General features: G+C 53.7%; 55 protein-coding genes and 1 other RNA gene (2 of these 56 cut by a window edge). 26 read left to right on the top strand and 30 right to left on the bottom strand.

Annotated elements, in window-relative coordinates; all coding sequences use genetic code 11:
- Both mscK and acrR read right to left on the bottom strand, forming a co-directional pair.
- A protein-coding gene (gene mscK, locus PGQ95_RS03830) for a mechanosensitive channel MscK (protein ID WP_087860355.1) crosses the window boundary here: on the bottom strand, positions 1 to 2302 show its 5' portion. Its footprint begins 1043 nt before the window's first position; the window shows 2302 of its 3345 coding nt (coding positions 1-2302); the start codon lies at positions 2300 to 2302; its stop codon lies beyond the left edge, outside the window.
- Positions 2303 to 2431: 129 nt separating this feature from the next.
- Entirely contained in the window at positions 2432 to 3082 is a 651-nt protein-coding gene (gene acrR, locus PGQ95_RS03825) for a multidrug efflux transporter transcriptional repressor AcrR (RefSeq protein WP_045393528.1), read from the bottom strand.
- A gap of 141 nt (positions 3083 to 3223) precedes the next feature.
- Here acrR and acrA point away from each other — a divergent pair, with 141 nt between their 5' ends.
- The 6 genes from acrA (at position 3224) to PGQ95_RS03795 (ending at position 9968) form a co-directional block, all read left to right on the top strand.
- A complete protein-coding gene (acrA, locus tag PGQ95_RS03820; RefSeq protein ID WP_087860356.1) occupies positions 3224 to 4423 on the top strand; it encodes a multidrug efflux RND transporter periplasmic adaptor subunit AcrA in 1200 nt (399 codons plus the stop codon).
- 22 nt (positions 4424 to 4445) lie between these two features.
- A complete protein-coding gene (acrB, locus tag PGQ95_RS03815; protein WP_015704610.1) occupies positions 4446 to 7592 on the top strand; it encodes a multidrug efflux RND transporter permease subunit AcrB in 3147 nt (1048 codons plus the stop codon).
- A gap of 471 nt (positions 7593 to 8063) precedes the next feature.
- A complete protein-coding gene (gene tomB, locus PGQ95_RS03810; RefSeq protein WP_015367917.1) occupies positions 8064 to 8438 on the top strand; it encodes an Hha toxicity modulator TomB in 375 nt (124 codons plus the stop codon).
- A 26-nt stretch (positions 8439 to 8464) separates the two neighbouring features.
- Complete coding sequence (locus PGQ95_RS03805) at positions 8465 to 8683, top strand: HHA domain-containing protein (RefSeq protein ID WP_015367918.1); 219 nt, start codon at positions 8465 to 8467, stop codon at positions 8681 to 8683.
- Between the two features lie 131 nt (positions 8684 to 8814).
- On the top strand, positions 8815 to 9375 hold the full coding sequence (maa, locus tag PGQ95_RS03800) for a maltose O-acetyltransferase (RefSeq protein ID WP_213317116.1): 561 nt from the start codon (positions 8815 to 8817) through the stop codon (positions 9373 to 9375).
- Positions 9376 to 9503: 128 nt separating this feature from the next.
- On the top strand, positions 9504 to 9968 hold the full coding sequence (locus tag PGQ95_RS03795) for a YlaC family protein (RefSeq protein ID WP_087860358.1): 465 nt from the start codon (positions 9504 to 9506) through the stop codon (positions 9966 to 9968).
- Here PGQ95_RS03795 and PGQ95_RS03790 read toward each other — a convergent pair.
- Entirely contained in the window at positions 9943 to 11397 is a 1455-nt protein-coding gene (locus PGQ95_RS03790) for a PLP-dependent aminotransferase family protein (protein ID WP_395226829.1), read from the bottom strand. The two genes, PGQ95_RS03795 and PGQ95_RS03790, sit on opposite strands and share 26 nt — an antisense overlap.
- Positions 11398 to 11499: 102 nt before the next feature.
- Here PGQ95_RS03790 and PGQ95_RS03785 point away from each other — a divergent pair, with 102 nt between their 5' ends.
- Positions 11500 to 12210 carry a GNAT family N-acetyltransferase gene (locus PGQ95_RS03785; RefSeq protein ID WP_087860360.1) on the top strand — a complete coding sequence of 237 codons (711 nt, stop codon included), beginning with the start codon at positions 11500 to 11502 and terminating at the stop codon, positions 12208 to 12210.
- Here the strand turns inward: PGQ95_RS03785 and ykgO are convergent.
- Positions 12207 to 12347 (bottom strand): type B 50S ribosomal protein L36, encoded by a 141-nt coding sequence (gene ykgO, locus PGQ95_RS03780; protein WP_003859006.1) that lies wholly within the window; start codon positions 12345 to 12347, stop codon positions 12207 to 12209. The two genes, PGQ95_RS03785 and ykgO, sit on opposite strands and share 4 nt — an antisense overlap.
- 2 nt (positions 12348 to 12349) lie before the next feature.
- Positions 12350 to 12610 (bottom strand): type B 50S ribosomal protein L31, encoded by a 261-nt coding sequence (locus PGQ95_RS03775; RefSeq protein ID WP_015367923.1) that lies wholly within the window; start codon positions 12608 to 12610, stop codon positions 12350 to 12352.
- Positions 12611 to 12832: 222 nt separating this feature from the next.
- On the opposite strand from PGQ95_RS03775, the gene PGQ95_RS03770 reads away from it, so the two are divergent.
- The gene (locus PGQ95_RS03770; RefSeq protein WP_348854129.1) at positions 12833 to 14392 is read left to right on the top strand and encodes an EAL domain-containing protein; all 1560 of its coding nucleotides are present in this window, start codon (positions 12833 to 12835) and stop codon (positions 14390 to 14392) included.
- Positions 14393 to 14432: 40 nt separating this feature from the next.
- On the opposite strand, the gene PGQ95_RS03765 is transcribed toward PGQ95_RS03770, so the two are convergent.
- The gene (locus PGQ95_RS03765) at positions 14433 to 14786 is read right to left on the bottom strand and encodes a DUF1428 domain-containing protein (RefSeq protein ID WP_015367925.1); all 354 of its coding nucleotides are present in this window, start codon (positions 14784 to 14786) and stop codon (positions 14433 to 14435) included.
- 88 nt (positions 14787 to 14874) lie between these two features.
- Positions 14875 to 15489 carry a YczE/YyaS/YitT family protein gene (locus PGQ95_RS03760; RefSeq protein WP_348854128.1) on the bottom strand — a complete coding sequence of 205 codons (615 nt, stop codon included), beginning with the start codon at positions 15487 to 15489 and terminating at the stop codon, positions 14875 to 14877.
- A gap of 87 nt (positions 15490 to 15576) precedes the next feature.
- Here PGQ95_RS03760 and PGQ95_RS03755 point away from each other — a divergent pair, with 87 nt between their 5' ends.
- On the top strand, positions 15577 to 17004 hold the full coding sequence (locus PGQ95_RS03755; RefSeq protein ID WP_348854127.1) for a PLP-dependent aminotransferase family protein: 1428 nt from the start codon (positions 15577 to 15579) through the stop codon (positions 17002 to 17004).
- A 132-nt stretch (positions 17005 to 17136) separates the two neighbouring features.
- Here PGQ95_RS03755 and PGQ95_RS03750 read toward each other — a convergent pair whose 3' ends face one another.
- The 3 genes from PGQ95_RS03750 to ffs form a co-directional block, all read right to left on the bottom strand.
- Complete coding sequence (locus PGQ95_RS03750; protein WP_015367928.1) at positions 17137 to 17352, bottom strand: hypothetical protein; 216 nt, start codon at positions 17350 to 17352, stop codon at positions 17137 to 17139.
- A complete protein-coding gene (locus PGQ95_RS03745) occupies positions 17349 to 17606 on the bottom strand; it encodes a hypothetical protein (protein ID WP_015367929.1) in 258 nt (85 codons plus the stop codon). Before PGQ95_RS03745 ends, PGQ95_RS03750 begins: the two co-directional genes overlap by 4 nt.
- Before the next feature lie 313 nt (positions 17607 to 17919).
- An RNA gene (gene ffs, locus PGQ95_RS03740) (signal recognition particle sRNA small type) lies at positions 17920 to 18016 on the bottom strand.
- Positions 18017 to 18270: 254 nt separating this feature from the next.
- Between ffs and PGQ95_RS03735 the strand changes: the two genes are divergently transcribed.
- Together PGQ95_RS03735 and PGQ95_RS03730 are read left to right on the top strand one after the other, a co-directional pair.
- A complete protein-coding gene (locus tag PGQ95_RS03735; protein ID WP_032705506.1) occupies positions 18271 to 18669 on the top strand; it encodes a hypothetical protein in 399 nt (132 codons plus the stop codon).
- A gap of 60 nt (positions 18670 to 18729) precedes the next feature.
- Positions 18730 to 19044, top strand: a complete 315-nt coding sequence (locus PGQ95_RS03730; protein WP_087860365.1) for an MGMT family protein — start codon at positions 18730 to 18732, stop codon at positions 19042 to 19044.
- Between the two features lie 38 nt (positions 19045 to 19082).
- Here PGQ95_RS03730 and PGQ95_RS03725 read toward each other — a convergent pair whose 3' ends face one another.
- Positions 19083 to 19595, bottom strand: a complete 513-nt coding sequence (locus tag PGQ95_RS03725) for a YbaY family lipoprotein (RefSeq protein ID WP_020079459.1) — start codon at positions 19593 to 19595, stop codon at positions 19083 to 19085.
- Between the two features lie 220 nt (positions 19596 to 19815).
- Here PGQ95_RS03725 and tesB point away from each other — a divergent pair, with 220 nt between their 5' ends.
- The gene (tesB, locus tag PGQ95_RS03720) at positions 19816 to 20679 is read left to right on the top strand and encodes an acyl-CoA thioesterase II (RefSeq protein WP_087860366.1); all 864 of its coding nucleotides are present in this window, start codon (positions 19816 to 19818) and stop codon (positions 20677 to 20679) included.
- Between the two features lie 34 nt (positions 20680 to 20713).
- On the opposite strand, the gene PGQ95_RS03715 is transcribed toward tesB, so the two are convergent.
- The gene (locus tag PGQ95_RS03715) at positions 20714 to 21604 is read right to left on the bottom strand and encodes a LysR substrate-binding domain-containing protein (RefSeq protein ID WP_213317112.1); all 891 of its coding nucleotides are present in this window, start codon (positions 21602 to 21604) and stop codon (positions 20714 to 20716) included.
- A 119-nt stretch (positions 21605 to 21723) separates the two neighbouring features.
- Here PGQ95_RS03715 and PGQ95_RS03710 point away from each other — a divergent pair, with 119 nt between their 5' ends.
- Positions 21724 to 23208, top strand: a complete 1485-nt coding sequence (locus PGQ95_RS03710; protein ID WP_348854125.1) for a UbiD family decarboxylase — start codon at positions 21724 to 21726, stop codon at positions 23206 to 23208.
- 65 nt (positions 23209 to 23273) lie between these two features.
- Here the strand turns inward: PGQ95_RS03710 and amtB are convergent, their stop codons facing one another.
- The 5 genes from amtB to PGQ95_RS03685 form a co-directional block, all read right to left on the bottom strand.
- Positions 23274 to 24563, bottom strand: coding sequence for an ammonium transporter AmtB (gene amtB / locus PGQ95_RS03705; RefSeq protein WP_020079462.1), 1290 nt, complete (start codon positions 24561 to 24563; stop codon positions 23274 to 23276).
- Positions 24564 to 24595: 32 nt separating this feature from the next.
- Positions 24596 to 24934, bottom strand: coding sequence for a P-II family nitrogen regulator (glnK, locus tag PGQ95_RS03700; RefSeq protein WP_015367937.1), 339 nt, complete (start codon positions 24932 to 24934; stop codon positions 24596 to 24598).
- A gap of 241 nt (positions 24935 to 25175) precedes the next feature.
- Positions 25176 to 26954 carry a SmdB family multidrug efflux ABC transporter permease/ATP-binding protein gene (locus tag PGQ95_RS03695; RefSeq protein WP_348854124.1) on the bottom strand — a complete coding sequence of 593 codons (1779 nt, stop codon included), beginning with the start codon at positions 26952 to 26954 and terminating at the stop codon, positions 25176 to 25178.
- Positions 26947 to 28716 (bottom strand): SmdA family multidrug ABC transporter permease/ATP-binding protein, encoded by a 1770-nt coding sequence (locus PGQ95_RS03690; protein WP_087860370.1) that lies wholly within the window; start codon positions 28714 to 28716, stop codon positions 26947 to 26949. Before PGQ95_RS03690 ends, PGQ95_RS03695 begins: the two co-directional genes overlap by 8 nt.
- A 43-nt stretch (positions 28717 to 28759) precedes the next feature.
- Positions 28760 to 29218 (bottom strand): Lrp/AsnC family transcriptional regulator, encoded by a 459-nt coding sequence (locus PGQ95_RS03685; RefSeq protein WP_015367940.1) that lies wholly within the window; start codon positions 29216 to 29218, stop codon positions 28760 to 28762.
- A 115-nt stretch (positions 29219 to 29333) separates the two neighbouring features.
- Here PGQ95_RS03685 and PGQ95_RS03680 point away from each other — a divergent pair, with 115 nt between their 5' ends.
- Positions 29334 to 30386, top strand: a complete 1053-nt coding sequence (locus tag PGQ95_RS03680) for a PLP-dependent cysteine synthase family protein (protein ID WP_316424351.1) — start codon at positions 29334 to 29336, stop codon at positions 30384 to 30386.
- Between the two features lie 44 nt (positions 30387 to 30430).
- Here PGQ95_RS03680 and cof read toward each other — a convergent pair whose 3' ends face one another.
- Entirely contained in the window at positions 30431 to 31249 is an 819-nt protein-coding gene (cof, locus tag PGQ95_RS03675) for an HMP-PP phosphatase (protein ID WP_213317109.1), read from the bottom strand.
- Between the two features lie 107 nt (positions 31250 to 31356).
- Between cof and PGQ95_RS03670 the strand changes: the two genes are divergently transcribed.
- Complete coding sequence (locus PGQ95_RS03670; protein ID WP_308959033.1) at positions 31357 to 33057, top strand: SgrR family transcriptional regulator; 1701 nt, start codon at positions 31357 to 31359, stop codon at positions 33055 to 33057.
- Between the two features lie 66 nt (positions 33058 to 33123).
- Positions 33124 to 33834, top strand: coding sequence for a 7-cyano-7-deazaguanine synthase QueC (gene queC, locus PGQ95_RS03665; RefSeq protein WP_308959032.1), 711 nt, complete (start codon positions 33124 to 33126; stop codon positions 33832 to 33834).
- 413 nt (positions 33835 to 34247) lie between these two features.
- Here the strand turns inward: queC and PGQ95_RS03660 are convergent, their stop codons facing one another.
- The 9 genes from PGQ95_RS03660 to bolA form a co-directional block, all read right to left on the bottom strand.
- Positions 34248 to 34649 carry a YbgC/FadM family acyl-CoA thioesterase gene (locus PGQ95_RS03660; protein WP_020079469.1) on the bottom strand — a complete coding sequence of 134 codons (402 nt, stop codon included), beginning with the start codon at positions 34647 to 34649 and terminating at the stop codon, positions 34248 to 34250.
- A 110-nt stretch (positions 34650 to 34759) separates the two neighbouring features.
- The gene (locus tag PGQ95_RS03655; RefSeq protein WP_162750174.1) at positions 34760 to 35125 is read right to left on the bottom strand and encodes a helix-hairpin-helix domain-containing protein; all 366 of its coding nucleotides are present in this window, start codon (positions 35123 to 35125) and stop codon (positions 34760 to 34762) included.
- Between the two features lie 148 nt (positions 35126 to 35273).
- Positions 35274 to 37148, bottom strand: coding sequence for a peptidylprolyl isomerase (ppiD, locus tag PGQ95_RS03650; RefSeq protein ID WP_087860375.1), 1875 nt, complete (start codon positions 37146 to 37148; stop codon positions 35274 to 35276).
- Positions 37149 to 37362: 214 nt separating this feature from the next.
- On the bottom strand, positions 37363 to 37635 hold the full coding sequence (gene hupB / locus PGQ95_RS03645) for a nucleoid-associated protein HU-beta (protein WP_002444653.1): 273 nt from the start codon (positions 37633 to 37635) through the stop codon (positions 37363 to 37365).
- 206 nt (positions 37636 to 37841) lie between these two features.
- Positions 37842 to 40196 (bottom strand): endopeptidase La, encoded by a 2355-nt coding sequence (gene lon, locus PGQ95_RS03640; RefSeq protein ID WP_015367948.1) that lies wholly within the window; start codon positions 40194 to 40196, stop codon positions 37842 to 37844.
- A 183-nt stretch (positions 40197 to 40379) separates the two neighbouring features.
- Positions 40380 to 41654, bottom strand: a complete 1275-nt coding sequence (gene clpX, locus PGQ95_RS03635) for an ATP-dependent protease ATP-binding subunit ClpX (RefSeq protein ID WP_015704591.1) — start codon at positions 41652 to 41654, stop codon at positions 40380 to 40382.
- Between the two features lie 134 nt (positions 41655 to 41788).
- Complete coding sequence (clpP, locus tag PGQ95_RS03630) at positions 41789 to 42412, bottom strand: ATP-dependent Clp endopeptidase proteolytic subunit ClpP (protein ID WP_003021624.1); 624 nt, start codon at positions 42410 to 42412, stop codon at positions 41789 to 41791.
- A gap of 311 nt (positions 42413 to 42723) precedes the next feature.
- Positions 42724 to 44022, bottom strand: coding sequence for a trigger factor (gene tig, locus PGQ95_RS03625; RefSeq protein WP_015367952.1), 1299 nt, complete (start codon positions 44020 to 44022; stop codon positions 42724 to 42726).
- Between the two features lie 345 nt (positions 44023 to 44367).
- The gene (bolA, locus tag PGQ95_RS03620; RefSeq protein WP_015367954.1) at positions 44368 to 44685 is read right to left on the bottom strand and encodes a transcriptional regulator BolA; all 318 of its coding nucleotides are present in this window, start codon (positions 44683 to 44685) and stop codon (positions 44368 to 44370) included.
- 370 nt (positions 44686 to 45055) lie between these two features.
- Between bolA and PGQ95_RS03615 the strand changes: the two genes are divergently transcribed.
- The 10 genes from PGQ95_RS03615 (at position 45056) to PGQ95_RS03570 (ending at position 55170) form a co-directional block, all read left to right on the top strand.
- Entirely contained in the window at positions 45056 to 45634 is a 579-nt protein-coding gene (locus PGQ95_RS03615; protein WP_032705501.1) for a lipoprotein, read from the top strand.
- A gap of 43 nt (positions 45635 to 45677) precedes the next feature.
- Positions 45678 to 47153: a muropeptide MFS transporter AmpG gene (gene ampG, locus PGQ95_RS03610; RefSeq protein ID WP_087860377.1), complete on the top strand. Its 1476-nt coding sequence runs from the start codon at positions 45678 to 45680 to the stop codon at positions 47151 to 47153.
- Between the two features lie 480 nt (positions 47154 to 47633).
- Positions 47634 to 48578, top strand: a complete 945-nt coding sequence (gene cyoA, locus PGQ95_RS03605; RefSeq protein WP_015704588.1) for a cytochrome o ubiquinol oxidase subunit II — start codon at positions 47634 to 47636, stop codon at positions 48576 to 48578.
- Between the two features lie 19 nt (positions 48579 to 48597).
- A complete protein-coding gene (gene cyoB, locus PGQ95_RS03600) occupies positions 48598 to 50589 on the top strand; it encodes a cytochrome o ubiquinol oxidase subunit I (protein ID WP_015704587.1) in 1992 nt (663 codons plus the stop codon).
- The gene (locus tag PGQ95_RS03595) at positions 50579 to 51190 is read left to right on the top strand and encodes a cytochrome o ubiquinol oxidase subunit III (protein ID WP_087860378.1); all 612 of its coding nucleotides are present in this window, start codon (positions 50579 to 50581) and stop codon (positions 51188 to 51190) included. Before cyoB ends, PGQ95_RS03595 begins: the two co-directional genes overlap by 11 nt.
- On the top strand, positions 51190 to 51519 hold the full coding sequence (locus tag PGQ95_RS03590) for a cytochrome o ubiquinol oxidase subunit IV (protein WP_015704585.1): 330 nt from the start codon (positions 51190 to 51192) through the stop codon (positions 51517 to 51519). The genes PGQ95_RS03595 and PGQ95_RS03590 overlap by 1 nt, the downstream gene beginning before the upstream one ends.
- 11 nt (positions 51520 to 51530) lie before the next feature.
- Positions 51531 to 52418: a heme o synthase gene (gene cyoE / locus PGQ95_RS03585; RefSeq protein WP_015367961.1), complete on the top strand. Its 888-nt coding sequence runs from the start codon at positions 51531 to 51533 to the stop codon at positions 52416 to 52418.
- A 260-nt stretch (positions 52419 to 52678) separates the two neighbouring features.
- Positions 52679 to 53011 carry a hypothetical protein gene (locus PGQ95_RS03580; RefSeq protein ID WP_047739997.1) on the top strand — a complete coding sequence of 111 codons (333 nt, stop codon included), beginning with the start codon at positions 52679 to 52681 and terminating at the stop codon, positions 53009 to 53011.
- Between the two features lie 201 nt (positions 53012 to 53212).
- A complete protein-coding gene (locus tag PGQ95_RS03575) occupies positions 53213 to 54580 on the top strand; it encodes an MFS transporter (RefSeq protein WP_271032003.1) in 1368 nt (455 codons plus the stop codon).
- A 263-nt stretch (positions 54581 to 54843) separates the two neighbouring features.
- Positions 54844 to 55170, top strand: a complete 327-nt coding sequence (locus tag PGQ95_RS03570; protein ID WP_087860380.1) for a hypothetical protein — start codon at positions 54844 to 54846, stop codon at positions 55168 to 55170.
- Positions 55171 to 55215: 45 nt separating this feature from the next.
- Here PGQ95_RS03570 and PGQ95_RS03565 read toward each other — a convergent pair whose 3' ends face one another.
- The 3 genes from PGQ95_RS03565 to PGQ95_RS03555 form a co-directional block, all read right to left on the bottom strand.
- Entirely contained in the window at positions 55216 to 56082 is an 867-nt protein-coding gene (locus PGQ95_RS03565) for a hypothetical protein (RefSeq protein WP_271032053.1), read from the bottom strand.
- Positions 56083 to 56212: 130 nt separating this feature from the next.
- Entirely contained in the window at positions 56213 to 57142 is a 930-nt protein-coding gene (locus PGQ95_RS03560; protein ID WP_271032002.1) for an ACP S-malonyltransferase, read from the bottom strand.
- Positions 57143 to 57155: 13 nt separating this feature from the next.
- Positions 57156 to 57671, bottom strand: the 3' portion of a protein-coding gene (locus tag PGQ95_RS03555) for a hypothetical protein (RefSeq protein ID WP_395226814.1). Its footprint extends 873 nt past the window's final position; the window shows 516 of its 1389 coding nt (coding positions 874-1389); its start codon lies beyond the right edge, outside the window; it ends in the stop codon at positions 57156 to 57158.

Genomic DNA, 57671 nt, shown 5'->3' with positions numbered 1-57671 from the left:
CAGCGCCTTCCGCCCCTTCTTTCACCAGATGCTGGCGACGCGCCAGCGCCCGGCGCCAGGCAATACGTCGCGCCGCTACGCTCAGGCCGCGCAGCACGGTCTGGTACAGCAGGTTCCACATCATTACCAGATAGACGGTCTCAATCCAGCGGCCAGCCAGACGCAGCGTGGTATAGAAGTAACCGGTCGCCGTGAGGACCATCAGCGCGACGGGTACAATCGACAGCACGGTCACCGTCAGCAGGCGTAGGCTGTGCGACTCTTTGTCACGCCAGCTTTCGCGGCACATCGGCCACACCAGCACCGCAATCAGCAGCAGGTTGACGAAGATAACAAACTGCCCCAGTACATCGTCCATCAAATTAAGCGGAGAGAGCTCAGAAACAACCGACCAGAAATTCAGCGGCAGCAGCGCCAGGCTGACGCGGACGATCTGCCGTCGCCAGTGGCTGGTTAGCTGCGCGGGCATATTGAAATGCTTCACCGCCACGCCGTCTTTTTCCAGTACCTTCCAGCACAGGCCGAACACCAGCCAGAACATCGCCAGCTTCTTACTGTAAGCCCACAGCAGGTTGCTGACATTCAGCTGCATGGTCAGCAGGATAAGCCCGACGGCGAGGATGAGCAGCACCACCGGCAGCGCTCTGATCAAATCAATCAGGATCGCTTTTGGCGTGTTGAGCTGGGTATCGTTGCGTAACTGACCTACCTGAGAGGCCAGCTTCGCCTGGTAATCACGCAGCCACTGCAGGCGCCAGCGGATGAGACCGGCAATCAGCAGCAGCGGCAGCCCGGCAAGGAACGCGATAAACACCGCCGGCCAGGCTTTTTCCCAGTTGACGGTGATTTTCATCGATTTGAACTGGCCTTTCAGCGCTTCCGGGAAGGATTTAATCCACTCCCAATCCATCGGCTTATTGCTGTTCACCCAGAAAATCTGCTGGGTCAGAATTGATTTCAGATTGCTGGAGACGCTCATCAACTGCTGCTGGTTAATCTGCAGGTTGATGGCCATCATCAGCTGGTTCCCCAGCTGTTTGTTAAACTGGTCGAGCAATTCACGGCGCATGTCCACAACCTCCAACAGGGCGGCGTGAACCTCCGGCGTGACTTCGCTGCTATGGCCCTCTTCCAGTTTTGCCACGAAGGCATCGCTCTGGAATAACGCATCGCGCTGCTGGTTAACTTCAAACTGCTCCAGGCGTAGGTCGGCGATGCGGTTGGTCATATCCTGCAGCTCATCCGCTGATGGCAACGTTTGCTGCTGCTGATAAAGGATACGCGACAGCAGCAGGCTGCCTTTCAATACGGAAATCTGCTCTTTGATATCGCGTTCGGACTGCAGCGCGCGGTCGAGCCAGTTTTTGACTCTGATATTACGCTGCACCAGCTGGTTGCCGTTTTCGGTCGCCTGAATCAGCTTTTCGCTGAGCTGGTGGTTGACATCAAGCTCCTGCTTAACCAGCGGATTATTTTGGATCCGCGTAGTCTCCTCCGGCGAGACCGCTTCCTGAGCGGTTTTCTCGGTGAGCGTCAGCCGCTTGCTGTTCACCGCTTCCTGTAAGAGCTGTAGCTGATGTTCCAGCCGGTTGCTGTGGGCGGTGACGTAGTCGCGCTGTTTCTGCAGCGTATCCTGCAGAACGGTATTGCCTTCCAGGCTCTTACGCTGCTGTTCGATCTCCGCATTCAGCAACGCCTGCTGCGCCAGCAGCAACCCCTGCTGCGTCGGGCGCAACGTCTCTTCGCCCGGCGCAGTGCCGTTGAGGCGGTTACGAATTTGCTGTAATTGCTGAGAGGCAGAATACATCGCGTTCTGCACGCGCTCCGGCTGAGTCTGCAGCGAAACTAATTGGCTGTTGTAGGTCGCCAGATCGTTCTGCGCGCTTTGCAGATCGTCGAGCGCCTGGGACACGCGCGACTCAAGCTGTCGCAGCGACAACGTGCTCAGAGTTTTACGGGTGACTTCATCATCAGGAACGTCGCTCAGCGCATTCAGACTGTCTACCGCCTGACGCATTTTCGCCGGCGCCTGTTCAACCTGCTGACGCAGTTGAACGGTTTCAGACTTTATACGTTCAATCTTATCGAGCGTTTCTAAAGTCTGAGTCAGGTCCTGCTGAACTAATTTTTCCTGCGGCGTGAGTTCTTTTTGCTTATTTAGCGTAGTGAGCTGGCTTTGAATGTCAGAACGGTCAGGTAAATCTGCAGCCTGAACCTGGCTGAAGCTCAGAGTGCCAACTATAAGGACCAGTGCAAAGACAATGGTGGAAATAGCATGAGGCCAACGATTTGTATGCTGCATAGTATTAACATGAATGGTTGCAAATGCCGGAGAATACCGGGGGTCGTCGCAGCGCGCAGAATAGCACTTCTCCCTGCACACGAATAGCGGCAGAGATAAGTAAAATTTACCTTTATTTACTGCTGGTCGTCAGGCCACAATTGCAGACGGGCTACGCAACGATGGACAGGTTTGGTACATCTCAATGAGCGTGTCTACATAAGCGCGGGCTTCCGCATGGAGATTAAAGGTCTCGGGCGCAAAGAGCCAATTTTCCATTAATCCGGAAAGATAACTGCGCATCAGAATTGCCGCACGGCGAGTGAGTAAATTCGCAGGTAATTGTTGAGCAGTGATACACTCTTTTAATGTTTGCTCAATACGATCGTAGCTTTCAAGCCATAAACTGCGCTGTGCTTGTTGGACAACGGCCATTTCTCCGACAAATTCGCATTTATGGAAGATGATTTCCATCATCAGGCGTCTACGTTCCTCTACTACCGTCGCTTCGAGGATATAGACCAGTATTTCGCGAACAACTGACAGTGGATCGTTAGGGAATTTTGCCCGATACTCAACTTCGAGATCGCTAATGCTGGCGTCAGAGAGACTCCATATTTCATTAAACAGATCGGATTTGTTTTTGAAATGCCAGTAAATCGCGCCCCTGGTCACTCCGGCAGCTTTTGCAATCGCGGCCAACGAGGTAGATGATACGCCTTGCTGCGAAAACAAACGCAGGGCAACGTCAAGAATCAGTTGCCGGGTTTCAAGTGCCTGTTGTTTGGTTTTTCGTGCCATAGGTTGATGACTTTACAGAGGTTGCGTTTACATACATTTGTGAATGTATGTACCATAGCATGACCATAATAGAAAGACTGAAGTGGGTTTGTGGACGTTTGAGCCACTGAAAATTTGAAATTGGACACTCGAGGTTTACATATGAACAAAAACAGAGGGTTAACGCCTCTGGCGGTCGTTCTGATGCTCTCAGGCAGCTTAGCGCTAACAGGATGTGACGATAAACCGGCTCAACAAGGAGCCCAGCAAATGCCGGAAGTCGGTATTGTCACGCTCAAATCCGCACCTCTACAAATCACCACTGAACTTCCTGGTCGTACCAATGCTTATCGTGTCGCAGAAGTCCGTCCTCAGGTAAGTGGCATTATTCTGAAACGTAACTTCACTGAAGGCAGCGATATTCAGGCGGGGGTGTCTCTTTATCAGATCGATCCGGCAACCTATCAGGCAAGCTATGAAAGCGCCAAAGGCGACTTAGCGAAAGCCCAGGCCGCCGCAAACATCGCTCAGTTGACGGTTAAACGCTACCAGAAACTGGTTGGTACCAAATACATCAGCCAACAAGAATATGATTCAGCCGTTGCCGATGCTCAGCAAAGCAACGCCGCCGTCGTTGCCGCCAAGGCTGCTGTTGAAACTGCGCGTATCAATCTGGCTTATACTAAAGTGACTTCGCCAATCAGCGGACGCATCGGTAAATCTACGGTCACCGAAGGCGCGCTGGTGCAAAACGGGCAAACCACCGCGCTGGCTACCGTTCAGCAGTTGGATCCTATCTATGTTGACGTTACCCAATCGAGCAACGATTTCCTGCGTCTGAAACAGGAACTGGCGAACGGTAAACTGAAGCAGGAAAACGGTAAGGCCAAAGTCGAACTGGTCACCAATGACGGCCTGAAGTACCCGCAAGAGGGTACGCTGGAATTCTCCGATGTTACCGTTGACCAGACCACCGGTTCTATCACGCTGCGCGCTATCTTCCCGAACCCGGACCACACTCTGCTGCCAGGGATGTTCGTCCGCGCACGTCTGGAAGAAGGTATTAACCCGGATGCGCTGCTGGTTCCACAACAGGGCGTTACCCGTACCCCGCGCGGCGATGCCAGCGTAATGGTGGTCGGCGAAGGCGACAAAGTTGAAGTTCGCCAGGTCACCGCAACTCAGGCTATCGGCGATAAGTGGTTAGTGACCGAGGGTCTGAAATCAGGCGATCGCGTGATCGTCGCTGGCCTGCAAAAAGTCAAACCAGGCGTACAGGTAAAAGCGCAGGAAGTAGCTTCAGACAACCAACAGCAAACCGCCGGCAACGCGAACGCTCAGTCTGAACAAACCAAGTCTTAACTTAAACAGGAGCCGTTAAGACATGCCTAATTTCTTTATCGATCGCCCCATATTTGCATGGGTGATCGCCATAATCATCATGTTGGCCGGGGGGCTTTCAATTATGAAACTCCCCGTGGCGCAATATCCAACGATTGCGCCGCCAGCAGTGACGATCTCGGCCACCTACCCGGGGGCTGATGCGAAAACGGTGCAGGATACCGTGACACAGGTTATCGAACAGAACATGAACGGTATCGATAACCTGATGTACATGTCCTCAAACAGTGACTCCACCGGTACGGTGCAGATCACCCTTACCTTCCAGTCCGGTACTGACGCAGATATCGCCCAGGTACAGGTGCAGAATAAGCTGCAGCTGGCGATGCCGCTGCTGCCGCAGGAAGTACAACAACAGGGCGTGAGCGTGGAGAAATCCTCCAGTAGCTTCCTGATGGTTGTCGGGGTTATCAACACTAACGGCACCATGACGCAGGAGGATATTTCCGACTACGTGGGCGCCAATATGAAGGATGCCATCAGCCGTACCTCCGGCGTCGGCGACGTTCAGCTGTTCGGTTCCCAGTACGCGATGCGTATCTGGATGGACCCGACGAAGCTAAACAACTTCCAGTTGACTCCGGTAGATGTCATCAACGCCATTAAAGCGCAGAACGCCCAGGTCGCGGCAGGTCAGTTAGGCGGTACGCCGCCGGTGAAAGGCCAGCAGTTGAACGCCTCGATCATCGCCCAGACGCGTCTGACTTCCGCTGATGAATTCAGTAAGATTCTGCTGAAAGTCAATCAGGATGGTTCACAGGTTCGTCTGCGCGACGTGGCGAAAGTTGAGCTCGGCGGCGAAAACTACGACATCATCGCGAAGTTTAACGGCCAACCGGCTTCCGGTCTGGGGATTAAACTGGCCACCGGCGCTAACGCCCTGGATACCGCCAACGCCATCCGTGCCGAGCTGGCGAAGATGGAACCGTACTTCCCGTCAGGCCTGAAAATCGTCTACCCGTACGATACTACCCCGTTCGTGAAAATCTCTATTCATGAAGTGGTAAAAACGCTGGTGGAAGCGATCATCCTGGTGTTCCTGGTCATGTATCTGTTCCTGCAGAACTTCCGCGCCACGCTGATCCCGACCATTGCAGTACCGGTGGTATTGCTTGGGACATTCGCCATCCTGGCGGTGTTTGGCTTCTCGATAAACACCCTGACGATGTTCGGGATGGTGCTGGCCATCGGCTTGCTGGTGGATGACGCCATCGTGGTAGTAGAAAACGTCGAGCGCGTGATGGCGGAGGAAGGATTGCCGCCGAAAGAAGCGACCCGTAAGTCGATGGGTCAGATTCAGGGCGCGCTGGTCGGTATCGCGATGGTGCTGTCTGCGGTATTTATCCCGATGGCCTTCTTTGGCGGTTCAACCGGCGCGATTTATCGCCAGTTCTCGATCACTATCGTTTCCGCGATGGCGCTGTCGGTACTGGTAGCGCTGATTCTGACGCCAGCGCTGTGCGCCACCATGCTGAAACCGATTCAGAAAGGCGGCCATGGCGAGCACAAAGGCTTCTTTGGCTGGTTTAACCGCATGTTCGATAAGAGCACGCACCACTACACCGACAGCGTAGGCAACATTCTGCGTAGTACCGGTCGTTACCTGGTGCTGTATCTGATTATCGTCGTCGGTATGGCCTACCTGTTCGTTCGTCTGCCAAGCTCCTTCTTGCCGGACGAAGACCAGGGCGTGTTCTTGAGTATGGCGCAGCTTCCGGCGGGCGCGAGTCAGGAACGTACGCAGAAAGTCCTCGACGAGATGACTGACTACTACCTGACCAAAGAGAAGAACAACGTTGAATCGGTGTTCGCGGTTAACGGTTTTGGTTTTGCAGGTCGCGGTCAGAACACCGGTATCGCCTTCGTGTCGTTAAAAGACTGGAGCGAACGCCCGGGTTCAGAAAACAAAGTTGAAGCGATTACCGGCCGCGCGATGGCCCGTTTCTCGCAGATTAAAGATGCGATGGTCTTCGCCTTTAACCTGCCGGCGATCGTCGAACTGGGTACCGCTACCGGCTTTGACTTCCAGCTTATCGATCAGGGTGGTTTAGGGCATGAGAAATTAACTCAGGCGCGTAACCAGCTGTTTGGTATGGTCGCGCAGCATCCCGATCTGCTGGTCGGCGTGCGTCCTAACGGCCTGGAAGATACGCCGCAGTTCAAGATCGATATCGATCAGGAAAAAGCGCAGGCGCTGGGTGTTTCAATTAGCGACATTAACACCACCCTCGGCGCAGCGTGGGGCGGCAGCTACGTCAACGACTTCATCGACCGCGGTCGTGTGAAGAAAGTGTACGTCATGTCTGAAGCGAAATACCGTATGCTGCCAGAAGATATCGGCAACTGGTATGTCCGCGGCAGCGATGGCCAAATGGTGCCGTTCTCCGCCTTCTCCACTTCCCACTGGGAATATGGTTCACCGCGTCTGGAGCGTTACAACGGTCTGCCATCGATGGAAATCCTCGGTCAGGCAGCCCCGGGCCGCAGTACGGGTGAAGCGATGGCGATGATGGAACAGCTGGCAAGCAAACTGCCTTCTGGCGTCGGCTACGACTGGACCGGTATGTCCTATCAGGAACGCCTGTCAGGCAACCAGGCCCCGGCGCTGTACGCTATCTCGCTTATCGTCGTCTTCCTGTGTCTGGCGGCGTTGTACGAGAGCTGGTCGATTCCGTTCTCCGTCATGCTGGTGGTACCGTTGGGTGTTGTTGGCGCGCTGTTAGCGGCAACCTTCCGCGGGCTGACTAACGACGTTTACTTCCAGGTCGGCCTGCTGACGACCATCGGCCTGTCGGCGAAGAACGCGATACTTATCGTTGAATTCGCCAAAGACCTGATGGAAAAAGAAGGCAAAGGCCTGATTGAAGCGACGCTGGAAGCGGTACGTATGCGTCTGCGCCCAATCCTGATGACTTCTCTGGCGTTTATCCTCGGGGTAATGCCGCTGGTTATCAGCTCAGGCGCAGGTTCCGGCGCGCAGAACGCCGTCGGTACCGGCGTAATGGGCGGGATGGTGACCGCGACGGTTCTGGCGATCTTCTTCGTGCCGGTATTCTTCGTGGTGGTTCGTCGCCGCTTCAGTAAGAAAACTGAAGATATTGAGCATAACCATCCGGTTGAGCATCATTAATCTTGCTTAAGCTAAGGGCCGCGTTTGCGGCCCTTTTTCTTTAGGGGTATTTAAACGCACACATTGTTATTGTTTATTTTACGTTCTGACATATAATATACATTGATGAACGTTGTTCTATCTTTATTAAGATTTCCGTTATCGGCTTCACCATCAGGCTTTATTCAGAATATTCTTAATCACCAACAACTTCCCGACAACCTCTCGCTGCAGGCAGGCGTCAATCAGATAAACTGATGATATATAAGGCTGACGTTCCAGTTTCGCCAAACATAAAAGGAATCCGTATAATAGGATCTGTTTTTTTAAGATAAATTAACCGTATTTATTGTAATTTTTCGTAATAGCACGGTGAAATGTTTTTGAGACTGGATTATAGTTAAATCACAGGATTACAATGTTTGAGCCTGGTCTTCATCCCACAACGGTGTTTGTTAGTCGTCGTTTAAACCACTTACAAGGGGATGTGTTATGGACGAGTACTCGCCAAAAAGACATGATATCGCGCAGCTTAGATTTCTCTGCGAAACCCTGTATCATGACTGCCTTGCAAACCTGGAAGAGAGCAACCGCGGCTGGGTTAACGACCCTACTTCGGCGGTGAATCTTCAATTAAATGAATTGATCGAGCACATAGCAACTTACGCGCTTAATTATAAAATTAAGTATGCTGAGGATAATAAGCTGATTTCTCAGCTTGACGAATACCTGGATGACACTTTTATGCTGTTCAGTAGTTATGGCATAAACACAAGCGATCTCCAAAAATGGCGCAAATCAGGCAATCGCCTATTCCGATGCTTTGTCAACGCCAGCCGGGAGAACCCGGCAAGTCTTTCTTGTTAGAATTATTACATTCAAAAGGTGAAATGATGTCTGGTAAACCATTAACTAAAACAGACTATTTGATGCGTTTACGCCGCTGTCAGACAATTGATACGCTGGAGCGCGTAATTGAAAAGAATAAATATGAACTTTCCGACAATGAATTGGCGGTATTTTACTCAGCAGCCGATCATCGTCTTGCTGAATTGACCATGAATAAGCTATACGACAAAATCCCAACTTCAGTATGGAAATTTATCCGCTAGTTCATTTTCTGTCATTAATACAACAGCACCTCAACAGGGATTGATCAGAATATTAAACGTCTGAGTCCCGTATTGCTGCATATGAAACCGGTTTCGCTTTATACTGTTTCTTCTTTAACCAGGAGAAGACCATGAGCGAAGAGAAAAGGAAAATGATCGCCGGCGAGCCGTATCTGGCTGGAGACGCCACCTTAAAAGCAGACCGCCTGCACGCCAGGCAGGTACTGCACCGTTACAATCACTCTGTGCCGGATGAACGCGAAATACGCGCCACGCTGCTGGCTGAACTTTTTGGCAAGGCGACCGACGCCTATATTGAACCCACTTTCCGCTGCGATTACGGCTATAACATCAGCCTCGGCGCCAATTTTTACGCTAACTTTGACTGCGTGATGCTCGATGTTTGCCCGATCCGGATTGGCGATAACTGTATGCTGGCGCCGGGCGTGCATATCTATACCGCCACCCATCCACTGGATCCGACGGAACGCAATAGCGGTATTGAGTACGGAAAACCGGTGGTTATCGGCCATAACGTGTGGATTGGCGGCCGGGCGGTTATCAATCCCGGCGTAACAATCGGCGACAACGCGGTTATCGCATCCGGCGCCGTGGTGGTGAAAGATGTGCCGGCCAATGCGGTGGTCGGCGGTAATCCTGCAAAAATCATCAAGCAGCTATTAACCGAATAATAGTAACTGTTATGCTTTTCTGTAACTGATCTGTTACTTTAACCCCAGTCTCCGGCAACATAAAATAACTGCCAAACTGAGCCGTAGAGCCTGAAATGCCGGGCTCTACGAAGAATTCGGGGATTAAAATGACAGAAATACAGCGCCTGCTAACCAACACCATTGAGGAACTGAACGAAAAAGAAAAACGCGATAATCGCCCGCGTTTTAGTATCAGTTTTATTCGCAATCACCCGTGGCTATTTGTCGCCATGTACGCCGCCTTTTTGGCCACTCTCGTCGTCATGCTGCGCTCTGAGACGCTGGTTGATTCCGTATGGCTGCTGGTCGTCCTGTTTGTTCTGTTGAACGGCTTTTTCTTCTTTGACGTCTACCCGCGTTACCGTTATGAAGATATCGACGTGCTCGATTTTCGCGTCTGTTATAACGGCGAATGGTATAACACCCGTTTCGTCCCTGAGCAGCTGATTGACGGTATTCTGCAATCGCCGCAGGTCGCTCATGAGCAGAAAGCCCAACTGCAGAAAATGATCGCCACGAAAGGTGAACTCTCGTTCTACGATGTTTTCACCTTGACCCGCGTTGCTGCTTGATTAGCCGGTTCAACGTCCGCAGCGCCGGTACGAAATGCGCCGCTGACGTATTACCATATCCCAACACCAGGCCGCTACGCGCGGTCTGCTGGTTAAGATAAAAGCGGCTTAGCGCCGCTGGCGCCATTTGATAACGTCGCGCCTGCTCGACAATTTGCACATCGTCGATGCCATCAATGGCGACGGTTAAATGCAGCCCGCCCTCTCCGCCCCAAATCTCATTCGCCAGCGCGAATTCGCTTGCGACCGCCTCGCGTAACAGCTGCTGACGCCGACGATACAACCGGCGCATTGAAGCCAGATGGCGCGCATAATGCCCCTCTTCGATGAACAGCGCCAGCGCACGCTGCTCCAGCCGATGGCCGCCGCGCAACAGCGCGCCGATCGCCTCCTGCGCCGCCTCGGCCAGCGCCGGAGGCATTACTGCAAATCCTATCCTAAGTGACGGGAAGAGCGTTTTACTGAAGGTACCAAGGTAAACCACCGGCGCCTGCGCCACCATGCCGAGCATCGCCTGAATGGGTTCGCCGCTGTAGCGAAACTCACTGTCATAGTCATCTTCAATAATCCACGCATCATGCTGGCGGGCATACTCCAGCAACGCCAGACGGCGCCCGGCGCTCATCACCGCCCCGCTCGGATACTGGTGCGAAGGAGAGGTAAAAATAAGCCTCGGCGCCTGCTCTTCCGCGGTATCTGGCCGCATGCCATCGCTATCAACCGCAATTCCCTTTATTTGCAGACCGGCTTTAATAAACACGCTTTTGGCGCCGAAATAACCGGGCTCTTCGACCCAGGCGGTATCCCCCGCCTCGCTCAGCAGATGCGTGCAAAGATTAACCCCCTCCAGCGCGCCTTCAGTGATCACAATTTGCCGCGCTGTGCAGCGAATGCCCCGGGATAAGGTCAGATGACGGGCAATCGCCTCGCGCAGCGCCGGTTCACCGGCCGCCTCCCCATACCCAAGAATCGTGCTGCCGTCCTCGCGCAGCACCCGATCGAGCAAACGGCGCCAGATAGCCAGCGGGAAGTAGTTCACCGCGGGCATGCCGGTAGTCAACAACAGTGCCGGCGAATCCCGTCGCCCCGGCAGCGGTAATGCGCGCAAGCGCTCAGGTAACACAACCTTTGGCGGCGTCGGTTCGCTTTCCACCAGCGTATTGAGCGCCGCGACATACGTCCCCTGACGACTGCGGATCAGATATCCCTCTATCGCCAGCTGTTCCAGCGCGCTGTTTACGGTATTGCGCGATACGCCAGCACGCTGAGCAATAACGCGCGCCCCCGGCAACCGGCTATGACTGAGTAGCTCGCCCTGTAAAATGGCCTCGCGCAGCGCCTGATAGAGCGCGCGCTGTAGCGTCGCGTCTCCCCGCTGCTGTATCCCACGCGTCAGCAGGGTAAAAAAAGCATCGTCCGGAATATTCATCATGGCTCCTCGTGGCACCATGAAAAGATACCCTTATGGCCCTTTTTATGGAACCAGCAGACGTTTAATCTCAGGACTCTTCCCGCAAACAGGACTTGACCGATGACGCAATACAACCAATTTAACCAACTCGTTGGCGACGCTTTACCTGACTGGCAGCCACGCCCATGGCCGCAGCGCCAGACCTTACAAGGACAGTCATGCCGCCTGGAACCGCTTGCCGTCAAACACGCGCAAGCGCTGTTCAACGCCTATCGACAGGCGCCTGATACCCGCGCCTGGACCTGGCTTTTGCGTGAACCGGAAAACAGCGTTGCCGAGTTCAGCGCCTGGATTGCCAGCATCAGCGAGCTAAACGATCCGCTTCACTTCGCGGTGATTGATGAACGCAGTGGGCAACCGGTCGGATCGCTAGCACTGATGCGTATTGACGCCAAAAACGGCGTCGTTGAAGTCGGCCATGTTCACTTTTCGCCGCTGCTAAGCCGCAAAGCAATGGCCACCGAAGCACAGTGGCTGCTGATGCGTTATGTCTTTGAGTCGCTCGGCTACCGCCGCTATGAGTGGAAATGCAATAGCCTGAATGAACCATCGCGGCGCGCGGCGCTGCGCTTAGGCTTTCAGTTCGAGGGGCGCTTTCGACAAGCGCTGGTGATAAAAGGCCACAATCGCGATACCGACTGGTTTTCCATTATTGATAGCGAGTGGCCGCAGGTGGATAGCGCAATGCGTCAGTGGCTGGCCGCCGGTAATTTTGATGCCAACGGCCAGCAATATCGCACGCTGGAGAGCTTTCGCAAGCCTACGAATTAACGCCGTTTTTTACGCCCCTGCACCGCTTTAAAGCGCGGGTTACTTTTGCAGATAACGTACAACCGCCCTTTGCGTTTCACTATCTGGCAATCCGGGTGGCGCTGTTTAGCGCTACGCAATGAGTTCAGTACCTGCATATTTAGCTCCTTTTGGCATCAATAAAACCACCGAAGCGCTGACGGAAACGGGCGGCGCTACCTTCGGTGGCATGCGTTTTCTGCTTACCGGTGTAATACGGATGGGATTTAGACGAAACATCTAAGGTGACATACGGATAGGTCACGCCATCCAGTTCAATCTCACGCTCGGTTTTAATGGTGGATCCCACTTTGAAGTACTCGTTCACGCTCGTATCGTGGAAAACGACGGTACGGTAGTGCGGATGAATATTAGCTTTCATGGCGAACCTCAATCAATATGTTATAACATAACAATTAAGGTACACCGTTCATAGCTAAAGATCAACCATACGAAATTAGCGGCTTCAACGAGCACCACGCGGAGCCTCAATGGACGATGATTTGCGGCCCCCTCCCCTCCAAATCGCGGTATTCGCGATCCGAGTCTTTTTTCCGCTTTCGCGTATACTCTGTGCAATCCCCGTTAAAATAAGGACATACCCATGACGACTCGCCATTTAATGAGTCTGGTTACAGGGGTGCTTATTCTCGCTATCGTACTCCCCATCGCCCTAAGCATCTGGCTGGCAATGCGTCAGGCGCAGGCGCAGTTTTATAGCGAGCTCGACCACTACTCAAAGCGTATTGTGATGCGCGTGGAACAGGTCGCCACTCAGGCCAAAGAAGCGTTACAAGAAGCCGATGCTCACAGCGCCACCGCCTGTTCACCAGAACATTTGCTGAATATGCGCCGCATTGCCTACACCCATCGCTACGTGCAGGAGGTACTATGGTTGCGTAATTCGGTACCGATGTGCTCATCACTTGAAGATCATCGGGTTTCAGTGACATTCCCACAACCCGATCACGTGACCGCCGACGGCTACAGTACCTGGCTTACCTCGATCAATGACCTCGGCCTGCAACATCGCATGACCGCCTTCGGCAACAAAAATCATATTGTGATGATCGACCCGATATCATTTATTGATGTTATTGCCAGCGGCCAGGAAAAGATCCATACGATATTATTCGGCACTGAGCACGATCGGGTGGTGATCAGCAGCCAACCTCTCGATCCCGCGGTTTGGGCGCGAATTAAAAACCTCCATAGCGAGACGCTAACGCTGAATGACACCGTCTATCGCGTGCATATTATCCCGGAACTGGGTCTTGGCGTCGCAAGTTGGTCGTCCACGCAGCCCCTGGATGCGCGCCTTCGCCAGCAGCTGCTGTTATGGCTGCCGATAGGGCTCTTTACCAGCCTGTTGACCTCTTTTTTACTTCTACGCCTGCTGCGCAGATTACGTTCGCCACGTTATGGCATGCTGGATGCGCTGCAATCCGATGCCATCCAGGTTTACTATCAGCCGATAGTCTCGCTGGAAGATGGCAAAATCGCCGGCGCAGAAGCGCTGGCCCGCTGGCAGCAGCCGGATGGCACTTTTTTATCACCCGATATCTTTATCCCACTGGCTGAGCAAACCGGGCTTATCACCCGGTTGACCGAAGATATTGTGCGCAAAATCTTCGCCGACCTCGGCCCCTGGCTGCGCCAACATCCGCAGATGCATGTCTCCATAAATCTGTCGGTTGATGACCTGCGCTCGCCTACGTTACCCACGCTACTCAAGGAGCAGCTGGCGCGCTGGGGAGTCAATCCGGAACAGATTCCTCTTGAGCTTACCGAACGCGGTTTTGTCGATCCGCAAACCACCCTGCCGGTAATTATTGGCTATCGCCAGGCGGGACACAGGATCTCGATCGATGATTTCGGCACCGGCTATTCCAGCCTCAGCTACCTGCAGACGCTGGATGTGGATACGCTGAAGATCGACAAGTCATTTGTCGATACGCTGGAATATAAGCCGCTGACGCCGCATATCATTGAGATGGCGAAGGCGCTGAATCTGGCGATTGTCGCCGAAGGGGTGGAAACGCCCGCTCAGCGCGACTGGCTGCGCGCGCATGGCGTCAATTACGCGCAAGGCTGGCTGTATTGTAAGGCGCTACCGAAAGAGGAATTTGTTCAGTGGGCGGAACATAATATTAAAGCGCATTAATTCATGTGCGGCGCGCTGGCAACCAGTCGCGCCGCCGGATTTACTCGTCAAGAATCGGCGCAAACCCACCGAAGATCATACGCTTGCCGTCAAAAGGCAAGCTATCGCTAAGCGCTTTGATCCGCGGGTCGCTCATCATTTTCGCATTGGCCGCATCCCTGATCTCCTTAGACGGGTACTCGATCCAACTGAAAACCACTTCCTCATCCGCCTGCGCTTTAACCGACATGCGGAAATCCGTCAGCTTCCCTTCCGGGACATCATCCGACCAACACTCCACCACGCGCGTGGCGCCAAACTCTTTAAATAGCGGCGCCGATTTTGCTGCCAGTTCGCGGTATGCCTCCTTATTTTCCGCAGGGACGGCAACGACAAAACCATCAACATACTTCATGAGTGAGTCTCCGAAGTGAACAGCGCCGGCGGCATATCCGTCGGCGTCTGAGTGATAAGTTTAGTCGCTGCTATCGCGAACGGCGATTTCAGGACGCCAGCTCCCGGCTTTTCGCCGCCGCGCTGACTAGCCGCGGTTGACGGAACCAGGGTAAAAACAGCTGGATCAGCGGGCCGATAGCAAAGGCGTAAACCACGGTGCCGACCCCTACTTTGCCACCCAGCAGCCAGCCAATTAGCAGCACCGAGACTTCGATGGCGGTACGGATACCACGCAAAGACCAACCGGTTCGCGCATGCAATCCGGTCATCAGGCCATCACGCGGCCCGGGACCAAAACCGGCGCCGATATACATCCCGGTTGCTATCGCATTCATCACTACCGCGCCGGCTAGCAGCAGACTACGCGCGGGCAGCGATTCCAGCGGCGGAAGTACCGCGAGTGTGGCATCGGCAGCAAGGCCAAGCACGATGACATTGCTAATGGTACCGAGACCCGGCATCTGACGCAGCGGGATCCACAGCAGCAGCACCGCGGCGCCGGTCACAATAATCACCGTGCCGAAACTGATATTAAGCTGTTTCGCCACCCCCAGATGAAACACATCCCACGGATCGGCCCCGAGGTTGGCATGGACGAATAACGCCGTCGACACGCCATAGAGAACCAGACCAATATAAAGTTGTAGCAAGCGACGGACCATAAACACCTCAGTATGTATTGCGAATGCCCCCATCATCAGCAAAAATGGATTGGTAATTAATGGCCAGTTTTTTAAAAGTGGATCGCTATGTCAGTACGTCGTTTTGGAACACAATCACTGGTACGCCTGCTCGGCAACTGGCAGTCCCCTTCCTCGCGCGCGCCGCTGTGGCGGCAGCTGGCGGAAGCGCTGCGTCTGTTGATCCTCGATGGACGGCTGGCGCTGGAGACCCGTCTGCCCGGCGAACGAGAACTGGCGACGGCGCTAAATGTTAGCCGCACCACTATCGCCAGCGCGCTGGGGTTATTGCGAGAAGAAGGCTATCTGCAAAGTCGCCAGGGGAGTGGTTCACGCATTGCGCTACCTGCCGGTCCGCTACTTCCCGGCGAGCAGACGCTTTCGGCGCCATCGGTCAATCTCGCCACCGCCGCCCTCAGCGCCGGACCGGAGATTCATCAAGCCTACAGCCACGCGCTGACGCTGATGCCGCAGTATTTGTCCTATACCGGGTACGATCAGCAGGGGTTAGTCGATTTGCGCGCAGTCATTGCCCGCCGCTATAGCGAACGCGGCCTGCCGACGCAGGCGGATGAAGTGATGATTGTGAATGGCGCGCTGAGCGGATTTGCCCTGGTACTGCGTCTGTTAACCGGGCCTGGCGACCGGGTGGTGGTTGACGCGCCCTCTTACCCGATGGCGATTAACGCTATTCGCGGCGCCTCCTGCCGACCGGTAGGCGTCGCCTTACCGGAAAAGGGCTGGGACTGCGACGGCCTGGCGGCGACCATTGCGCAAACTTCGCCGCGGCTGGCCTTTATGATGCCGGATTTTCATAATCCCACCGGTCGCTGCATGGATAGCGAAACCCGGCAACGCGTCGCCGATTTGGCCGCCAGCACGCGAACGACGCTGGTCGCCGACGAAACGATGGTCGATTTATGGTACAACGCCCCGCCGCCGGCGCCGCTGGCGGCTTTCAATCCGGAAGCGCCAATAATCACTATTGGTTCAGCGGGTAAAACGTTCTGGGGAGGACTGCGAATTGGCTGGATCCGCGCCCCGGCGCGGACTATTGCCTCGCTCATCCAGGCGCGGGATACGCTCGATCTCGGTTCGCCGCTGCTGGAACAGCTGGCTTGTTGTTGGCTACTGGAGAACGAACAAACACTGTTGCCGCAACGGCGGGCAATGCTGGCCGCGCGTCGTGATATGTGCGCTGCGTTGATGGCGGAATATTTTCCCCACTGGCGCTTTTCCGTCCCCGAGGGCGGGCTATCGTTTTGGGTGGAGCTGCCGGAGATGTTGGCAACGCAGTTCTCGGTGCGCGCTGAGAATGCCGGCATTCATATTGGCACCGGTACGCGATTCGGTCTGGAAGGTGCCTTCGACCGTTATTTACGTTTGCCTTTCACGCTACCAGATATGGAATTGCGCAACGCCTTCAGCATTTTACAACCGCTGTGGCAAACTCTTACGCAACAGAAAGAAATGGCGAGAACACGTAAAATTATATAATAAAATATCGACGGGCTGCGATCAGCCCGTCAAAAACCACCATCCATGATGAATATGAGATGTTTTATAAAATTGCAGTTCCATCTTGCCCACGCCGCATGTCATTACGATGACAGCGGTGTAGTAATTTCATTAATGCTGGCGCGGAATAGGAAAACCTTTTAGCGAAATAATAAAGCCATCGTCATCTTTTTTAATTTTTGCGCCGGTTTCACACCAGTCGGAAGCAATGCGAAAAAACTCATCACTACCGATATTCCAGTTCAGGCGCACGTGCTTAACGTACCCGGAACGCAGCAGGTCACAGGCTTCACTGTAACTGCTGGCTGTAGAGAATTGTTGTTTCATCTTTTCTTCTTCAGAAGTTTTCGTAATGCTTTGATTTCTTTAGGGGTTAACGGCGACGCTTCCTCTTCGGTATGCTGGTTATCAATATCCTCATGCGAAACCCCCGCCTCGTCTGCTGAATCAATGGCCGCAAGCGCCAATTGCAGCAGCTTCTCCGTAGCCGTGCCTAAATTCTCGTTATTCACTTCCGCATAATGACGCAGTTTATCTTTTAACTCTGCGTCAATTTTCACATTCAGAACTACTGTGGTCATGATCACGCTTCCCGTGCAATAAAATCATCATAATTAATACACGAAGTTAACATCTTGATCCAGAGATATTATTTATCCTTAATAATATCTGGTAATTCCAGGAAATAATTTGCCCATTATATATGACATGAAGATGTCATTAGTATGTCATTATTATTTCACATTTATGACAATGCAAAATTAAGGAATGAAAAAGAGTCGTTTTAATCACGTAAAACAATAAATGAGGTGAAGCTGCCTATAATGGTAGCAGAGAATAAAAGCACATCAAATGAAGGGAAATTAAATCAGGACCGCCAGAATTGGGTGGGGGCCCTGCCAGCTACATCCCGGCACACACGTCGTCTGCTCTGGCTGCTTCCTTCCGGACCTGACCTGGTAAACAGAGTAGCGTTGCGGGAGAACCAACAGAGCCCCCATTGAGAGCGTTGATAACCAACGCGCTGGCGCATTATCCCTATAGCACTCCTGAATTGCAAGCCACTCGCGTCCAGCTGCTGGTTTATTACGCAAAACGTTGGATTTCACAGCAAATAGTGCCTTCACAAGGCCATACGTCCCAGCAATGAAAAAGATTGCGAGCCCCATCGCGGCACACTTTACCGCAACCCGCCATACTTATTCGTCCTGTATCTTTTCAACGTGTAGCCGCTACGGTAATCGCATGACTCAATCGCCACGCCCCACCACCACCTTGCCCATGCCCGCCATTGATGGCGTAACCGTACCCTTTCACGGCATGAATTTTCTACGCCCCGAGCTGCTGCTGGATTTCGTCAGCGTCAGTCCCGCGCCGTTGTTATCAGTGACCCCCGTCGCCCTGCTCTTTTCCACGGTGGGCGTGTTGCAACACGTCGAGCTGCGTAAGCTGCCCGTTGAGGTCAAAGGCAAGGTGGTCTATCCCATTTCATCACTCAAATACCCGACGCTGCGCGGCAAACTGATTATCAATGCGCAATCACAGCGGCTGAAATTTCTTGAAAGCCTGATCGCTACCAGCCCGCATGACAATATTCACGGTATGCAGATCCTCGGGCTGGCGCTGGAATTCACCGTCCTTTGACGGCTGTACAGCACGCGGGCTAGCGCTTATTCTGGGCTTTTCTCACGCGAAGGAGTGATGATGGAGGACGCCCACGACAGCTTTCCCCAGCGGGTCTGGCAGATAGTCGCCTCAATTCCAGAGGGGTATGTCACCACCTATGGCGATGTCGCTCTGCTGGCGGGTTCACCGCGCGCGGCGCGTCAGGTGGGCGGCGTGTTAAAGCGCCTACCGGAAGGCTCAACGCTGCCATGGCACCGGGTGGTGAATCGCCACGGCGATATTTCTCTGACCGGCCCCGACCTTCAGCGCCAACGCCAGGCGCTGCTGGCGGAAGGCGTCCAGGTCTCCGGCAGCGGTCATATCGACCTGCAACGCTATCGCTGGGTATATTAAGGGCAAAAAAATGCCCCTGAACAGGGGCATGAAGACGTTTATTGCGCCATCGGCGCCATATCGTTAGCCACCGGCACTGGCGCATGCTGCACCGGCACCAGCACCAGATCGGCACGATTACCGCCCTGGGTAATCACGGTCTGTACGGTATCGGTAATAAACATCAGTTGGCCATTTACGGTGATCGCCGAACTCAGCAGGATCCGCGCGTTCGGTTTGATATCCGCCTGGTTATACGGCAGAACAAAGTTGAACGGCGCCTGCTTACCTTCTGTGCGGACCGCTTTTTGCGACAATACGCGGGCTGGCGCATCGGCGAGCGACGCATCGGACAACGTCACGGTCAGTACCGCATCCGGCGGTAACGCTACGCGTTGGCGAATATTGATAGTCCCGGAAACATTAGGCTGTTGCTGCGAGGAGCTCAGTGAGGCAATGCCGTAAGGATCGGGTGCCGTCGTCTGATGAGCGGCGTTGCTGTTCGGGTTATTCGCACAGGCGGATAAGGCCGCAGCAACGGCGATAGCACTTAACATATAGGCAAATTTCATTATGTTCTCCTTTTCATCCCTTTAGTCACAGGAGTACGTCCTGCCATCACGATGGCTAAGACATTAGTATCGTGAATAAGTGTGGCACAGATCTCAGAATAATTCCCGGAAAGGGGCATTTATTCAGATTATTACACCCATCGGACCACTTGAGATTCCAGGTTATACTTGCCCTCAATATGCGCTGCGTCAGCGCCGCTATCAATAATTGAGGGTATCTATGAGTCAGGCTCTAACCAATCTGCTGGCATTATTAAATCTGGAAAAAATTGAAGAAGGGCTGTTTCGCGGGCAGAGCGAAGATCTGGGCTTACGTCAGGTCTTCGGCGGCCAGGTGGTCGGTCAGGCGCTGTATGCCGCTAAAGAAACCGTGCCTGAGGGCCGCCTGATTCATTCCTTTCATAGTTACTTCCTGCGTCCTGGCGATAGCCAGAAACCTATCGTTTATGATGTTGAAGTACTACGAGACGGCAACAGCTTCAGCGCTCGCCGGGTGGCGGCTATCCAGCACGGTAAACCCATCTTTTACATGACCGCCTCGTTCCAGGCGCCGGAACCGGGCTACGAACATCAAAAAGCAATGCCGTCAGCGCCTTCACCGGAAGGCCTGCCCTCTGAAACCGATATCGCTCGTAAGCTGGCGCATCTGCTGCCGCCACAGGCGAAAGAGAAGTTTCTCAGCGACAAACCGCTGGAAATTCGCCCGGTTGAGTTCCATAACCCGCTAAAAGGCCACGTTGCCGAACCCACCCGCCAGGTGTGGATCCGCGCCAACGGCGTAGTACCGGATGATATTCGCGTCCATCAGTCGCTGCTGGGCTACGCGTCTGATTTTAATTTCCTGCCGGTGGCGCTGCAGCCACACGGCGTCGGCTTCCTTGAGCCTGGTATGCAGGTCGCCACCATCGACCACTCAATGTGGTTCCACCGCCCGTTTAACATCAACGAATGGCTGCTGTACAGCGTCGAAAGCACTTCCGCCTCCAGCGCCCGTGGCTTTGTTCGCGGCGAATTCTATACCCAGGACGGTATTCTGGTCGCCTCGACGGTGCAGGAAGGTGTCATGCGTAACCGCAATAACTAATTCGCGACGGGCCCACGGCGGGCCCGCTCGCCCCCTAACGGCCAAGCAGTTCGCGAACATCGGCAATAAAATCCCCCAAAAGTCCGTTGCGACTCTGCCGCCGCCAGCACAACGTGAGCGTCGTTACGGCAAAGGTCTCTTCCAGCAGGCAATAACTGACTTCCGACACCAGCATGGCGCTTTGCGTCTCGGGCACCAACGTCACCCCCATCCCCATCGATACCTGGCCAATCGCCGTGGAGACATCGCGCGTGTACTGAATCTTACGGGGCGTAAAACCCGCCTGCCGACAGGCGCTGATGGCTGACCACCCCAATCCGACGCCGCTGGGATCCTGCTGAATGAAAAACGTCTCTTCCGCCAGCGCCGCAAGTGGAATAGCGCGCCGGCTGGCGAGCGCATGATGGCGAGGCACCACCGCTACCAGCGGCCGGGTCGCAATATCCAGCGACTCCAGTTCATCATATTGCGCGCCTGGCGAGCGGATAAACGCCAGATCGACCGTATCGCTTAAGAGCCCGGTTATCAGGTCGTTAACGTTATGCTCTTCAATCAGCAGATCGGCTTCGGGTTTACGTTGACGATAATTTCCAATTAACACGCTCAACGCCGGGTCGAAAATAGCAGAGCCAACGTAGCCAATTTTCAACTGCCCTTTGCGCCCCTGCCGCAAACTGCGCGCATTCTCGCGAAATTTATCGCAGTGGCCGAGGATCATCCGCGCCTCGGCCAGCAAAAATTGCCCCTCGGCGGTCAGCGCGACGTTGCGTCGATCGCGGGTAAATAGCCGCAATTCCAGCGCGTTCTCAAAACTTTTAATCTGCTGCGTCAGCGCCGGTTGCGTGATATGCAGACGCTGCGCCGCCCGGCCAAAGTGCAACTCTTCCGCCAGCACCGTAAATGCCTGTAGTTGTCGATAATCCATCACGTCCTCCCGAAAACACTGATAATAATCTCTTATTAAAATAAGGGGAAATGTGATTGGACTCTTATCGGTATCTGGTGAGAATGAATAGCCATTGCCAGAAACCTGAAGGAAGTATGATGTCTGAACAACAAAAAGTAACCGATCTGCGTTCTGCTTTGGCGCTACTAAGCCAGTACGATGATGAACTTATCTACACCGACGAACCCGTTGACCCCATTGCCGAGCTCTCCGGGGTGTACCGCTATGTCGGCGCCCACGGAACCGTACAGCGCCCGACCCGCATTGGCCCGGCGATGATCTTTAATAAGGTCAAAGGCTACGATGATGTCAGAGTGCTTATTGGCCTGCTGTGTTCACGCCAGCGTGTCGCTCGTCTGTTTGGCACCACGCCGGAAAATCTGGCGTTTATGCTCAAAGACTCCGTGGCGAATCCTATCGCCCCAATCACCATCCCTCGCGACCAGGCGGCCTGCCAGGAGGTGGTACATCTGGCAAGCGATCCTGATTTCGATATTCTCAAAATTTTGCCGGCGCCGACCAACACCCCGGAAGACGCCGGCCCCTACTTTACCCTCGGCATGTGCTACGCCGCGGATCCGGAAACCGGCGATCATGACGTCACCATCCACCGCCTGTGCGTACAGAGCAAAGACGAAATCTCGATGTATTTCGTACCAGGACGTCATCTCGATACTTTCCGGCAAAAAGCCGAGGCGGCCGGGAAAGCGTTGCCTATCTCGATTAGCATCGGTGTGGATCCGGCGATTGAAATTGGCGCCTGCTTTGAGCCGCCGACCACTCCTCTCGGGTTTGATGAGCTCTCCATCGCCGGCGCTCTGCGTAATCAGGCCGTCGAGCTCAGCGAATGCGTGAGCGTCAACGCCCGCGCCATCGCCAATGCCGAAATCGTTATTGAAGGTGAACTACTGCCGGGCGTGCGGGTACGCGAAGATCAGAATACCAACAGCGGGAAAGCGATGCCGGAGTTCCCAGGCTACACCGGTAGCGCTCAGGCGGAAGTGCCGGTGATTAAAGTCAAAGCGATTACCCACCGCCGCCACCCGATTCTGCAAACCTGTATCGGGCCGAGCGATGAGCATACCAATCTTGCCGGGATCCCGACCGAAGCCAGCATTCTGCAAATGGTAGAGCGCGCACTTCCAGGCTTTGTGCAAAACGTCCACTGCCCCTCTCCGGGCACCGGTAAATATCTCGCCGTGCTGCAGGTGAAGAAACGCACCCCCAGCGATGAGGGCCGTCAGCGCCAGGCCGCGCTATTGGCGTTTTCCGCTTTCTCGGAGCTGAAGCACGTGATGCTGGTCGATGAAGACGTCGACGTTTTCGACATCAACGACGTGATGTGGGCGATGACCACCCGCTATCAGGGCGATGTCAGCACCGTGTTTATCCCCGGCGTGCGCTGCCATCCGCTGGATCCGTCATCCGACCCGGCCTTCAGCCCATCGATTCGCGATAACGGTATTGCCTGTAAAACCATTTTCGACTGCACCGTCCCGTGGAATATGAAAGCCCACTTCCAGCGCAGCCAGTTTATGGAAGTGGATGTTGACCGCTTTATCCCTGGCTTCAGTAAGAAATAAATTCCACGCAAAGAAAAAGCCTCCCATGCGGGAGGCTTTGACGCTTATGGAGATTGCTCAATACATCAGGCGTTGTAGGCGTTTTCGCCGTGGCTGTTGACGTCCAGCCCTTCGCGCTCCTGCTCTTCCGGTACCCGCAGGCCGACGGTCATCGCCGCCACTTTGAAGCCGATCCAGGCGACGACGGCGGACCACACCACGGTAATACCGATACTTTCCAGCTGTACCAGCAACTGATGCCCCATCGTTACGCCTTCCGCATAGCCGACGCCGCCAAGGGTGGTAGAGGCGAAGATGCCGGTCAGGATACAACCGATGATACCGCACACGCCGTGAACGCCAAACACATCGCATGGGTCATCGACGCGCAGCCAGCGCTTCAGCACCGTGACGCCCCACAGCCCAGCCAGTCCGGCGATGATACCGATAATCAGCGAACCGCCAACGCCAACATAACCGCACGCCGGAGTAATGCCGACCAGACCGGCAATCGCGCCGGAGCAGGCGCCCAGCAGCGAGGGTTTGCCGCGGGTGGCCCATTCGCCGAAGGTCCAGGCCAGAATCGCGCCAGCGGTCGCCACGACGGTATTAACGAAGGCCAGGGCGGCAATTTCGTTAGCCGCGCTTGCGGAACCGGCGTTAAAGCCGAACCAGCCGACATACAGAATCGCCGTACCGGTAAAGACCATCGGCAGGTTATGCGGTTTAAACGCTTCTTTGCCAAAGCCCACGCGTTTGCCCATCATATACGCGCCCACCAGCCCCGCCACCGCGGCGTTGATGTGTACGACGGTACCACCGGCGAAGTCCAGCGCGCCATGGGTCGCCAGCAAACCGCCGCCCCACACCATATGCGCAATCGGTACGTAGGAAAGCGTTAACCATACCACCACGAAAATCAGTACCGCGGAGAAACGAATACGTTCCGCCAGCGCGCCGACGATCAGGCCTACGGTGATACAGGCGAAAGAGCCCTGGAAAGCGACGTGAATATATTGATAGAACGAGCCCATCAGCGCTTTCAGTTCAATATTCTTCAGCATCACCCAGTCGAAACTGCCGAAGAAGCTACCGCCGCTACCGAAGGCAAGCGTATAGCCATAGATAACCCACAGCACGCAAACCAGGCCAAAAGTCACAATGACCTGAGTGAGCATTGAGAGCACGTTTTTACCGCGAATCAGGCCGCCGTAGAACAACGCAATGCCGGGGATTGTCATAAACAGCACCAGCGCGGTGCAAATCATCATAAAAGCGTTGTCGGCTTTATCCGCCACCGCCGGTTCGGCCGCCAGCGCCAGTCCCGGAAGCAGCGCCAGCGCTCCCAGAGCCGTTTTCATCGTCGTTCTCATCATCTCTTCATCCCCATCGCTGTGTGGTCAGGCAATTACAGTGCCGCTTCGTCGGATTCGCCGGTACGAATACGAATCACGCGCTGCAGTTCGGCGACAAAAATTTTGCCGTCGCCAATTTTTCCGGTCCAGGCGGCCTTGCCTATCACCTCGACAACCTCATCCAGCTGATCGTCGGCAATCGCAATATCAATTTTTACTTTTGGCAGGAAATTGACGCTGTATTCGGCGCCGCGATAGAGCTCGGCGTGGCCTTTCTGGCGGCCGAAGCCTTTCACTTCCGTGACCGTCAGGCCCTGAATGCCGATGGAGGACAACGCTTCGCGAACGTCTTCCAGTTTGAATGGTTTGATTACCACGGTAACCAGCTTCATAAATCCCCTCCAGTCAGTATTTGATAGTGGCCGCAGCTAACACAGGAGATAAAGCAAGGGATATGCCAAAAATGAAAACGGGCCGTGAATCGGCCCGTTTATGGAGAAAAAAACGCGAGGATGTTACTGGCAAGACGGCAAATGGCCGCTAATGCGCAAAAACGCACCAATTCGGTGCACACTCAGTGAGCAAGTTGCACCACTTCACGTCACCCCTGCCCCCATGCCTGCTGATGGTGCATCAGGCGCTCAGTGACTCCTCCTCAACGCTGGCGGCTAGCTCTTCGCCAGCCAGCTGTAGCTGGTACATCTGCCAGTAGCGGCCCTTCGCCGCCAGCAATTGCTGATGGTTCCCGCGTTCGACGGCCTGGCCACGATGCAACACCAGGATTGTATCAGCCTCGACGATAGTCGACAGACGGTGGGCGATGACCACCAGCGTGGTGTGCTCGCGCACTTTCGCCAGCGCCTGCTGGATAGCCTGCTCGGTACCGGAGTCGATGTTCGCTGTCGCTTCATCGAGGATCAGCACCTGCGGCGTCTCGACCAGCACACGGGCCAGCGCCAACAGCTGTTTCTGTCCCACCGATAGGTTATTGCCCTGCTCGCCCAGTTGGGTATAAATCCCGTCGCTCATTTCACGGGCAAGGTCAGCGAGCTGCACCGCTTCCAGCGCTTCCCAGACCTGCTGCTCGCTGATATCGCGGCCCAGCGTCACGTTGGCATAGAAGGTATCGGCTAATACCACCGGATCCTGTTGCACCATCGCGACGCCCCGACGTAAAGCGCTGTGGCTTAACGACGATAGCGGGCGACCATCGAGGCGAATTTCGCCTTTAGTCAACGGGTAGTAGCCCATCATCAGGCTGGCCAGCGTGCTCTTGCCGCTACCGGTATGGCCAACCAGCGCCACAAAACCGCGCGAAGGAATATCCAGATTGATATCCTGCAGCACCAGCCGATCGTCGCGATAGGCAAAAGAGACGTTATCAATCGCCACCGCGCCGCTGCGTAACGGCGCGCTATCGTTACCCCAGCTCTGGCGTGGACGGTCCATCAGCTCAAACACGCGTTCGCCCGCCACCACCGCTTGCTGCAGCATCGACTGCTGAGTGGTGAGTTCGATCAGCGGTTCGTTAAGCCGCCCGAGGTAGCTAATAAAGGCATATAACACGCCGACTTCGATACTTCCGGAAGTGCTAAAACCAAACAGCATCAGCAGGCCGCAGAGGATCAGCGATGAAAACAGACTTAACAGCGGGCGCAGCAGGAAACCATCCAGACGCAGCGTCTGCATGCGCGCCAGATAGTGGCCGTAACTGGCTTCACGCATTCGCTCGCCGAATCGCGCCTGCTGGCGGAATTGCTGAATAACGCCCATACCGTTGATCACTTCGTTGAAGCCATCATTGATATCGGCAAGCCATGCGCGCATGCGACGCACGATCGGCGTGCTGTAACGCTGATAGATAGCCATCACGATCAGCACCGCCGGGAAGATAGCCACCGCCACCAGCGCCATTCGCCAGTCGAGACTAAACATCGCCACCAGCATCGCGCCAATCAGCGCCGCGCTACGCAGCACCGTCGCCACGACCGTCACGTACAGGTCGCGGATCACTTCGGTATCGTTGGTAACGCGTGATATCAACTGGCCGACGGGTTGCGTATCAAACTCGCTTAACGGCTGACGCAGCGCGGCATCCATCACATCGCTGCGCAACTGCTGCACCACGCCGACCGCCGCCCGGTTAAACAGCAGCGCCTGGTTATAGTGCAGCGTAGCGGCAAGGATCTGCAGGCAGATATAGGCCGCCGCCAGGCCGCTGACCAGCTTCACCGGTAGCGACTGTTTCGCCACCATGTTATCAATGAAATAGCTTATCAGCAGCGGGCCGCTGACTTCCGCCGCCGCCGCTATCCACATCATGATAACCGCAATGATAAGCGGCTTACGCCACGGCGAACCGTAGGCCAGCAGACGTTTCAGGGTCGGCCAGAGATCGGCGAAATTACGCATCTGTCGCCTCCTCATCCTGCGGCGCATCGTCGAGCGCCGCTTCCAGTTGCTGATAGCGGTACATGTCGCGATACCATCCCGACTGGGCGGCAAGCTGCTCATGGCGTCCGCGCTGGGCAATATGGCCGTGTTGCAGAACCAAAATTTCACTGGCTTCCGTTAATGCTGAAAGGCGGTGGGCGCTGATAATCACCGTCCGCCCTTCCCCCCACTGCCGCAGGTTATGCAAAATATCATGCTCCGTCCGCCCATCAACCGCCGACAGCGCGTCATCAAGGATCAGGATTTCCGCCTCCAGCAGCAGCGCTCGGGCAATAGAAATACGTTGTTTCTGACCGCCTGAGAGCATGACGCCGCGCTCGCCGACTTCCGTTTCATAGCCCTGCGGCAGGCGCAGAATATCATCATGAACGCTGGCCAGCCGCGCGACGTGCTCGATTTGTTCCCGCGTCGCGTCCGGTTTACCCAAGGCAATGTTATTGGCCACGGTATCGGAGAACAGGAATGGGGTTTGATTGACCACCGCCAGCCGCCCGCGCCAGCTATCAAGCTGCAGGCGAGACAGCGGAATATCATGGAAACGGATCTCACCCTCGGTAACATCAAAATGGCGCTGAATAAGGGATAGAATGGTACTTTTCCCGGCTCCCGTCGGGCCGCAGATACCGAGCATTTGCCCCGGCTGCAGGGTGAAGTTAACCTTCTCCAGCGACGCTTTCGTCGCCTGCGGATAGATAAATTCGCGCACCGCCACGTTTAGCGAACCGCGCCCCTCCGGCACCGTTTCGCTACCATCGTTGACCACCGGCGCTTCTTCCAGCATCGAACGAATACGTCCATAGGCGGCGCTACCTCGCTCAACGATGTTAAACATCCACGCCAGCGCCAGCATTGGCCAAATCATCAGCCCGAGGTACATGACAAAACTGGTTAACTGACCAAGGGTCAGCTCGCCCTGCAACACCAGCCAGCTGCCGCCGCCGATTGCCAGCAGGTTGGCCGCGCCAATGGCAATATAGATTGTCGGGTCGAAACGGGCATCAATACGCGCGACCCGCATGTTCTTCGCTCCGGTATCCGCCGCATCGGCGGCAAACTGCGCCGACTGGCGGTCCTCAAGGCCGAACGCTTTAATCATCCGTATGCTGGTCAGGCTTTCCTGCGTGCGATCGTTGAGGCTGGAAAAAGCCGCCTGCGCCACGCGGAAACGCTCATGCAGGGCATCGCCATTGCGTTTGATCGCCAGCGCCATAAACGGCATCGGCACCAGCGCCAGCAGCGTTAACTGCCAGCTGATTTGCGTCGACATCACAATCAGTACCGCACAGCCCATCACCAGTGAATCCACAAGCGTCAGGACGCCCTCGCCGGCGGCGAAGACGACGCGGTCAACATCGTTAGTCGCGCGGGCAATGAGATCGCCGGTACGGTGACGCAGATAAAAGGCCGGATGTTGGCGGCTGAGCTGGCGGTAGAAGTCTTCACGCAGTTCAACGGCCAATTGATAAGAGGCGCCGAAGAGCAGCACGCGCCAGACATAGCGCAGTAGATAAATCATCACCGCGATAACCACCAGCGCGCCGATCCACATCCACACCTGCTCTGCGGTGTAATGTTCTTTAGTCACGCCATCGACCACAATCCCCACCACTTTCGGCGGGATTAGCTGGAGTACGGCAATAACGGCAAGCAGAGCGACGGCGCCGAGATAGCGGCGCCACTCCCGGCGAAAGTACCAGCTAAGTTGAGCAAATAATCGCAAACGGTAAAATCCTGAATGTATAATTCGTGGCGGCAAAAAGCCGTTAATCAATAGGCAAGGCCGTGGTGTATTTTATCTGTTCCATGGCAAAACTCGAAGTGACATCCGACAGCCCCGGCACGCTGTTCACCAGACGTTTATAAAAGTCGTCATAGCGCTTCATATCCGCGACCTGCACCCTTAGCAGGTAGTCGTACTCTCCAGCCATACGCCAGAAACCCAGCACTTCCGCCATTTGCGACACTTCGCTGACAAAACGGCAGTACCAGTCACTGCTGTGGTGCTGGGTTTTTATCAACACAAAGGCGGTTAACCCGAGCCCCAGCTTTTCCGCATCCAGGATGGCCACGCGCTCGCGCAGGATGCCTTCGTCCTCAAGACGCTTGAGCCGTTTCCAGCAGGGCGTGGTGGTCAGATTAACGGCATCCGCCAGCGCCTGCAAAGAGAGGGTGCAGTCAGTTTGCAGCAATGAGAGCAGCTTACGGTCAATTTTATCTAGCATAAGGCCACCAGAGAGAATAATTTACTCCCGTAATTGTAATTGAAAGGCCAAATAGCAACAATTTTTCCCGCACAATCCGCTAAGCTGGGCACAAAATGACAAACAGGAATCCGAGATGAACAGCGCCTGGGTAAAACATGCCATTAGTGAAATTAACGCCGACTATCAGCGTTCCGCCGATACACACCTGATCCGCCTGGCGCTGCCTGGTTTTCCGGGGATCCCTATTTATCTGAAGGATGAAAGTACGCATCCAACCGGTAGCCTTAAGCACCGTCTGGCGCGCTCGCTGTTTCTCTATGGCCTGTGCAACGGATGGATCAAAGAAGGCACCACGATTATCGAATCGTCTTCGGGTTCGACGGCGGTCTCAGAAGCCTACTTTGCTCGCCTGCTGGGCCTGCCGTTTATTGCCGTGATGCCCTCCTGCACGGCGAAACGTAAAATCGAACAGATTGAATTTTATGGCGGACGCTGTCATTTCGTCGACAACGCCTGCGAAATCTACGCCGCTTCTGAAATGCTGGCGCGCGAGTTGAATGGCCACTATATGGATCAGTTCACCTTCGCCGAGCGCGCCACCGACTGGCGCGGCAATAACAATATCGCCGACAGCATTTTCCGCCAGATGACCCATGAGCCGTATCCGCAGCCGTCGTGGATCGTCATGAGCGCCGGTACCGGCGGTACTTCTGCGACCATCGGCCGCTATATTCGCTGCCAGGGTTACGAGACGCAACTGATGGTCGTCGACCCGCAGAATTCGGTATTCCTTGATTACTGGCAAAGCCGCGACGCCAGCCTGCGCAGCCCGGTCGGCAGCAAGATCGAAGGGATTGGCCGTCCGCGCGTCGAGCCATCGTTTATTCCCGACGTCGTCGATGAGATGCTGCGCGTTCCGGATGCCGCCAGCGTCGCTACCGCCTTGTGGCTGGAAACGCAGCTTGGAAGAAAAGTCGGCGCCTCCACCGGTACCAATATGTGGGGCGTACTGCAGCTGGCCGCACGGATGCGCGATGAAGGACGCAAGGGTTCCATCGTTACCCTGTTGTGCGACAGCGGCGAACGTTACCTCGAAAGCTATTACAGCCCGCAGTGGGTCGCGGCGAATATCGGCGATATTACCCCATGGCAGACGCAGATTATGCAACTGAGCGGCGCACAATAAAAAAAGCCGGATAGAACGCTATCCGGCTTGCTGGTAGGGTCTCTCTATTCGGGGGAATAAGGAAGATCAGGATTATCCAGCCAATGTGTTAAAAAATGGGAAACAGCCTGATGACGGCAGTCTCCGATGATCGGTAGATGCGGCAGTTCAGCTTTGAGCTGCGGCATCGCGTTGCCCATAATGAACCCTCGCCCTACGCTACCAAGCATCTCGCGATCGTTCATTGCATCACCAAATGCCATGCAATCCTGCAACGTAAAACCTAAGTGCTGGCTCAGCACCGCCAGCGCGGCCCCTTTATTACAGCCGACCGGCAGCACCTCCAGACAATCCATCGCCGAGAAACAAAGAAACGCGCGATCGCCTAGCGCTTCATTTAGCTGGATCCGCAGACGGCGCAGATCGTCATGATCGCCGCAGAAACAGATCTTGGTGACGTGATGCGCCGGCATCCGTTTCGGATCGCGCAGTTGATAATGAAAGCCGCTGAAGGCGTGAGCTCGGAGTAGTTCCGGCCTTGCCTGGCCGGTAAACCAGCCGCCATCATTGAAAACGTGCATACTCGCCTGAGTATCCCACACGCTGTGCAGCACCTCTTCCGCCACTTCCGGATTTAGATCCTGGCGATACAGCTCTTCACCTTCCAGTGAATGGATGCGCGTGCCGTTACCGGTAATCAGAAAAGCATCAAGGGAAAACTCGCCGATCACATGGTGCATTTCCAGAGCATGGCGACCGGTGGCAAAGGTCAGGGCGATATCGCGTTCACGCAGCCGTCTCAGCGCCGTCAGAGTCTGTTCTCCGAGACGATGGTCCGGCATCAGCAGGGTGCCGTCCATATCAAATGCCGCTAATTTTGCCATGGTATTTTCCCCGATGTGTGATGGGTTTCGCTTGTGTTGCAGTATCGCCTGAGATATACGGAAGTAATAGTGAATAGATATTTTTTATTGTTCCGGGTTTTCGGCAAATGAGATTATTAAACCGATTAAATCAGTACCAGCGGCTATGGCTGCCGTCGTCCGGCGCACCGCAGCAGGTGACCGTGGGCGAGTTGGCTGAACGCTGCTTTTGCAGCGAGCGTCATATCCGTACGCTGCTGCGTCAGGCTCAGGAGGCCGGTTGGTTAAGCTGGCAGGCCAGCTCCGGGCGCGGTAAGCGCGGGCAACTCAGTTTCCACAAGACCCCGGAAAGCCTGCGTAACGAAATGATGGAACAGGCGCTAAATAAGGGTCAGCAGCAAAACGCGCTGGAGCTGGCGCAGCTGGCGCCGGTTGAGCTGAAAGCGTTGTTGCACCCCTTCCTCGGCGGACAGTGGCAAAACAATACCCCGACGCTGCGTATTCCCTACTATCGTCCACTGGAACCGCTGCGCCCCGGTTTTCTCCCCGGGCGTGCGGAACAACATTTGGCCGGGCAGATCTATTCCGGCCTGACGCGTTTTGACGATAGCGACAGTACGCCGGTGGGCGATCTGGCGCACCACTGGCAGGTATCACCCGATGGACTGCGCTGGCACTTTTATATCCGCTCTACCCTGTGCTGGCATAACGGCGATACCGTGGAAACCTCACAGCTGCGGCAAAGACTACTGTTGCTACTGGAACTGCCGGCTCTCCGCACCCTTTTTGCCAGCATTAGCCGCATCGATGTCACCCACGCCCAATGTTTGACGATTACGCTGCATCGCCCGGACTACTGGCTACCGTTCCGTTTAGCCAGCTACTGCAGCGTGCTGGCGCATCCTGACGATCCGGCGCTCGGTAGCGGTCCGTTCCGAATAAAGCTTTTTGGCCCGGATCTGGTCCGGCTGGAGAACCATCCCCGCTACCATTTACAGCATCCGCTGATCCAGGCGGTAGAATATTGGATCACGCCGCAGCTATTCGAAAGCGATCTCGGCACCAGCTGTCGCCATCCAGTACAGATCACCATCGGCGATCCAGAAGAGCTCAATAATTTGCGCCAGGTGAGCAATAGCATCAGCCTCGGCTTCTGCTATTTGACCCTGCGTCAGAGTCCACGTCTCAGTAAAGCGCAGGCCCAGCGGCTGATTTCGATTATCCACCGCTCGTCGTTGCTGGAAACGCTACCGCTGGATGAAGATCTGATCACGCCGAGCCATGAGGTGCTGCCCGGCTGGTCCATTCCTCAGGGCCCGGAAAACCATGAGGTGCCGCTGCCGCCCCAGCTCACCCTGCTCTATCATTTGCCGGTCGAATTACACACTATGGCTGAGCAGCTCAAACAGCGCCTCGCCACTCTCGGCTGCGAACTGACGCTCATTTTTCACGACGCCAAAAATTGGGACGGCTGCCGATATCTGGCGCAGGCCGATATGATGATGGGCGACCGGCTGATTGGCGAAGCGCCGGAATATACCCTTGAACAGTGGCTGCGCTGCGACACGCTGTGGCCCCATTTGCTGAGCGGGGCGCAATATGCGCACCTGCAGGCTACGTTAGATGCCGTGCAGGCGCAGCCCGAAGCGCGTAGCCGCAACGATGCCCTGCGCAACGTCTTCAATACGCTGATGGATGACGCCATCATGACGCCGTTATTCAAATACAATTACCGCATCAGCGCGCCGCCGGGGGTTAACGGCCTGCGCCTTAATGCCAGAGGTTGGTTCGACTTTACCAGCGCCTGGCTACCGGCATCGTCGACGTGAGAGAGCTGGTCGCCGCGAGCGTCTGACGGTACCATATGGCTCTCACTTATTTAGTCAGGAATTGCCATGAAACGCGCCGTAGTTGTCTTCAGCGGAGGACAAGACTCAACAACCTGCCTGGTGCAGGCACTGGAACAGTATGATGAAGTGCATTGCGTCACTTTTGATTATGGCCAACGCCACCGCGCCGAGATTGACGTGGCTCGCGAGCTGGCGCTAAAACTGGGCGCGGTGGCGCATAAAGTGCTGGACGTTACCCTGCTTAACGAACTGGCGGTGAGCAGCCTGACGCGCGATAGCATCCCGGTACCGGATTACGAGCCGGATGCCGATGGTATTCCGAATACCTTCGTTCCAGGTCGCAATATTCTGTTTTTAACCCTGACGGCGATCTACGCCTATCAGGTTAAGGCCGAAGCAATTATTACCGGCGTTTGCGAGACCGACTTCTCTGGTTACCCGGACTGCCGCGACGAATTTGTTAAAGCGCTGCACCATGCGGTTAGCCTTGGCATGGCGAAAGACATTCGCTTTGAAACGCCGCTGATGTGGCTCAACAAAGCCGAGACCTGGGCGCTGGCCGATTATTGGGGCCAGTTGGATCTGGTTCGCCGCGAAACGCTCACCTGCTATAACGGCATCAAGGGCGACGGCTGTGGCCATTGCGCGGCCTGCAACCTGCGCGCCAACGGCCTGAATCAGTATCTGGGCGATAAGGCCGGCGTGATGGCGGTCATGAAGCAAAAAACCGGCCTGGGCCAAGGGCACGAAGCTTAAGTTCAACGTCCCCGGTGGCGCTTCGCTTACCGGGGCTACGGGTGCACCGCATCCCACCAGCCGGTAGCCCGGAAAAGGCGCGTCAGGCGCCGCCTCCGGGAATCGATTAGCACGAAGCTTCAGTTCAACGTCCCCGGTGGCGCTTCGCTTACCGGGGCTACGGGTTCACAGCGTCCCACCAGCCGGTAGCCCGGAAAAGGCGCGTCAGGCGCCGCCTCCGGGAATCGATTAGCACGAAGCTTCAGTTCAACGTCCCCGGTGGCGCTTCGCTTACCGGGGCTACGGGTTCACAGCATCCCACCAGCCGGTAGCCCGGAAAAGGCGCGTCAGGCGCCGCCTCCGGGAAACAATTGGCACGAAGCCTGAGCTCAACCTCCCCGACGGGTTCACAGCTCTCCTCGGTCCGACTGTTGTTAGCGTAAATTCATCTGGTCGAGCTTTTCGCGCAACTCCCCTTCCAGCGGCTGCGCCTTCTGCGTTTTCAGATCAATGCAGACAAAGGTAATCAACGCATCGGCCACCACTTCACCGTTAGGATTAAGGGTCACCACCTGACTTAGGGTGCCGCTTTTACCGTTCAACTGCTCAAGTTTACTGGTGACGGTAAGCACATCCCCGAGTACCGCCGGGCGACGATAATTGATATTGATGTTGACCACCACAAAAGCAATGTTATGGCTGGTCATCCAGTGAAACGCCGGACTACTCTCCAGCCCATCCCAGCGCGCTTCTTCAAGAAACTCCAGATAACGAGCATTGTTAACGTGCTGGTAAACATCCAGGTGATAACCGCGAACTTTAATTTGAGTCTGCATAGCGCACATGCCTTACTATTATTGTTGTTAATCAGGTAAGAGGTCACACCAGATGATGTAACCTCTTTAGCATGGCAAAGATTTGCCACTGTGCAAAGCAGCGGGTGAAATTAGAGCGTCAGATGTGACAGATTTCTCTCTACCAGTGAACTCCCCATCCCCGGAACCTGTTTAAGATCGTCGAGAGTCTTAAACGGTCCGTACTCTTCGCGGTAGCTGACGATTGCCTGCGCTTTCTTGAGCCCAACGCCGTTCATGGCCTGTGCTAGCTCCTCCGCGCTGGCTGTATTAATGCTGGCCCGCGCGCCGACGTTATCCGTCGTTTTCGCTTCCGCCGGCATTTTCGTTTGCGGAGTCTGAATAGTCTCTTTTGCCGATACCGCCTTACCGCTCGCCGGTGCCGCCAGCGCCCCCTGAAAACCCGCCGTACAAGCCAGCAATACGGCGACAATAACCATTTTCATTCCTCTGTTCATGCTGTTATCTCCTTGTTTGTTGACAGCAAGGTCACGATAGCGGCTGCGAAAAAGGAGTACAAAAGGCAGATTGCGGAAATGGAAAAGGCCGCGAAAGCGGCCTTTGAGTGTTGCATCACGTTACCTCGTTTTGCGAGGCAGCGCGAAATTATTGCTGCTGGTCGACGAGGTCGCCGAGCTTGATTTTGGCTTCTTTACGCAGATTGCTCATCAGCGCTTCGAATGCGATTTGCGCATTATTCTGGGTAATACCCTGCACCATCGCTTTCTTCTGCTCTTCTGGCATAGAACCCGCTTTCACTTCATCCAGCGCCAGCAATACTACGTTGCCTTTGGCATCGCTGCCCACGCCGTAGCTCGCTTTATCTTTCTGCGGCAGCGGCAGAGAGAAGGCCGCCTGGCTCAGCGGATCCTGGCCGGTACGGGACAGAGTCTGCGCGGCGCCGAAGCTCAGCCCTGCGGCTTTCATCGCGTCATCGCCCTTGCCCGCTTTCAGGTCGGCCAACAGCTTATCGGCATCCAGTTTCGCCTGCTGTTCCGCTTTATTGCGCTTAACGATATCGGTCACCTGCGCTTTCACTTCCGCCAGCGGCTTAACGCTTTCCGCTTTGTGCTCGCTGATACGCAGAACGAAAGCCCGATCGCCGTCAACGGTAATGATGTCGGAGTTATTGCCCGGCGCGCCGTTTTCACCCACCAGACCACCATTAAAGATAGCATCGGCAACCGGCTTGAAGTTCAGCTCTTCCGGCAGGCTGTCACGACCAAACCAGCCGGTCTCAACCACTTTCAGGCCGGCGACCTGCGCCGCCCCCGCCAGGGATTCGTTATCATTGCTGGCCGCGTCGCTGACCTTCTGCTGTAGCGCGTAGTATGCATCCAGTGCTTTTTCCTGTTTCACTTTTGCCGCGATGTCGTTACGCACGTCGGCCAGCGGTTTTACCTGTGCCGGCTGAACATCGTCAAGACGCGCCACCAAGAAGCCTACGGAAGATTTGATCACCCCGGAAAGCTGACCTTTGTCTTTCAGGCCGGCATCTTTGAGCTCAGGTACGGTGGAAGCTTCTTCCATCCAGCCCATATCACCGCCGTTACGCGCAGAGATGATGTCGGTGGATTTCTCTTTTGCCAGCGTGGCGAAATCGGCGCCTTTTTGCAGTTCGGCCAGTACCGCTTTCGCATCAGCTTCAGTTTTAGTCTGAATCACGCTGTAGCGATTACGCTGCGGCTGAGTGAACTGATCTTTATGCTGGTCGTACCATGACTGGATTTCTTCGTCAGAGGCGTTTTCCTGCATGCTGGCGGCATCCATCTTGATGTAGCTCACGCGGAACTGCTCAGGCGCCATAAAACGGGCCTGGTTCTGCTGCCAGAAAGCGTTAATCTCTTCATCACTAACGGTCTGTTTCGCCGCCAGCGCGTTAACGTCGATAGTTGCTTCACGCACCACACGCTGCTGGGAGACCAGCGCCGCCAGTTGGTCAGACTCGCCCGGCAGCATGAAATCGGTACCGGCTACCGCATTGATCAGCTGTTGCGTCGTCAACTGGTTACGCAGCGCTTGCGCGTATTGATCGGTAGTCATACCCATTTGATTCACGATGCCGCTGAAGCGTTCGTTATCAAACTTGCCGTTCGACTGGAAGGCCTGGGTCTGGAAGATGGCCTGTTTCACCTGGTCGTCGCTGATGCTCAGGCCCAGCTCACGAGCATACTGGTCCAGCAGCGATTCATCGATCAGGCGGTTCAGCACCTGCTGACGCATGGTCTTCATGTAGTTTTCGTTGGCCGCCAGCTCAGAGAACTGATCGCCTAACTGCTGCTGCATGCGGTTACGCTCGCTGGCAACGGCATTTTCAAACTGCGCCCGGCCAATCTCCTGACCATTCACTTTTGCGGCATAGTTGTTGCCGCCGCCAATCAGGTAACCACTCACCCCGGTCAAAATGAACGAGACAATAATGATACCGAAAATAATCTTGAGCACGACGCTGTTGGCGGCCGTGCGTAGGTTGTCCATCATGGTGTAACAACGCTCCGCTGTAGATGACTTTAGCTCGCGCAGCATAGCACGTGATGCCTGCCGCGCGTGAGGACGTATTTTGACAAGAAAACGGGGCAATTGTCAGCCCACAAGTGCGCATAAACACACATAAAGTCGCGTTCTGGACAAATAAAAAAGGCACATCTCGCGATGCGCCCTTGTACTTCGTCACATTCCCTGACGGGAGTGCCGATTAGTTTACCGCGTCTTTCAGCGCTTTACCTGCACGGAAGCCCGGTACTTTAGCGGCAGCAATGGTAATTTCTTTACCTGTTTGCGGGTTGCGACCAGTACGGGCAGCACGCTCTTTAACAGCAAAAGTACCGAACCCTACCAGCGCAACATCATCCCCAGCTTGCAGAGATTCAGTAACAGAAGCGATCAAAGCATCTAACGCACGTCCAGCTGCAGCTTTAGAAATGTCCGCACCCGCAGCAATTTTGTCAATCAGTTGAGATTTATTCACTGTTCTCTTCCTCTCTTTATAATTTATATCGCACCAGAATCCTTCATGGCGCGACCGCGCAGCAGTTATATCAGGACTGTCATGCCCTTACAACAGAGTTGTCGATGACCCCTGCCAGCGATCTAAGTTAGCTACACAAAAAAAGGCTGGCAAGTACGAATTTACTCACCAGCCCCACTTTTCTTAACGCTATTTGCGCGATATCACTATTTTGCGCTTACGACCTGCATGCCAAACGGTTCATTTTGCAGAGCAAGTGTCAGAACTTCCTCGATTCGCTGTACCGGGTGGATATCCAAATCGGCGATAACGTTTTCCGGAATTTCTTCAAGGTCACGCTTGTTTTCGTAAGGAATCAGAACAGTCTTAATGCCCCCACGATGCGCAGCCAGCAGTTTTTCCTTCAGGCCGCCGATTGGCAGCACCTGACCGCGCAGGGTGATTTCCCCTGTCATCGCCACATCGGCGCGTACCGGGTTACCGGTCAGGCAGGAAACCAACGCGGTGCACATCGCCGTACCGGCGCTCGGGCCATCTTTCGGTGTAGCCCCTTCCGGTACGTGCACGTGAATATCGCGTTTTTCGTAGAAGTCCGGGTTAATACCGAGCTTCTCAGCACGCGCGCGAACCACGGTCAGCGCAGCCTGAATCGACTCCTGCATGACTTCGCCCAGCGAACCGGTATAGGTCAACTTGCCTTTACCCGGAACGCAGGCGGTTTCGATGGTCAGCAAATCGCCGCCCACTTCCGTCCACGCCAGACCGGTGACCTGACCTACGCGGTTTTCGCTATCCGCACGGCCGTAGTCAAAGCGCTGTACGCCGAGATAATCGTGCAGGTTTTCACCGTTAATCTCGATATGTTTCAGCGATTTATCAAGCAACAACTGCTTAACGGCTTTACGGCACAGCTTGGAGATTTCACGCTCCAGGCTACGAACGCCCGCTTCACGAGTGTAGTAACGAATAATGCCGATAATGGCGCTATCGTCGACCGTCAGCTCGCCCTTTTTCAGCGCATTGCGTTCGATCTGCTTCGGCAGCAGGTGACGCTTAGCAATGTTCAGTTTTTCATCTTCGGTATAACCGGAGAGACGAATCACTTCCATACGGTCCAGCAGCGGCGCAGGGATATTCATGGAGTTGGAGGTCGCCACGAACATCACGTCGCTGAGATCGTAGTCCACTTCCAGATAGTGGTCGTTAAAGGCCACGTTCTGTTCCGGATCCAGTACCTCCAGCAGTGCTGAAGCCGGATCACCGCGCATGTCGGAGGACATTTTGTCGATTTCATCCAGCAGGAACAGTGGGTTTTTCACCCCCACTTTCGCCATTTTCTGGATCAGTTTACCCGGCATTGAGCCAATGTAGGTACGGCGGTGACCGCGGATTTCCGCTTCATCACGCACGCCGCCCAGCGCCATGCGTACGTATTTACGCCCGGTGGCTTTGGCAATCGATTGACCCAGCGAGGTTTTACCCACCCCCGGCGGCCCAACCAGGCACAGGATCGGCCCTTTCAGCTTGTTAACGCGGCTCTGCACCGCAAGGTACTCAAGGATGCGGTCCTTGACTCGCTCCAGACCATAGTGGTCGGTATCGAGGATCTCTTGCGCCTGACGCAGATCTTTTTTGACCTTGCTGCGGGCATTCCACGGCACCTGCACCATCCAGTCGATGTAGCCGCGCACGACGGTGGCTTCCGCCGACATCGGGGACATCATCTTCAGCTTTTGCAGTTCCGCTTCAGTTTTTTCTTTCGCCTCTTTCGGCATTTTCGCCGCGTCGATCTTACGCTTCAGCGCTTCGTTTTCGTCCGGGGCGTCATCCATCTCGCCGAGCTCTTTCTGGATGGCTTTCATTTGCTCATTCAGATAGTACTCACGCTGAGATTTTTCCATCTGCTTTTTCACGCGGTTGCGAATGCGTTTCTCAACCTGCAGCAGATCGATTTCAGATTCCATCATCGCCATCAGATATTCCAGACGTTCATTCACGTCGGACATCTCCAGCACGGACTGTTTGTCCGCCAGCTTAAGCGGCATATGCGCAGCGATGGTATCCGCCAGACGCGCGGGATCGTCGATGCTATTGAGCGACGTCAACACTTCCGGTGGGATTTTTTTGTTCAGCTTGATGTAGCCTTCAAACTGGCTGATAGCCGTACGCACCAGCACTTCCTGCTCACGCTCTTCAATGACCGGAGAAGCAAGGTACTCTGCTTTGGCGGAGAAGTGCTCGCCGTTATCAGACAGCGCAGTAATACGCGCACGCTGCAAGCCTTCCACCAGCACTTTCACAGTGCCGTCCGGCAGCTTCAGCATTTGCAAAATTGACGCCACGGTCCCGACGGTGAAAAGATCGTTTACACCCGGCTCATCCGTCGACGCTTCTTTCTGCGCGACCAGCATGATTTTTTTATCATGGTCCATGGCCGCTTCCAGACAACGGATAGATTTTTCCCGCCCTACAAACAGGGGTATGACCATGTGCGGATAAACCACCACATCGCGCAACGGCAATACGGGGATTTCAATGCGTTCAGAACGCTCAGGATTCATAGAGCTCTCTCTTAGTTTAAAGTCCGCCAGGTAGCCGACGACGCCTTCATTAACGCGTCGCCGTTAATATGTAATCCAGTATATGGGGATGTATTCCATACATTCAACGGCGGGAACACAGGAAAAATAAAAGGGGGGATAAAATCCCCCCTTTTTGCTTAACTGCTTGTGTCGATTGGCGAATTATTCGCCAGATGCCTGCTGCGCTTCCGGCTTGCCGTAGATCAGCAGCGGCTTGCTCTGACCTTCGATCACCGACTCGTCAATCACCACTTTTTCGACATCTTCCATGGACGGCAGATCGTACATGGTGTCGAGCAGCGCGGCTTCAACGATTGAACGCAGACCACGGGCGCCGGTTTTACGCGCCATCGCTTTCTTGGCTATCGCATCCAGCGCTTCATCACGGAATTCCAGCTCTGCGCCTTCGAGGCCAAACAGCGCCTGATACTGTTTAGTCAGGGCGTTTTTCGGCTCTTTCAGGATCTGAATCAGCGCTTCTTCACTCAGTTCATTCAGCGTCGCGACAACCGGCAGACGGCCGATAAATTCCGGGATCAGACCAAACTTGATCAGATCTTCCGGCTCGACCTGCGCCAGCAGCTCGCCTTCGCTGGCTTTGTCGGATTTCGCTTTAACCGTCGCGCCAAAACCAATGCCGGAGCCGGTTTCTACACGATGGGAAATCACTTTGTCCAGGCCTGCGAACGCGCCGCCGCAGATAAACAGAATCTTGGAGGTATCGACCTGCAAGAACTCCTGCTGCGGATGTTTACGCCCGCCCTGTGGCGGAACAGCGGCTACGGTGCCTTCGATTAGCTTCAGCAGCGCCTGCTGAACGCCCTCGCCGGACACATCGCGGGTAATCGACGGGTTATCCGATTTACGGGAAATTTTGTCGATTTCATCGATGTACACGATGCCGCGCTGCGCTTTCTGCACATCGTAATCGCATTTCTGCAGCAGCTTCTGAATGATGTTTTCCACGTCTTCACCCACGTAACCCGCTTCGGTCAGCGTGGTGGCATCGGCCATAGTAAACGGAACATCCAACAGACGCGCCAGCGTTTCAGCCAACAGCGTTTTACCGGAGCCGGTCGGCCCGATCAGCAGAATGTTGCTTTTACCCAGTTCTACGCCATTGCTGGTGTCGCCGTTGCGCAGACGTTTGTAGTGGTTGTATACCGCCACGGCCAGCACTTTTTTCGCCTGTTCCTGGCCGATAACATAATCGTCCAGATGGTGGCGAATTTCGTGCGGCGTCGGCAGCGCGCTGCGCTCGCGGTGCGGAGCGACTTCTTTAATCTCTTCGCGAATGATGTCGTTACATAAGTCAACGCATTCGTCGCAGATATACACGGATGGCCCGGCGATCAGCTTACGCACTTCATGCTGGCTTTTGCCGCAAAAAGAGCAGTACAACAGTTTGCCCGAACCATCTTTGCGTTTATCTGTCATGAGTCCAAACCTCTTCTTAAGTTCTTTGTGCCGCAGATGACGACGCAAATGCCATTCTCAGGCGCAAGTCGCGATCACGCGTTGTGCCGCCCAGTAGTTAAAACAAGTATAGCGGCACCCTTACGCCACGGGCATCAATTACGATGGGTCAAGATGGAATCAACCAGGCCGTATTCCACCGCTTCCGACGCCGACAGGAAGCGGTCACGCTCGGTATCGCGCTCGATCTGCTCAAGGGATTGACCCGTATGATGCGCCATCAGTTCATTCATGCGCCCTTTCACTTTCAGAATTTCACGGGCATGGATTTCGATATCCGTCGCCTGGCCCTGATAGCCGCCCAGCGGCTGGTGAATCATCACGCGGGAGTTCGGCAGGCAGAAACGCTTACCTTTCGCCCCGGCGGTCAGCAGGAAGGCGCCCATTGAAGCCGCCTGCCCCATACAGATAGTGCTGACATCCGGCTTGATGAACTGCATGGTGTCGTAAATTGACATCCCGGCGGTGATCACGCCGCCCGGAGAGTTAATGTACAGGTAAATATCTTTTTCTGGATTTTCCGCTTCCAGAAACAGCATCTGCGCCACGATCAGATTAGCCATGTGGTCTTCCACCTGGCCGGTCAGGAAAATAACGCGTTCCTTGAGCAGACGGGAATAGATATCAAAAGAACGTTCACCGCGTGAGGTCTGTTCAATGACCATCGGCACCAGGGCCATATGGGGTGCAAAGTTATCTCGTTCGCCACTGTATGACATTTCCGTCTCCTGGATTAATTTTGAAAAAACCTGCTGCACTGATTGTAACCTTATGGACGGATTATCAGCCAGAGTTTCTATCCGCAGGGCACTGATACGTTGAGCTGGTCATTATTTCTGACGCTGCGGATGCAGATACGTCCCCCGGTTATGGGGATGGCGCAGCCATAATTCAAGCATAACAACCTTTTGGAGTAACGCTATCACTGAAAATGTGTTTTAGCACTCATCCTAAGCCTATCATTGCAATAAAAAAACCCGCAGCCTTTCGGCAACGGGTTTTTGCGCGAACTTTAAACAGCCGGGCGAAATTACGCCTGCTGGTTCATCAGTTCGTTGAAGGAAGTGGCTTTTTCAGACACTTTAGCTTTCGCCAGCACGGCTTCAACAGCCTGCTCTTCCAACGCCACGTTGCGCATGTTGTCCATCAGCTCTTTGTTTTTGCTGTAGAACTCAACCACTTCTGACGGATCTTCGTACGCGGAAGCCATCTCTTCGATCAGGCCTTTCACACGCTCTTCGTCAGCTTTCAGCTCGTTGGTGCGAATCACTTCGCCCAGCAGCAGGCCAACAACTACGCGACGTTTAGCCTGCTCTTCGAACAGTTCGCGAGGCAGTTCCAGAGCCTGTTTCTCATTACCGCCGAAACGCTGAGCAGCCTGACGACGCAGTACGTCGATTTCGCTGTCGATCAGAGCAGCCGGAACGTCGATGTCGTTCGCTTTCACCAGGCCTTCGATAGCCTGAGATTTAACGCGGTTACGCACGGCGCCTTTCAGCTCGCGTTCCATGTTTTTACGCACTTCAGCGCGCAGACCTTCTACGGAACCATCTTCAACGCCGAAACGTTTGATGAATTCAGCAGTCAGTTCCGGCAGTTCGCGTTCTTCAACTTTTTTCAGGTTGATAACGAACTTAGCGGCTTTACCTTTCAGGTTTTCAGCGTGGTACTCTTCCGGGAAGGTCACGTCGATGGTGAACTCTTCGCCAGCTTTGTGGCCTTTGATACCGTCTTCGAAGCCCGGGATCATACGACCCTGGCCCATCGCCAGTACGAAGTCAGACGCTTTACCGCCTTCGAACTCTTCGCCGTCTACGGAACCGGTGAAGTCGATGGTAACGCGATCTTCAGCGTCAACGGCGCCTTCTTTTTCTTTCCAGTTCGCCTGCTGCTTGCGCAGGGTGTCCAGCATGCCGTCAACGTCAGCGTCGGTGACTTCAACAACCGGTTTTTCAACTTCGATTGCGTCCAGACCTTTCAGCTCAACTTCCGGATACACTTCGAACTCTACCGCGTAGGTGAAGTCTTCGCCCAGCTTGTATTCGCCCGGAACGTAGTTCGGCGCGCCGGCCGGATTAATTTTCTCTTTGATGATCGCGTCAACGAAATGACGGCTCATCAGGTCGCCCAGCACGTCCTGGCGAACGGAAGCGCCATAACGCTGAGCAACAACATTCATCGGCACTTTGCCTTTACGGAAGCCGTCAATGCGAACTTTTTTCGCTACGTTGACCAGCTCGCTTTTGACAGCATTCTCGATGCTGTCAGCGGCGATAGTAATCGTTACACGGCGCCCAAGGCCCTGAGTGGTTTCAACTGAAACTTGCATCTTGTTACCTCAAAAAAATCACAGTGCTCGGTCAACTCTGGAAGCGCGTGTAGGTGGCTTCGCAGAACCGGGATGCCCTCTTCAAATCAGAAACACATTCCCTGTCGTCAGAATCATCCCGAAGACATTCATATATAAGACGCGGCATTATAGCGGCATCACTTTTGTGAGTCGAGAACGGTTGTCACCCACTGCTGCGGGGTTTTTCACATTTCCCGCTCAAATTTGTCTGCAAAAGCGCGAACTTTGCGCATTTTCCAGGCAAAAGAAAACGGCCCGCAGGCCGTTTTTGCTAAATCTTCACGCAACATACTGGAAAAGCGCCAGCGGTTGCAAATGTGATTTTTACGCGATGCTCCCCGCTCCGCGGCAGGGCGGAGAGGCAAAGACGGTATCCTGTAGCCCTTCCCACTCTTTAATCGTATAGGTATGCAGCGCCAGCGCGTGCACGGTGCTTGACAGCTCCTCGGTCAACGTACCGTAAATCATACGATGACGATTAAGGAAACGTTCGCCGGTGAAGCGGTCGCTCACCAACACCACTTTAAAATGACTTTCAGAGCCCGCAGGGACGTTGTGCCGATAGCTTTCATCCACGACTTCCAGATACATCGGGTCGAACGCTGCTCTAAGTTTTGCTTCGATCTGCTCACGTATCATCATGAATTTTCTCCTCCGACAACGCTGAGATGCCGCCTTTCCCTTTAAATGTTAGCCGCTTTTACCGCTTCCATTGGCAGAAAACAACAAAAAATTAGCATTCCTCTGATATTTTCACGCAAAAGTATCAGGTTTACTGATATCTCCAGGCCAAATCGCCACCGGAAATGGGACGAGGTCATAAAACGCACAACACGATGATTTTCCACTCGTAGCCACTTCCCCTCACCGTTGGCGATGTTATGATGGCGGGAATTTTCCTTAAACACCCTAACTACTTCGAGTTGCAGAAAAAAGCGCCCACGATAACCCCGTAGCGCCTGAAACCTGAATTATGACGGGTATAACAACACCGTGCGTTGAGACCCTGAACATGCTGAAGAAAATTCTATTCCCGTTGGTCGCGATGTTTGTACTGGCAGGATGCGCCACTCCACCGACGACCATTGAAGTATCACCGAAAATCACCCTGCCGCAGCAGGATCCGAGCCTGATGGGCGTTACCGTCAGCATTAACGGCGCGGACCAGCGTACCGATCAGGCGCTGGCGAAAGTCACCCGCAACAACCAGTTGGTGACCCTGACCGCCTCTCGCGACCTGCGCTTCCTGCTGCAGGAAGTGCTTGAGAAGCAAATGACGTCGCGCGGCTACATGATTGGCCCGAACGGCGCCGTCGACCTGCAGATCATTGTTAACAAACTGTATGCTGACGTCTCACAGGGCAACGTGCGTTACAACATCGCCACCAAAGCGGATATCGCCATCGTCGCCACCGCCGCTAACGGCAACAAGATGACTAAGAACTACCGCGCCAGCTACTCCGTTGAGGGCGCTTTCCAGGCTTCCAACGAGAACATTGCTAACGCGGTTAATAGCGTGCTGACCGATACCATCGCCGACATGGCGCAGGACACCAGCATTCACGACTTTATCAAACAAAACGCTCGTTAATAAAATAGCAGGCCCGGTTCACTCCGGGCCTGCTCTATATGCCATGTCCAATCACTACTTGCGTATTTTTCAGCAGCCCAAATCAGCTATTTTGCTGATCCTCGGCTTTGCCTCTGGTTTACCTCTCGCACTGACTTCCGGCACGCTGCAAGCGTGGATGACCGTTGAAAATATCGATTTAAAAACTATCGGCTTCTTCTCTCTCGTCGGTCAGGCCTACGTGTTTAAATTTTTGTGGTCGCCATTAATGGACCGCTACACGCCGCCTTTTTTAGGCCGCCGCCGCGGCTGGCTGCTGACGACTCAGCTTGCGCTACTCGTCGCCATCGCCGCGATGGGCTTTCTTGAACCTTCAACGCAGTTGCGCTGGATGGCGGCGCTGGCTGTAGTTATCGCCTTTTGCTCCGCGTCGCAGGATATCGTCTTTGATGCCTGGAAAACGGACGTCCTCCCGGCGGAAGAGCGCGGCGCCGGTGCGGCGATAAGCGTGCTCGGTTATCGTTTGGGAATGCTGGTTTCCGGAGGGTTAGCGCTCTGGTTGGCCGACCGTTGGCTGGGCTGGCAAGGTATGTACTGGCTGATGGCCGCGCTGCTTATTCCTTGTATTATCGCCACGCTGCTGGCGCCGGAGCCCAGCGACGTCATTCCGGTGCCTAAATCGCTTGAGCAGGCCGTCGCCGCGCCGTTGCGCGATTTCTTCGGTCGCAACAACGCCTGGCTTATTCTGCTGTTAATTGTCCTTTATAAGCTCGGCGATGCCTTCGCCATGAGCCTGACCACCACTTTCCTTATTCGCGGCGTCGGTTTTGATGCCGGCGAAGTCGGAATGGTGAATAAAACGTTGGGCCTGTTCGCCACCATTGTCGGCGCACTCTACGGCGGCGTGCTGATGCAGCGCCTGACGCTGTTCCGCGCCCTGCTGATCTTTGGCTTGCTGCAGGGGGCCTCCAACGCCGGATACTGGATCCTCTCGGTCACCGATAAACACCTTTATTCGATGGCGGCGGCGGTATTTTTTGAGAACCTGTGCGGCGGGATGGGCACCGCGGCGTTTGTTGCGCTGTTAATGACGCTGTGTAACAAGTCGTTTTCCGCCACTCAGTTTGCGCTGCTGTCGGCGCTGTCGGCGGTAGGTCGCGTTTACGTTGGGCCGATTGCCGGCTGGTTTGTCGAAGCGAACGGCTGGCCGACGTTTTATCTTTTCTCCGTCGTTGCCGCCGTGCCGGGGATTTTGCTCCTGCTTCTGTGTCGGCGTACGCTGGAATATACTCAACGAACGGAAAGCTTCTTGCCGCGCACGCAATACCCTCAGACTTACGCCCTGGCGCTGGTTATCCTGGCGGTAGGTTGTTTGATGCTGGCGATATGGCTGCTGCTGTTGGCGATGAACGCGCTGGATTACACCTCTTTCTCCTTCCTGCCAGGCCTACTGGAAGTCGCCGCACTGACCGCTATCGGTGGTATTTTGCTCGGCGCTGTTCTGGACTATATGGCGCTACGCAAAACGCAGCTGATTTAATTTTCGCCAAACCGTTAATAGCCGTTTTAATTACCCGAGGTAATTATAACGGCTTATTAGCGATTTTATTTTCCCTGGGAGCTGATTTGTTGTTTTGTGCGTTTTAGATTTCTGGAAATTATTGACAATTTTTACGCGATTCTTTAATTAATTTAACCGATTCAGCAGCGTTACTTTATTTTAACGTTTTCTTTATGTCTTTTATTTGATAATTAATTGTTAATTATTTGTGTTATTTTTACGATGTTTATACTCGTAACTCCATAAGCATTCCCTTTCTTATCCCTTTCGTTATAGATCCAGCGTAAATCAGGCTTTGCAAGCAATTACGTCACATTCCGTAACATATGTGACAATCCAAGCAGAACCCGCTAACACAGAACTGACACAGATCCAATCGTGTTTACAGTAATGCAACCTTACCGTAAAATGCCCATACACTTTAAACGCCACCAGATCCCGTGGAATTGAGGTCGTTCAATGAGACTCAGGAAATACAATAAAAGTTTGGGATGGATGTCATTAATCGCAGGTACTGTATTACTCAGTGGTTGTGATTCTGCGCTCCTTGACCCAAAAGGACAGATTGGACTGGAGCAACGCTCTTTGATTCTGACGGCATTCGGCCTGATGATGATTGTCGTTATTCCCGCCGTCTTAATGGCAGTAGGATTTGCCTGGAAGTATCGCGCGAGCAATAAAGATGCGAAGTATAGCCCGAACTGGTCACACTCCAACAAAGTTGAAGCTGTGGTCTGGACGGTTCCTATTCTGATCATCTTGTTCCTGGCCGTTCTGACCTGGAAAACCACTCACGCTCTGGAGCCAAGCAAACCGCTTGTCCACGACGAGAAAGCAATCACCATCGAAGTTGTATCGATGGACTGGAAATGGTTCTTTATTTACCCGGAACAGGGTATCGCTACCGTCAACGAAATCGCCTTCCCGGCGAACGTACCGGTACACTTTAAAGTCACTTCCAACTCCGTGATGAACTCGTTCTTTATTCCGCGCTTAGGTAGCCAGATTTATGCGATGGCCGGGATGCAGACTCAGCTGCACCTCATCGCTGATGAAGCAGGCACTTATGACGGTATCTCCGCAAGCTATAGTGGCCCTGGCTTCTCTGGTATGAAGTTCAAGGCTATCGCCACCCCGGATCGTGCAACCTTCGATCAGTGGGTAGCAAAAGCGAAACAGTCCCCGAACTCCATGGACTCCATGGCTGCATTCGACAAAGTGGCTGTGCCTAGCGAAAACAACAAAGTGGAATACTTCTCTAACGTGAAACCGGATTTGTTCAAAGACGTTGTTAACAAATTCATGTCTCACGAGAGCATGAACATGTCTAAACCTGAAGGCGAGCACGCTGCGCACGAAGGGATGGAAGGTATGGACATGAGCCACGCGGAAACCGCTCACTAAGGGGCCGAGGAAGAAAACGATGTTCGGAAAACTTACACTGGATGCAGTGCCCTACCACGAACCTATTATCGTGGTAACGGTTGCTGCAATCATCGTCGGGGGACTGGCGATACTGGCAGCGATCACTTACTTCGGTAAGTGGTCCTACCTATGGAACGAGTGGCTGACGTCCGTCGACCACAAACGTCTCGGTATCATGTACGTTATCGTGGCTATCGTCATGTTGCTGCGTGGCTTTGCCGACGCCGTTATGATGCGTAGCCAGCAGGTGCTGGCTTCAGCCGGGGAAGCAGGATTCCTGCCGCCTCATCACTACGATCAGATCTTTACCGCCCACGGCGTTATCATGATCTTCTTCGTGGCAATGCCATTCGTTATCGGCCTGATGAACCTGGTGGTTCCGCTTCAGCTCGGCGCGCGTGACGTTGCGTTCCCGTTCCTCAACAACCTGAGCTTCTGGTTCACGGTTGTGGGCGTGATTCTGGTTAACCTGTCTCTGGGCGTCGGTGAGTTCGCACAGACCGGTTGGCTGGCGTATCCGCCGCTTTCGGGAATTGAGTACAGTCCTGGCGTAGGGGTCGATTACTGGATTTGGGCGCTGCAGCTCTCCGGTATCGGTACTACCCTGACCGGTATCAACTTCTTTGTGACCATTATCAAGATGCGTGCCCCTGGCATGACCATGTTCAAGATGCCGGTATTCTCCTGGGCATCTCTGTGCGCCAACATCCTGATTATCGCCTCCTTCCCAATTCTGACCGTCACCGTCGCGCTGCTGACCCTGGACCGCTACCTGGGCACCCATTTCTTTACCAACGATATGGGTGGCAACATGATGATGTACATCAACCTGATTTGGGCCTGGGGTCACCCGGAAGTGTACATTCTGGTTCTGCCGGTATTCGGGGTCTTCTCCGAAGTCGCAGCGACCTTCTCGCGTAAACGTCTGTTTGGTTACACCTCGCTGGTGTGGGCAACCGTCTGTATTACCGTTCTGTCGTTCATCGTTTGGCTGCACCACTTCTTCACCATGGGTGCCGGCGCGAACGTAAACGCCTTCTTCGGTATTACCACCATGATTATCGCAATCCCGACCGGGGTTAAGATCTTCAACTGGCTGTTCACCATGTACCAGGGCCGCATCGTCTTCAACTCGGCGATGATGTGGACTATCGGCTTCATCGTTACCTTCTCCGTTGGTGGGATGACCGGCGTTCTGCTGGCGGTACCGGGCGCAGACTTCGTACTGCACAACAGTCTGTTCCTGATTGCGCACTTCCATAACGTCATCATCGGCGGCGTGGTATTCGGTTGCTTCGCAGGTCTGACCTACTGGTGGCCGAAAGCCTTTGGTTTCACCCTGAACGAAACCTGGGGTAAACGCGCATTCTGGTTCTGGATCATCGGCTTCTTCGTGGCATTTATGCCGCTGTACGTGCTGGGCTTCATGGGGATGACCCGTCGCCTGAGCCAGGACATCGATCCGCAGTTCCACTCCATGCTGGTAGTTGCAGCATGCGGCGCGGCGCTGATCGCTTGCGGTATCCTGTGCCAGCTGATTCAGTTCTACGTTTCTATCCGCGATCGCGATCAGAACCGTGACCTGACCGGCGACCCATGGGGCGGCCGTACTCTGGAGTGGGCAACCTCTTCTCCACCGCCGTTCTATAACTTCGCAGTCGTTCCTAACGTTCACGAACGTGACGCGTTCTGGGAAATGAAAGAAAAAGGCGAAGCGTACAAGCAACCTGCGCATTATGAAGAAATTCATATGCCGAAAAACAGCGGCGCGGGCATCATCATTGCTGCATTCGCAACGGTGTTTGGCTTCGCGATGATCTGGCATATCTGGTGGATGGCGATTGTTGGTTTCGCCGGCATCGTAGTGACCTGGATTATCAAGAGCTTTGACGAGGACGTGGATTACTACGTACCGGTTGCGGAAGTCGAAAAACTGGAAAATCAGCATTTCGATGAGATTAACAAAGCAGGGCTGAAAAATGGCAACTGATACTCTTGCGCACAATGCCCACGCGCATGAACACGGGCACCATGATACAGGACCGATGAAAGTCTTCGGTTTCTGGATCTACCTGATGAGCGACTGCATTATCTTCGCTACGCTGTTCGCAACCTATGCCGTTCTGGTGAACGGCACGGCTGGCGGCCCGGCGGGTAAAGATATCTTTGAACTGCCGTTCGTTCTGGTTGAAACCGCACTGCTGTTATTCAGCTCCATCACCTATGGCATGGCGGCTATCGCCATGTACAAAAACAACAAGAGCCAGGTCGTTTCCTGGCTCGCCCTGACCTTCCTCTTCGGTGCAGGGTTCGTTGGTATGGAAATCTATGAATTCCATCACCTGATTGTTGAAGGTATGGGTCCGGATCGTAGCGGCTTCCTGTCAGCGTTCTTCGCGCTGGTTGGTACCCACGGTCTGCACGTCACCTCCGGTCTGCTGTGGATGGCGGTGCTGATGGTTCAGGTATCGCGTCGCGGCCTGACCAACACTAACCGTACCCGTATTATGTGCCTGAGCCTGTTCTGGCACTTCCTGGACGTGGTGTGGATCTGCGTGTTCTCTGTTGTTTATCTGATGGGGGCGATGTAATGAGTCATTCTACCGATCATAGCGGCGCTTCTCACGGCAGCGTGAAGAGCTACATGACAGGGTTCATCCTGTCGATCATTCTGACGGCTATCCCGTTTGCAATGGTTATGAGTGGCTCTGCCTCGCATGCAGCGATTCTGGGAACCATCCTGGTCACGGCTGTGGTGCAGATTCTGGTACACCTGGTGTACTTCCTGCACATGAACAGTAAATCAGACGAAGGTTGGAACCTGACCGCGTTTATCTTCACCGTAATCATCATTGCTATCGTAGTTGTCGGCTCCATCTGGATTATGTGGAACCTCAACTACAACATGATGATGCACTAAGAGCGGCGAGTATGTTTAAGCAATACCTGCAAGTAACGAAACCAGGCATCATTTTTGGCAACCTGATCTCCGTGATCGGCGGTTTCCTGCTGGCCTCCAAAGGCCACATCGACTATCCGCTGTTCGTCTGGACGCTCCTCGGAGTATCCCTGGTGGTCGCCTCGGGTTGTGTTTTCAACAACTACATCGACCGTGATATCGATCGTAAGATGGAACGGACGAAAAACCGGGTGCTGGTCAAAGGGCTGATCTCGCCAGAATCATCGCTGGTATACGCCACCTTGCTGGGTATTGCTGGCTTCATGCTGTTGTGGTTCGGCGCCAACCCGCTGGCCTGCTGGCTTGGCGTGATGGGGTTTGTGGTTTATGTCGGCATCTACAGCCTGTACATGAAACGCCACTCCGTCTACGGCACGCTGATTGGCTCACTCTCCGGCGCTGCGCCGCCGGTGATTGGCTACTGCGCGGTAACCGGTGATTTTGACAGCGGCGCGGCGATTCTGCTGGCGATCTTTAGCCTGTGGCAGATGCCTCACTCTTACGCCATCGCGATCTTCCGTTTCAAGGATTATCAGGCGGCGAATATTCCGGTTCTGCCGGTAGTGAAAGGTATCTCCGTCGCGAAAAACCATATCACGCTGTACATCGTGGCCTTTGCCGTGGCAACGCTGATGCTTTCCCTTGGTGGTTATGCCGGATACAAATATCTGGTCGTCGCTGCCGCCGTAAGCGTCTGGTGGCTTGGCATGGCGCTGCGCGGGTATAAAGTGGCGGATGATAAAGTCTGGGCACGTAAGCTGTTCGTCTTTTCCATCGTCGCCATCACCGCGCTGTCAGTCATGATGTCTGTCGATTTCATGGTGCCGGATTCACATAATCTGCTGGCTTACGTCAGATAAGATTACGCTAATGTGAAATGAAAAGAGCCTCCGCTAGTCGGGGGCTTTTTTATGCGCCAACATCGGATTACTTCATTAATACCGCCCTCCCCTCACTTTTCTACTTCATTTTCTTCACTCATCACGCAGCTAAAAATTGAGGAAAAAATTGAGCATCGCTAACCGCCGCCCATCTCGCGCCATTAGCGGAGATGGTGCTAGCCTTGCACGGTAGGCAAACGTCTACAAAAAATATGGATTTTTAATAGCAAGGAATAACAATGAAAGAATTAACATTCAACGAAATGGAATCTGTCTCAGGTGGTTTCAACCTGGTGAGCGCTGCAACCGGCTTCGCCAGCTTTGTCGCTAATTCTGCAGCAGGATTTACCTCATTTGCGCTGACCTCCGGTCTGGCTTTCGCCTCTTTCGTTGGCGATAGCGCAATTGAATTTGGTAAATTCCTCCTTGGACAAGCAAACTGGGAAAGCGTAGTCAGCACCGGTCAGGAAAACTGGGCAAACTTCGTTTCCACTGCTGGAAACAGCTGGAATACTTTCGTGAATAACGCCGCAACCGACTGGAACAGCTTCCTGGATCAGGCTGCGTCCTAATCGGTATAATGATAAGGGCAGGTTTCATTTCTGCCCTTTCTGTTGTTTTAACGCTTTTATTTAGCGCTTCACCATTTTAGCCTCGGGTTCTCATCCCTTCTTCTATTACGCAACACAGTCGTAATATCTGCTAAACAAACATTTATTTACGCGTCCTTATCCCCCCACTACACTAGTCACAGTTTTTATATTGAGGTGGTAATGAACGATAACAAAATGACGCCAGGAGAACTGCGCGCAACCTGGGGTTTAGGGACCGTGTTTTCACTGCGCATGCTAGGCATGTTTATGGTCCTGCCCGTTTTGACCACATATGGCATGGCGCTGCAGGGGGCTAGCGAAGCGCTGATTGGTTTGGCTATTGGTATTTACGGGCTCGCCCAGGCCGTCTTCCAGATCCCGTTCGGCCTCCTGTCTGACCGCATTGGCCGTAAGCCGTTAATTATTGGCGGTTTGCTGATATTTGTTATCGGCAGCGTCATCGCCGCGCTGACCAATTCCATCTGGGGCATTATTCTTGGCCGCGCGCTGCAGGGCTCTGGCGCTATCGCCGCCGCCGTCATGGCACTACTTTCTGATTTAACCCGCGAACAGAACCGTACCAAAGCCATGGCCTTCATTGGCGTCAGTTTTGGCGTGACCTTTGCTATCGCCATGGTGCTCGGCCCTATTGTCACTCACCAGTTAGGATTGCATGCGCTATTCTGGATGATCGCTATTCTGGCCAGCCTCGGTATTTTGCTGACTCTATGGGTAGTACCAAATAGCCACAATCATGTACTGAACCGTGAATCTGGCATGGTAAAGGGCTGCTTTAGCAAAGTGCTTGCTGAACCTAAACTCCTCAAGCTGAACTTCGGCATTATGTGTCTGCACATCATGCTAATGTCGACTTTTGTTGCGCTGCCAGGACAACTGGAGGCCGCTGGTTTCCCGGCCGCCGAGCACTGGAAAATTTACCTGGTGACCATGGTCATTTCCTTTGTCGCCGTGGTGCCATTCATCATCTATGCGGAAGTGAAGCGCAAGATGAAACGAGTGTTCCTGTTCTGCGTCGCCCTACTCCTCATCGCTGAAATCGTACTCTGGGGCGCAGGTGGCTATTTCTGGGAGTTAGTCGCAGGGGTGCAGCTGTTCTTTCTCGCCTTTAACCTCCTGGAAGCATTATTGCCTTCATTAATTAGCAAGGAATCGCCAGCAGGGTATAAAGGCACGGCAATGGGTATTTACTCTACCAGCCAGTTTATCGGCGTGGCCATCGGTGGCGCCCTCGGCGGCTGGGTCGATGGTTTCTTTGATTCACAAACGGTGTTCCTGCTTGGGGCCCTACTCGCAATGTTATGGCTGCTGGTTGCCAGTACCATGAGCGAACCACCTTACGTGAGCAGTCTCCGAGTTGAGATCCCGGACGATGTCATCATTAATGATGAACTACAGCGCCGTCTGTTGTCGAAACCTGGCGTTGAGCAGGTCATGATTGTCGCTGAAGAACGTTCAGCCTACATAAAAATTGACAGCAAAGTAACCAACCGCTTTGAGGTTGAACAGGCTATTATCGCAACTTCGTAATCGTCCCCCATTTCTACGCTCTAAACAATAAGTTGAACGCGCGGCCACACAGAAGATACCTTCGGGTATCTTCTGTTATCAAACATGAATTGACGTAATAAGCCCCCGCACTTTTCTAATTCTGTTTTGTGAAGTTTAATTCACATTAAAACTAATAGATCATTTAAATATTCACTATTATATAAAAAACCCTCTGATTAGTATATTGCCCGGTGTGCATAGGCACATCATTAACAATTCATTAATCTAGGATGGAATTAAAAATGAAAGAATTAACCGCAAACGAAATGGAATATGTCTCTGGTGCAGGCATTATCGACCTGCCTTGCGCTTTGGTTGATTTCACCATTCAATCAGCGCTGGGCCTGGTAGCAGCAGGTATTAATGCTGGTATGATTCTGGCCTCCTCCGCACTGGAAACCACTATTGATTTGGTTTCCAATATTCTTGGCGGTTCGCCATCTAGCCTGGGAAGCATTATAACCGACCATATCAACTCCCTGCTGTATGCTGAATCAGGGGTTTGGTCAAACTTTGTTTATAATGCTGCTACTGACTGGGGTGGTGTTGTCGATGCCCTGCAGAGCTAAATAGCATATGGCCAGTCAGTTTCTGACTGGCCATATTTTTTGATGTTAATTATTATTTTCACCACATCTGAGATACATATCACATGCCGTCATGTAATCATCATGCCATCGCCAGTAAACATGTAAATAAAAATATCCTATCGCAGGTATCATACATAATATGAAATATGCATAAAAATACATTTCCCACCCTAATAATTTCAGTAACAGGCTTAAAGTGAGGATCCATAACAGTTGAAGAATAAAGAGAATAACTAACCGTAACCACAGCGGTTTCCTATAAATCAGGGTAAGTGGAATAGTTTTCGCCAGATTCACATCAAACTCTTTCTGAAAAAGCCGTCCTAAAAAAGTATAGCGTCTGGAGGGATGAGCAAAAATTAAATTGACCACCAGTATCGCTGAACACAGAATCAACATAGCGACTATCAACTTTGCTGAAAAAAAACCATTTGATAAGGAAAAATCCTCATCCGCTACCAACGGACTGACAACCCAAAAACTGGTTAGAAACGTGACGGTAACGTTCAAACAAGCATAGTGGTGGAGATTACGGTATTTAAGCGTATGCACAGTTGCCTGCTGTAACTGCTTGACGTAACAATTCCTGGCGAACCAGCACATCATATAGACCATTATCGGCACAAAGATGACAATACAGGCCATCGCGGCAATGCTTGAAAAAAAGAGTAGAAATCCTCTAACAACCAGGTAGCACCCCAGTAAACAGCAAGCTGTAGCAACGAGCGGATGCCATAGTATTACCTCAAATTGCGAATACTTTTTCCCTTGAAACCATGAAAAGTTAATATTTTTTATCGCATATTTGTATGACCAATAACCTTTAAGCTCATAAACAAAGCTAAACATAGTTAACGAAAAAATGGCGCTTACGGGAAATGCATCTTCCACGGTCAACAGATACCCTCTGTTTTTAACGTAGAATGCAATCAGCAGTGTACAAATAAAGTACAAATAGGGCAGAAGCGACCGATCCTGACGTCGAATAAAAGTTAGATAATCCGGTATCATGATAGCCTCGTTACGCCAACAACATTTTTCGACAATGAATATAATTCTCTGCAGAGAAGTCGTCGAAGTCATTTAGCAATTGTCCAAGATAAGCTTTATTACTGATTTCAACGAACCTGACGAGGGGGATATGTTGTAGAAAGGCAGTCATAGAGGCAGTCCACTGTACCCGGTGGGTCAAATGCAAAGAAAGGTTCTCTCTAATTTGCTGCGGGTTAGATTCTTCCCGTCCGGTGACATTCATCAGTACAGGATAATTTGGCCGTACAATTTCCACCATCTTCAGCGCATCCCGCATGGGTTGAACTCCCTCAGCCATCAGAGGCGTATGCCAGGCTCCGCTTACGCTCAACTTTACCGTTTCCAGGCCTGCTCCCATCAGTACCCCGGTGAATTCACTTAAATCTGGCAGCGTACCGCCAACCACCTGCTGATAGAGGCTGTTATCACAACTCACGACAACCGGGCTCCCGGAGTCGTTAATTAACTGGCTTACCGTTTTAAAATCGGCGCCTCTCACGGCCAGCATTGTACCTTTACGAATTTTGCTTAAATTATCCATGATAGTTGAGCGCGCCAGGATTAACTTGAACACATTCTCCAGCGTTAAAGCGCCGGCTGCATAAAGCGCGCTATATTCACCCACGCTATGCCCACACGAGCCAATAATGTTAGCGTCAGAGAATTGCTCAGCATACAGACTATAGAGCGTGACATTGATAGCCGTCACCGCTGCCTGTTGCGTCGTCGTTTTCACCAGACGATTCATCGGCCCTTTCTGACATAACCGCCGAAGATCCAGCCCTGTTACATCGCTGGCGCAGTCCCAGATTCGCCTGGTGGTTGCGTTTAGATCCCATAAATCTGCCCCCATTCCTACCGTAGGGTTTCCCTGACCGGCGAAAAGAAGTACCGTCGGTTGTTTTGATAACGTTGTCATAGACAATATGTCCTTATAAATAGTATTTAAATCCGACATAGACTCCGAGGGTCTCGCCAAAAAGGGCGAACTCTGAATCACGACGACCTAATGCGCTATAAAACCCCGTATAAATTTCTACCCTTTCACCCAACCCTTTTAGCGGCTTAATGTAATGGGTTCCAATTAAGGAACTACCATCGACTACGTTCATCACCAGATAGGGTTGAAGGGTTGAATGATCTTCATTCTGTAAACTTAACCATGAATTAATATAATGTCGCCCTTGTAACATTCCTTTGTTTCCTGTATTACTTATTTCTGACCCCATTAGATACTTATAATCATCAAATACTTTATCTAATCCGGTAATACCGGTTTTCTTACTTAACAGCCTAATAAAATCAGTTTGCTCCCGCCATGCCGATTTCGAGTACCCTTCACTCTGATAATAGTATTCGATACCCAATACGCTAAAAAGGTCAGTGGTATACTGGCCGCCAACGGCTAATTCATAGTTTGTTTTATCATTCTGTGTATAAAGCGATGA

This window comes from Klebsiella sp. 141240, assembly GCF_050600805.1.
GTDB classification, from domain to species: Bacteria; Pseudomonadota; Gammaproteobacteria; order Enterobacterales; family Enterobacteriaceae; genus Klebsiella; species Klebsiella aerogenes.
The sequence above is the reverse complement of the archived record's forward strand: the minus strand, read 5'-3'. Positions and strand labels throughout refer to the sequence as shown.

Coding starts and splice junctions, on each gene's coding strand:
- acrR (WP_045393528.1), bottom strand. CDS start 3,082: ATGGCACGAAAAACCAAACAACAGGCACTTGAAACCCGGCAACTGATT.
- acrA (WP_087860356.1), top strand. CDS start 3,224: ATGAACAAAAACAGAGGGTTAACGCCTCTGGCGGTCGTTCTGATGCTC.
- acrB (WP_015704610.1), top strand. CDS start 4,446: ATGCCTAATTTCTTTATCGATCGCCCCATATTTGCATGGGTGATCGCC.
- tomB (WP_015367917.1), top strand. CDS start 8,064: ATGGACGAGTACTCGCCAAAAAGACATGATATCGCGCAGCTTAGATTT.
- PGQ95_RS03805 (WP_015367918.1), top strand. CDS start 8,465: ATGTCTGGTAAACCATTAACTAAAACAGACTATTTGATGCGTTTACGC.
- maa (WP_213317116.1), top strand. CDS start 8,815: ATGAGCGAAGAGAAAAGGAAAATGATCGCCGGCGAGCCGTATCTGGCT.
- PGQ95_RS03795 (WP_087860358.1), top strand. CDS start 9,504: ATGACAGAAATACAGCGCCTGCTAACCAACACCATTGAGGAACTGAAC.
- PGQ95_RS03790 (WP_395226829.1), bottom strand. CDS start 11,397: ATGAATATTCCGGACGATGCTTTTTTTACCCTGCTGACGCGTGGGATA.
- PGQ95_RS03785 (WP_087860360.1), top strand. CDS start 11,500: ATGACGCAATACAACCAATTTAACCAACTCGTTGGCGACGCTTTACCT.
- ykgO (WP_003859006.1), bottom strand. CDS start 12,347: ATGCAGGTACTGAACTCATTGCGTAGCGCTAAACAGCGCCACCCGGAT.
- PGQ95_RS03775 (WP_015367923.1), bottom strand. CDS start 12,610: ATGAAAGCTAATATTCATCCGCACTACCGTACCGTCGTTTTCCACGAT.
- PGQ95_RS03770 (WP_348854129.1), top strand. CDS start 12,833: ATGACGACTCGCCATTTAATGAGTCTGGTTACAGGGGTGCTTATTCTC.
- PGQ95_RS03765 (WP_015367925.1), bottom strand. CDS start 14,786: ATGAAGTATGTTGATGGTTTTGTCGTTGCCGTCCCTGCGGAAAATAAG.
- PGQ95_RS03760 (WP_348854128.1), bottom strand. CDS start 15,489: ATGGTCCGTCGCTTGCTACAACTTTATATTGGTCTGGTTCTCTATGGC.
- PGQ95_RS03755 (WP_348854127.1), top strand. CDS start 15,577: ATGTCAGTACGTCGTTTTGGAACACAATCACTGGTACGCCTGCTCGGC.
- PGQ95_RS03750 (WP_015367928.1), bottom strand. CDS start 17,352: ATGAAACAACAATTCTCTACAGCCAGCAGTTACAGTGAAGCCTGTGAC.
- PGQ95_RS03745 (WP_015367929.1), bottom strand. CDS start 17,606: ATGACCACAGTAGTTCTGAATGTGAAAATTGACGCAGAGTTAAAAGAT.
- PGQ95_RS03735 (WP_032705506.1), top strand. CDS start 18,271: ATGACTCAATCGCCACGCCCCACCACCACCTTGCCCATGCCCGCCATT.
- PGQ95_RS03730 (WP_087860365.1), top strand. CDS start 18,730: ATGGAGGACGCCCACGACAGCTTTCCCCAGCGGGTCTGGCAGATAGTC.
- PGQ95_RS03725 (WP_020079459.1), bottom strand. CDS start 19,595: ATGAAATTTGCCTATATGTTAAGTGCTATCGCCGTTGCTGCGGCCTTA.
- tesB (WP_087860366.1), top strand. CDS start 19,816: ATGAGTCAGGCTCTAACCAATCTGCTGGCATTATTAAATCTGGAAAAA.
- PGQ95_RS03715 (WP_213317112.1), bottom strand. CDS start 21,604: ATGGATTATCGACAACTACAGGCATTTACGGTGCTGGCGGAAGAGTTG.
- PGQ95_RS03710 (WP_348854125.1), top strand. CDS start 21,724: ATGTCTGAACAACAAAAAGTAACCGATCTGCGTTCTGCTTTGGCGCTA.
- amtB (WP_020079462.1), bottom strand. CDS start 24,563: ATGATGAGAACGACGATGAAAACGGCTCTGGGAGCGCTGGCGCTGCTT.
- glnK (WP_015367937.1), bottom strand. CDS start 24,934: ATGAAGCTGGTTACCGTGGTAATCAAACCATTCAAACTGGAAGACGTT.
- PGQ95_RS03695 (WP_348854124.1), bottom strand. CDS start 26,954: ATGCGTAATTTCGCCGATCTCTGGCCGACCCTGAAACGTCTGCTGGCC.
- PGQ95_RS03685 (WP_015367940.1), bottom strand. CDS start 29,218: ATGCTAGATAAAATTGACCGTAAGCTGCTCTCATTGCTGCAAACTGAC.
- PGQ95_RS03680 (WP_316424351.1), top strand. CDS start 29,334: ATGAACAGCGCCTGGGTAAAACATGCCATTAGTGAAATTAACGCCGAC.
- cof (WP_213317109.1), bottom strand. CDS start 31,249: ATGGCAAAATTAGCGGCATTTGATATGGACGGCACCCTGCTGATGCCG.
- PGQ95_RS03670 (WP_308959033.1), top strand. CDS start 31,357: ATGAGATTATTAAACCGATTAAATCAGTACCAGCGGCTATGGCTGCCG.
- queC (WP_308959032.1), top strand. CDS start 33,124: ATGAAACGCGCCGTAGTTGTCTTCAGCGGAGGACAAGACTCAACAACC.
- PGQ95_RS03660 (WP_020079469.1), bottom strand. CDS start 34,649: ATGCAGACTCAAATTAAAGTTCGCGGTTATCACCTGGATGTTTACCAG.
- PGQ95_RS03655 (WP_162750174.1), bottom strand. CDS start 35,125: ATGAACAGAGGAATGAAAATGGTTATTGTCGCCGTATTGCTGGCTTGT.
- ppiD (WP_087860375.1), bottom strand. CDS start 37,148: ATGATGGACAACCTACGCACGGCCGCCAACAGCGTCGTGCTCAAGATT.
- lon (WP_015367948.1), bottom strand. CDS start 40,196: ATGAATCCTGAGCGTTCTGAACGCATTGAAATCCCCGTATTGCCGTTG.
- clpX (WP_015704591.1), bottom strand. CDS start 41,654: ATGACAGATAAACGCAAAGATGGTTCGGGCAAACTGTTGTACTGCTCT.
- clpP (WP_003021624.1), bottom strand. CDS start 42,412: ATGTCATACAGTGGCGAACGAGATAACTTTGCACCCCATATGGCCCTG.
- tig (WP_015367952.1), bottom strand. CDS start 44,022: ATGCAAGTTTCAGTTGAAACCACTCAGGGCCTTGGGCGCCGTGTAACG.
- bolA (WP_015367954.1), bottom strand. CDS start 44,685: ATGATGATACGTGAGCAGATCGAAGCAAAACTTAGAGCAGCGTTCGAC.
- PGQ95_RS03615 (WP_032705501.1), top strand. CDS start 45,056: ATGCTGAAGAAAATTCTATTCCCGTTGGTCGCGATGTTTGTACTGGCA.
- ampG (WP_087860377.1), top strand. CDS start 45,678: ATGTCCAATCACTACTTGCGTATTTTTCAGCAGCCCAAATCAGCTATT.
- cyoA (WP_015704588.1), top strand. CDS start 47,634: ATGAGACTCAGGAAATACAATAAAAGTTTGGGATGGATGTCATTAATC.
- cyoB (WP_015704587.1), top strand. CDS start 48,598: ATGTTCGGAAAACTTACACTGGATGCAGTGCCCTACCACGAACCTATT.
- PGQ95_RS03595 (WP_087860378.1), top strand. CDS start 50,579: ATGGCAACTGATACTCTTGCGCACAATGCCCACGCGCATGAACACGGG.
- PGQ95_RS03590 (WP_015704585.1), top strand. CDS start 51,190: ATGAGTCATTCTACCGATCATAGCGGCGCTTCTCACGGCAGCGTGAAG.
- cyoE (WP_015367961.1), top strand. CDS start 51,531: ATGTTTAAGCAATACCTGCAAGTAACGAAACCAGGCATCATTTTTGGC.
- PGQ95_RS03580 (WP_047739997.1), top strand. CDS start 52,679: ATGAAAGAATTAACATTCAACGAAATGGAATCTGTCTCAGGTGGTTTC.
- PGQ95_RS03575 (WP_271032003.1), top strand. CDS start 53,213: ATGAACGATAACAAAATGACGCCAGGAGAACTGCGCGCAACCTGGGGT.
- PGQ95_RS03570 (WP_087860380.1), top strand. CDS start 54,844: ATGAAAGAATTAACCGCAAACGAAATGGAATATGTCTCTGGTGCAGGC.
- PGQ95_RS03560 (WP_271032002.1), bottom strand. CDS start 57,142: ATGACAACGTTATCAAAACAACCGACGGTACTTCTTTTCGCCGGTCAG.